Source organism: Pseudomonas sp. (assembly GCF_050739775.1).
Lineage (GTDB): Bacteria > Pseudomonadota > Gammaproteobacteria > Pseudomonadales > Pseudomonadaceae > Aquipseudomonas.
In genome coordinates this window covers 104,777-162,447 of the sequence record NZ_JBOICA010000001.1, presented here as the reverse complement: position 1 = coordinate 162,447, position 57,671 = coordinate 104,777, and the positions used below count along the sequence as shown (strand labels likewise).

Here is a 57,671-nt window from a genome sequence, read left to right as displayed (position 1 = left end):
GGCCAGCGCTTTCGCGATGCCGTCGGCGCCGAACACCCCCTGCAGGTTGTCGGTGCGATCAACGCCAACCATGCACTGCTGGCCAAGCGTGCCGGTTTCAAGGCCATCTACCTCTCGGGTGGCGGCGTAGCCGCTGGCTCTCTGGGTCTGCCGGACCTGGGTATCACCGGGCTGGATGACGTGCTCACCGACGTACGACGCATCACCGACGTTTGCGATCTGCCGCTGCTGGTGGATGTCGACACCGGTTTCGGTTCCTCGGCGTTCAACGTTGCCCGTACCGTCAAGTCGATGATCAAGTTTGGTGCTGCTGCGATCCATATCGAGGATCAGGTCGGCGCCAAGCGCTGCGGCCATCGTCCGAACAAGGAAATCGTCTCCCAGCAGGAGATGGTCGACCGTATCAAAGCGGCGGTGGATGCCCGTACCGACGACAGCTTCGTGATCATGGCGCGTACTGACGCTCTGGCCGTTGAAGGCCTGGAAGCGGCCCTGGACCGTGCCGCTGCGTGCATCGAGGCCGGTGCCGACATGATTTTCCCGGAAGCCATCACCGAATTGCAGATGTACAAGACTTTCGCCAGCCGGGTGAAAGCGCCGATCCTGGCCAACATCACCGAATTCGGTGCGACCCCGCTGTACACCACCGAAGAGCTTGCCTCGGTCGACGTGTCGCTGGTGCTCTACCCGCTGTCGGCGTTCCGCGCCATGAACAAGGCAGCCGAGAATGTCTACACCGCGCTGCGCCGCGACGGTACGCAAAAGAATGTGATCGACACCATGCAAACGCGCATGGAGCTGTATGACGCCATTGATTACCACGTGTTCGAGCAGAAGCTCGATGCACTGTTCGCCCAGAAGAAGGGCTGAACCTGTGGGAGCGGGCTTGCCCCGCGATTAGCCTGAAATTCCATAATAAATTCAAGAGTGGAGAAAGACATGGCCGAAGCAAAAGTACTCAGTGGTGCCGGCCTGCGTGGTCAAGTGGCCGGGCAAACCGCACTGTCGACCGTGGGCCAGGCCGGTGCCGGCCTGACCTACCGTGGCTATGATGTTCGTGAACTGGCCGAACATGCCGAATTCGAGGAAGTCGCCTACCTGTTGCTCTACGGTGAACTGCCGAGCAAGGCCCAGCTAGACGAGTACAAAAGCAAGCTCAAGACCCTGCGCGACTTGCCACAAGTCCTGAAGGAAGTGCTCGAGCGCATTCCGGTCACTGCCCACCCGATGGATGTGATGCGTACCGGTTGCTCGGTGCTCGGCACCCTGGAGCCGGAACTGAGCTTCGACTTGCAGCACGACAAGACCGATCGCCTGCTGGCCCTGTTCCCGGCGATCATGTGCTACTGGTACCGTTTCAGTCATCACGGTGTGCGCATCAACTGCAGCAGCGATGAAGACACCATCGGCGGCCACTTCCTGCACCTGTTGCACGGCAAGAAGCCGAGTGAGCTGCATGTAAAAGTGATGAACGTCTCGCTGATCCTCTACGCCGAGCACGAATTCAACGCCTCGACCTTTACGGCTCGGGTTTGCGCCTCGACCCTGTCCGACCTGTACTCCTGTGTCACCGCCGCCATCGGCTCGCTGCGTGGCCCGCTGCACGGCGGTGCCAACGAAGCGGCCATGGAGATGATCGAACGCTTCCAGACCCCGCAGGAAGCCATCAGCGGCACCCTGGTGATGCTCGAGCGCAAGGACAAGATCATGGGCTTCGGCCATGCCATCTACAAAGAGTCCGACCCACGTAACGAGGTGATCAAGGGCTGGTCGAAGAAGCTTGCTGACGAAGTGGCTGACACCGTGTTGTACCCGGTGTCCGAAGCGATCGACAAAACCATGTGGGAGCAGAAGAAACTGTTCCCCAACGCCGACTTCTACCATGCCTCGGCGTATCACTTCATGGGCATTCCGACCAAGCTGTTCACCCCGATCTTCGTCTGCTCGCGTCTGACCGGCTGGGCAGCCCACGTGTTCGAACAGCGTGCCAACAACCGCATCATCCGTCCGAGCGCCGAATACACCGGCGTCGAGCAGCGCAAGTTCGTGCCAATCGAACAACGCTGAGCCTGGCCGCAGACCAATTGGCCTGGCCTCCACTCTGTGGGAGGGGCAGGTTTGGTCTGCTGGCCACCGACCTTACCGTGATTGAGTCCCTGTGCCATGAATACTGAATTTCGCAAGAACCTGCCGGGCACTGGCCTGGATTATTTTGACGCTCGTGCGGCTGTCGACGCGATTAAGCCCGGCGCCTATGACCGTCTTCCCTACACGTCCCGCGTACTGGCAGAAAACCTGGTGCGCCGCTGCGATCCAGCCAGCCTCAATGCGTCGTTGAGCCAGTTGATCGAGCGCAAGCGCGACCTCGACTTCCCCTGGTTCCCAGCCCGTGTGGTCTGCCACGACATTCTCGGCCAGACCGCGCTGGTCGACCTCGCCGGCCTGCGTGACGCCATCGCCGAGGGCGGCGGCGACCCGGCCCAGGTCAACCCGGTGGTGCCGGTGCAACTGATCGTCGACCACTCGCTGGCGGTGGAGTGCGGTGGTTTCGACCCGCAGGCGTTCGAGAAGAACCGCGCCATCGAAGACCGCCGCAACGAAGACCGTTTCCATTTCATCAACTGGACCAAGAAGGCGTTCAAGAACGTCGATGTGATCCAGCCGGGCAACGGCATCATGCACCAGATCAACCTGGAGAAGATGTCGCCGGTGATCCAGGCCGAGCGAGGCGTGGCCTATCCCGATACCTGTGTCGGTACTGACAGCCACACCCCGCACGTCGATGCCTTGGGCGTGATCGCCATCGGCGTCGGCGGACTGGAGGCTGAGAACGTCATGCTCGGTCGTGCCTCGTGGATGCGCCTGCCGGAAATCGTCGGTGTCGAGCTGTCCGGCAAGCCGCAGCCTGGCATCACCGCCACCGACGTGGTATTGGCCCTGACCGAGTTCCTGCGCAAGGAAAAAGTTGTTGGTGCCTACCTCGAATTCTACGGTGAAGGCGCCCGTGCCCTGACCCTGGGCGACCGTGCGACCATCTCCAACATGGCCCCGGAATACGGCGCCACCGCGGCGATGTTCTCCATCGACCAGCAGACCATCGACTACCTCAAACTCACCGGTCGTGAAGACGAGCAGGTCCAGTTGGTGGAGGCCTACGCCAAGGTTGCAGGCCTGTGGTCGGACAGCCTGGTCAACGCCGAGTATGAGCGGGTGTTGCGCTTCGACTTGTCCAGCGTGGTGCGTAACATGGCCGGTCCGTCCAACCCGCATGCCCGTGTGGCTACTAGCGACCTGGCCAGCAAGGGCATCGCCGGTCAGTGGCAAGAAGTGCCGGGACAGATGCCTGATGGCGCGGTGATCATCGCTGCCATCACCAGCTGCACCAATACCAGTAACCCGCGCAATGTGATCGCCGCAGGCCTCCTGGCGCGCAACGCCAACAAGCTTGGCCTGGTCCGCAAACCATGGGTGAAATCGTCCCTGGCGCCGGGTTCCAAGACCGTTGCCCTGTACCTGAAGGAGGCGGGCCTCGACGACGAACTGGAGCAACTCGGCTTCGGCATCGTGGCCTTTGCCTGCACCACCTGCAACGGCATGTCTGGCGCGCTGGACCCGGTAATCCAGCAGGAAATCATCGACCGCGACCTGTACGCCACCGCGGTGCTCTCGGGCAACCGCAACTTCGACGGGCGTATCCACCCTTACGCCAAGCAGGCGTTCCTGGCCTCGCCACCGTTGGTGGTGGCCTATGCCATTGCCGGTACCATTCGCTTCGACATCGAGAAAGATGTACTGGCGGTGGTCGACGGCAAGGAAATCCGCCTCAAGGATATCTGGCCGAGCGATGAAGAGATCGACGCCGTGGTCAAGGCTGCGGTCAAGCCGGAGCAGTTCCGCCAGGTCTACATCCCGATGTTCGCCATTGAGCAAGACACCGGGCCCAAGGTCGATCCGCTGTACGACTGGCGTCCGATGAGCACCTATATCCGCCGTCCGCCGTACTGGGAAGGCGCCCTGGCCGGGGAGCGCACGCTCAAGGGCATGCGTCCGCTGGCAGTGCTGCCGGATAACATCACCACCGACCACCTGTCGCCGTCGAACGCCATCATGCTCAACAGCGCCGCCGGTGAGTACCTGGCGAAAATGGGCCTGCCGGAGGAGGACTTCAACTCCTACGCGACTCACAGGGGTGACCATTTGACCGCGCAACGCGCGACCTTCGCCAACCCGAAACTGTTCAACGAAATGGTCCAGGAAGGCGGCAAGGTCAAGCAGGGTTCGCTGGCGCGCATCGAGCCGGAGGGCAAGGTCACGCGCATGTGGGAAGCCATCGAAACTTACATGGAGCGCAAGCAGCCACTGATCATCGTCGCCGGTGCCGACTACGGCCAGGGCTCGTCCCGTGACTGGGCGGCCAAGGGCGTGCGCCTGGCCGGTGTCGAGGCTATCGTCGCTGAAGGCTTTGAACGCATCCACCGCACCAACCTGGTGGGCATGGGCGTGTTGCCACTGGAGTTCAAGCCGGGCGTGAACCGCAAGACCCTGGATATCGACGGCACCGAAACCTTCGACGTGGTTGGCCAGCGTACCCCGCGGGCCACCTTGACTCTGGTGATTACCCGCCACAATGGCGAGCGCGTTGAAGTGCCGGTGACCTGCCGCCTGGATACCGCTGAAGAAGTGTCGATTTATGACGCGGGCGGGGTGCTGCAGCGCTTTGCCCAGGACTTCCTCGAATCGGCGGCGGTTTGAGGTAAGGCCTTATCGCGGGGCAAGCCCGCTCCCACCGACCGGTAGGAGCGGGCTTGTCCCGCGATTGCCCCCACAGCACTAACAGGACAAACAACGATGGCACATGTACCTCAAGTGAAAATCCCCGCCACCTACCTCCGTGGCGGCACCAGCAAAGGCGTGTTCTTCCGCCTTCAGGACCTGCCTGAAAGCGCGCAGATCCCTGGCCCGGCCCGCGACGCACTGCTGCTGCGGGTAATTGGCAGCCCCGACCCCTATGGCAAGCAGATCGACGGCATGGGCGGTGCCACCTCCAGTACCAGCAAGACCGTGATCCTCTCGCGCAGCATCAAGACGGATCACGATGTCGACTACCTGTTCGGCCAGGTGTCGATCGACAAGGCCTTTGTCGACTGGAGCGGCAACTGCGGCAACCTCTCGGCGGCGGTCGGTTCCTTTGCCATCAGTGCTGGCCTGGTGGACAGCAGTCGTGTGCCGCAGAACGGAGTCGCCATCGTGCGCATCTGGCAGGCCAACATCGGCAAGACCATCATCGCCCATGTGCCGGTCACTAACGGTGAAGTCCAGGAGACCGGCGACTTTGAGCTGGATGGCGTGACCTTCCCGGCCGCTGAAGTGCAGCTCGAATTCATGGACCCGGCTGCCGACGAAGACGGCGAGGGCGGTTCGATGTTCCCGACCGGCAATCTGGTTGATGACCTGGTGGTACCGGGCATCGGCACGCTCAAGGCGACCCTGATCAACGCCGGTATCCCGACCATCTTTATCCAGGCCGAAGCCATCGGTTACACCGGCACCGAACTGCAAGACGCCATCAACAGTGATCCCGAGGCCCTGGCCCGGTTCGAGACGATTCGTGCCTATGGCGCCGTGCGCATGGGCTTGATCGAGCACATCGATGAAGCTGCCAAGCGCCAGCACACCCCGAAAGTCGCCTTTGTCGCGCCATCGACGGCGTATCAGTCGTCCAGCGGTAAAGCAGTGGCGGCCGCGGACGTTGATCTATTGGTCCGTGCGTTGTCCATGGGCAAGTTGCACCACGCCATGATGGGCACTGCCGCCGTGGCCATCGGCACCGCTGCGGCGGTACCCGGCACCCTGGTCAACCTCGCAGCCGGCGGTGGCGAGCGCAGTGCAGTACGTTTCGGTCACCCCTCGGGCACCCTGCGCGTTGGCGCTCAAGCTCGACAGGTGAACGGTGAGTGGACTGTTACCAAAGCAATCATGAGCCGCAGTGCGCGGATACTGATGGAGGGCTGGGTGCGGGTGCCCGGTGATGCTTTCTAACCAGTAGCGGCGCTTGGCTCCCTGTTTACCTAAGACAGAGAGATGTGAAATGAGTGCCAACGTTGATCTGAACAACCGCCCCGACTACGACCAGGTACTGCAGGACATCGCTGACTATGTCCTGAATTTCAAGGTCGAGTCCGGGGAGGCGCTGGACACGGCGCGCAATTGTCTGATGGACACCCTGGGCTGCGGCCTGCTGGCGTTGCGTTTCCCTGAATGTACCAAGCACCTGGGGCCGCTGGTGGAGGGCACAGTGGTGCCGTACGGCGCGCGGGTGCCGGGTACCAGCTACCGCCTCGATCCGGTCAAGGCGGCCTGGGACATCGGTTGTGTCGTCCGTTGGCTGGATTACAACGACACCTGGCTAGCTGCCGAGTGGGGGCATCCCTCGGACAATCTCGGTGGCATTCTGGCGGTGGCCGACCATCTATCGCAAAAGCGCGTGGCCAATGGCGAGGCGCCCTTGAGCATGCGTATGGTGCTCGAGGCCATGGTCATGGCCCACGAGATCCAGGGGGGGATTGCCCTGGAAAACTCGTTCAATCGCGTTGGCCTGGATCACGTGTTGCTGGTCAAGGTCGCTTCCACGGCGGTCTGCGCCAAACTCATGGGCGCCAACCGCGAGCAGTTGCTGTCGGCGTTGTCCCATGCTTTTGTCGATGGCCAGGCCCTGCGCACCTATCGTCATGCGCCGAATGCCGGTTCACGCAAATCCTGGGCGGCGGGTGATGCATCAAGCCGTGGCGTGCGCCTGGCGGATATCGCCCTGCGTGGCGAGATGGGCGTGCCGGGCGTGCTGAGCGCGCCGCAGTGGGGCTTCTACGATGTGCTGTTCAGTCACACCAACAAGGATCTGGCACTCAAGCCCGCAGACAAGCGCGCCTTCAGCTTCTCTCAACCCTTCTCCAGCTATGTAATGGAAAACGTGCTGTTCAAGATCAGCTTCCCCGCCGAATTTCATGCCCAGACCGCCTGCGAGGCGGCGGTGACCCTGCACCCGCAGGTGCGCAACCGCCTGAATGAAATCGCCAGGATCGTCATCACCACCCATGAGTCCGCGATCCGCATCATCTCCAAAGTTGGCAAATTGGCCAATGCTGCCGACCGCGATCACTGCATCCAGTACATGACGGCCGTGCCGCTGATCTTCGGCAATCTGGTGGCTGAGCAGTACGAGGATGAATTCCACGTCGCCCACCCGATCATCGACCACTTGCGCGAGAAAATGGAAATCGTCGAAGACCCGCGTTTTACCCGCGAGTATCTGGAAGCCGACAAGCGCTCGATCGCCAATGCGTTGCAGGTGTTCTTCACTGATGGATCGAGTACCGAGCAGGTGCTGGTGGAGTACCCGATTGGTCATCGCCGGCGTCGCGCCGAGGGTATTCCGTTGCTGGAGGAGAAGTTCAAGGCCAACCTGGTGACGCGCTTTGCTGGGCAGCGGGTGAATGAGATCTTTGCCTTGTGCAAGGATCAGCAGGCGCTTGAGGCGACGGCTGTGCACCGGTTTGTGGATCTGTTTGTGATCTGATTGACCCCATCGCGGGGCAATAAAAAACCCGCCGATTGGCGGGTTTTTTTCACGTTAAGTCAGCTTACGCTTGAACAACCGGAATCTTGGCGTTCGCAGCAGCTTCACGGAACTCGGCGATCTGGTCGAAGCTCAGGTAGCGGTAAACGTCGGCAGCCATGCTGTCGATGTTCTTCGCGTACTCCATGTACTCTTCGACGGTTGGCAGCTTGCCCAGGATCGAGGCAACAGCGGCCAGTTCGGCAGAGGCCAGGTAGACGTTGGCGCCATCACCCAGACGGTTCGGGAAGTTACGGGTCGAAGTCGACACAACCGTCGAGTTCGCCGCTACACGTGCCTGGTTACCCATGCACAGCGAGCAGCCCGGCATTTCCATGCGCGCGCCAGCTTTGCCGTAGATGCCGTAGTAGCCTTCTTCGGTCAGCTGGTGAGCGTCCATCTTGGTTGGCGGCGACAGCCACAGACGGGTCGGGATCGAACCCTTGACCTTGTCCAGCAGCTTGCCGGCAGCGCGGAAGTGGCCGATGTTGGTCATGCACGAACCGATGAACACTTCGTCGATCTTCTCGCCCTGAACGGTCGACAGCAGACGGGCGTCGTCCGGGTCGTTCGGCGCGCAGAGCACAGGCTCTTTGACGTCGGCCAGGTCGATCTCGATGATCTCGGCGTATTCGGCGTCCTTGTCGGCAGACAGCAGAACCGGGTTGGCCTGCCAGGCTTCCATCGCTTGGGCGCGACGTTCCATGGTGCGTGCATCGCCGTAGCCTTCGCTGATCATCCAGCGCAGCAGGGTGATGTTCGACTTCAGGTACTCGGCAACGGCTTTTTCTGGCAGCTTGATGGTGCAACCGGCAGCCGAACGCTCAGCCGAGGCGTCAGACAGTTCGAACGCTTGTTCGACAGTCAGCTCGTCCAGGCCTTCGATTTCCAGGATGCGGCCGGAGAAGGCGTTGATCTTGCCCTTCTTCTCGACGGTCAGCAGGCCTTTCTGGATGCCGTAATAAGGGATGGCGTGGACCAGGTCACGCAGGGTGATGCCTGGTTGCAGTTTGCCCTTGAAGCGCACCAGTACCGACTCTGGCATGTCCAGCGGCATGACGCCGGTGGCCGCGGCGAAGGCGACCAGGCCGGAACCGGCCGGGAACGAGATACCGATCGGGAAACGGGTGTGCGAGTCACCACCGGTACCGACGGTGTCCGGCAGCAGCATGCGGTTCAGCCAGCTGTGGATGATGCCGTCGCCTGGGCGCAGGGACACGCCGCCACGGGTGCGGATGAAATCCGGCAGGGTGTGGTGGGTGGTGACGTCGATCGGCTTCGGATAGGCCGCGGTGTGGCAGAACGACTGCATCACCAGGTCAGCGGAGAAGCCCAGGCACGCCAGGTCTTTGAGCTCGTCACGGGTCATCGGGCCAGTGGTGTCCTGGGAGCCGACGGTGGTCATTTTCGGCTCGCAGTAGGTGCCTGGACGAACGCCAGCCACGCCGCAGGCCTTGCCGACCATCTTCTGCGCCAGGGTGTAGCCCTTGCCAGTGTCGACAGGCTGCTCTGGCTTCTTGAACAGCTCGGAAACCGGCAGGCCCAGCTCGGTGCGGGCTTTGTCGGTCAGGCCACGGCCAACGATCAGCGGGATACGGCCGCCAGCGCGGACTTCGTCGAGCAGCACCGGGGTCTTCAGTTCGAAGGTGGTGATGACTTCGTCGGTGCCGTGCTTGCAGACTTTACCAGCGTGCGGGTAGACGTCGATGACGTCGCCCATGTTCAGGTTCGAGACGTCGAACTCGATCGGCAGGGCGCCGGCGTCTTCCATGGTGTTGTAGAAGATCGGCGCGATTTTCGAGCCGAAGCAGAAACCGCCAGCGCGCTTGTTCGGCACGTACGGGATGTCGTCGCCGAAGAACCACAGTACCGAGTTGGTCGCGGATTTACGCGAAGAACCGGTACCGACCACGTCACCGACATAGGCCACCGGGAAGCCTTTGGCTTTGACTTCTTCGATCTGCTTGAGCGGGCCGATGGCGCCTTGTTGCTCAGGCACGATGCCGTCACGGGCCATTTTCAGCATGGCCAGGGCGTGCAGCGGGATGTCAGGGCGCGACCAGGCGTCCGGGGCAGGGGACAGGTCGTCGGTGTTGGTTTCGCCAGGGACCTTGAACACGGTCAGGCTGTATTTTTCAGCGATGGCTGGCTTGCTGGTGAACCACTCACCAGCGGCCCAGGATTCCAGTACGGCCTTGGCGTGGACATTGTCCGCCTTGGCTTTTTCGGCGACGTCGTGGAAGGCATCGAACATCAGCAGGGTGTGCTTGAGTTGTTCAGCGGCGACGGCAGCCAGTTCAGTGTCGTCCAGCAGCTCGACCATGGTAGCGATGTTGTAGCCGCCCTGCATGGTGCCCAGCAGCTCTACAGCGCGCTTCTTGTCGAGCAGCGGGGAAGTGGCTTCGCCCTTGGCGATAGCAGAGAGAAAACCGGCCTTGACGTAGGCGGCTTCGTCCACTCCTGGTGGAACGCGGTTGGTGATCAGGTCGACGAGGACTGCTTCTTCGCCAGCAGGGGGATTCTTCAGCAGCTCGACCAGGCCTGCGGTTTGTTCGGCGTTAAGCGGCTGGGGCACGATACCCTGGGCGGCACGCTCTTCGATGTGTTTGCGGTAGGCTTCAAGCACAGTTATTACCCTCATCAGTGGTCCCAAATGGGTGTCCGGGACGCTCATCCAGAAAGTCCGGCACCCGTGCGCAATACGGCTTCTTGGGCCGCGTAGCCAGGGTTGCAGGAAATCCTTACAGAAGCTGCTTTCAAAGTTTTACGCCTGTAGAACGGAGGCTGATGAGGGCTGGCGCGGGATATGCGACGGGCGAATATCCCGAACCAACGCCGTTCTACCGGATTAACTGTGCTCGTGACGCTTTGAAAACAGCTTCTAACGGACATTGGCGCCTTAAAAAGGCCGGATGATTCTACGGTAAAAACTCGATAAAGGTAAGGCGCGCTCGATGACTTTAGCGGGTGACCCCCGTTAGACAAAGGGCTAACATGGCAGCCTGTTCCACCGCCCAGCTGTTGATTTTTTCATGTCCAATCAGTCAATTAAAACGCCTTGTGTCGGCCTCTGTTCCACGGTTTACGGGGATCTGGTGTGCCGTGGCTGCAAGCGTTTTCACCATGAAGTGATCAGCTGGAACGGCTACAACGAAGATGAAAAACGTGCGGTCTGGCTGCGCCTCGAGCAATTGCTGGTGCAGGTCATGGTGGCCAAACTTGAAGTCTTTGATGCCACGCGCCTGCGCCAGCAACTGGAGCAGCGCAAGATCCGCTTCGTGCCGCACCAGTCCGAGTATTGCTGGGCCTACCAGTTGATCGCCCGTGGAGCGCGGGTGATTCGTGAGCTTGAGGCTTACGGGATGGTGTTGTTGCCGGAGTTTCGTGACTGGGAGTTGCCCGAGTTGCGCGATGCCATCGATCGGGAATTTTTCTTGCTGTCCGAGGCCCACTATCAGCGCTATATCGCGCCGGGGTTTCTCAAGGATGCTTTGGGTTGAAGCCATCGCGGGGCAAGCCCGCTCCAGTGGGAGTGGGCTTGCCCCGCGATCAAATCTTCAGCCTTGCGCCAGTTCAGTCAGGTGCACCTTCACTTCTTCAGTTTTGAGCACCAGCACATCGCACTCCAGCGAATCGAGCACCACCTCGGCGGTGTTGCCGATCAATGCCCCGGAAATCCCGGTGCGGGCCACGGTGCCGATCACGGTCACCACCGCATCGTATTTGTTGGCGGTGTAGGGGATCAGAACATCGGCCGGGCCTTCGGCGACGTGCAGGCGATCATCCTTGATATCGAATTCGGCCTGGAACGCTGCGCATTCCTCGCGATAACGCTGCTCGATGGTTTCCTTCAATTGATAGACCGGGTCGGCGGCCGACAGCATCGGTGACGGATGGGCGCTGATCACGTGCAGGTTGCCTTTGGCCAGGTTGGCGATCTCGTAGCCGTGGTCGATGATGTTCTTGTGCAGCAGGCGATGCGCCTCGTCATGGTTGCCGACATCCACGGCCGCGAGGATCACCCCGCCGGTCCACGGCCGTTCGGTCTTGACCATCAGCACCGCGCACGGGCACTGGCGCAGCAATTTCCAGTCGGAGGGGGTGAGCAGGGCCTTTTTCAGTGGGTTGTCTGGCCGGTGCTCTTTGATCACCAGATCGCAGCCCTCGGCTTGCTGCACGCTGACAATCGATTCGTGCAAGGTGTCGTGCCTGGCCTGCTCATGGGTCACATTGGCATAACCGTCGTCACGCAACTGGCTGGCCAGTAGGCTGAGTAGCGCGGTATGGTCCTGTTTCTTGTCGCACATCAGCAGGTGCAGGCGGGCGTTGGTGGCGCCAGCAATCAGTTTCGCTCGGGTCAGAGCGCGGCTGTGAGCGTGTTCGGGGTCTAGTACCACCAGGATGCTGCGTACTTCTTGCATGAGCGTGAACTCCCTTCGGAAAATGGCGGTCAATGCCTGACTATAGTCGGCGCCAAGTGCAATGGGCGTTGATATGTATCAAGCATAGTTCACTGGTGATCGCCGCCGCTGCCGGTATAATCGCCGGTCTTGCTGTTTGCCCTGCCTGTTTTGTGAGCCTATGCACCTTATTCCCGAAATTGATGCGTTCCTTGGTTGCCGTACTCCCGATGCCTGGGTCCAGGCGGCGCTTGCCGACCAGGAAACCCTGTTGATCGACCACAAGAACTGCGAGTTCAAGGCCGCCAGCACCGCGCTGAGCCTGATGGCCAAGTACAACACGCACCTGGACCTGATCAACATGATGTCGCGCCTGGCCCGTGAAGAGCTGGTGCACCATGAGCAGGTGCTGCGCCTGATGAAGCGCCGCAAGATTGCCTTGCGTCCTTTATCGGCCGGGCGCTACGCCTCGGGCCTTCGCCGGGTGGTGCGTACCCATGAGCCGGTGAAGCTGGTTGACACCCTGGTGGTCGGCGCCTTTATCGAAGCACGGAGCTGCGAACGTTTTGCCGCGCTGGTGCCGCATCTGGACGAAGAGCTGGGCAAGTTCTATCACGGCCTGCTCAACAGCGAGGCCCGGCACTATCAGGGTTACCTCAAGCTGGCTCATCAATATGGTGAGGCGGCTGATATCGAGCGGGTGGTGGAGAAAGTCAGGGCGGTCGAGGCCGACTTGATCAGCACTCCGGATGAAGAATTTCGCTTCCATAGCGGCATTCCTGCCTGAATCGGGGCTGCTTTTGCAGCCCTTTTTTATGGTCAGTTAGTAAGCAGGCTAATTAATGGCTTGACGTTAGCTGTCTAGGCAGTAACATTATGTTACTAACTGCCTAAGCAGGTATCGCCTTCATGCCGCACTTCACCCCCGAAAACTTCCAGACCTGCACCATCGGCATGCTCCTGGGCCGTGCCGCGCTGGTCAAAGACCGCATTCTCGACAGCCACCTGCAGGACTTCGGTGTCACCGCCGCGCAGTTCAAGGTGTTGATCATCGTCGCCCAGTATGGGGTCGATACGCCTGCCGAGCTCTGTCGTTACCTGTCTCTGGACAGCGGTTCGATGACCCGCATGCTCGATCGCCTTGAGCAAAAAGACCTGATCCTGCGCCGACGCTGCCCTGATGATCGCCGCCAGGTGCGTCTGGGTCTGAGTGAGGAGGGGCAGAAGCTCGCCGACCAATTGCCACAGATTGGCGCGGCGGCGATGAACGAATTGGTTGGTGTGCTCGCCGCGGATGAACTGGCGACCCTGGAAAGTTTGCTGAGCAAGGTCTTGCTTGCTGCGGGCGACACCCTGACAGCCTTGCGGATAGGTGCGAAATGAGCGCTGTGATAGATAACGCCAACACGGCGCAAGACCTCAACAACAGCCGCAAACGCAAGACCTGGTTGCTCGCCCTCGCCCTGCTGATCGTGGTCGGCGGCGGTGCGGTGTGGGCCTGGCATGAGCTGTACGGGCGCTGGAACGAAGAGACCGACGACGCCTACGTCAACGGCAACGTGGTGGAAATAACGCCATTGGTAACAGGTACCGTGGTCAGTATTGGTGCCGACGACGGTGACCTGGTGCATGCCGGTCAGGTGCTGATCGAATTCGATCCCAGCGATGCCGAGGTAGGTCTGCAGGCTGCCCAGGCGCAGTTGGCCCGTGCGGTACGCCAGGTACGCGGGTTGTATAGCAATGTCGATGGCATGAAGGCCCAGGTGGCGGCGCGTCAGGCCGAGCAGACCAAGGCCCAGGAAAACTACAACCGGCGCAAGACCCTGGCGGCTGGCGGGGCGATTTCCCTGGAGGAATTGTCCCACGCCCGTGATGATCTGGCCTCGGCCCAAAGCGCCCTGATTAACGCCAAACAGCAGCTCAACACCACCACTGCGTTGGTCGATGACACCGTGGTCTCTTCTCATCCCCAGGTAATGGCCGCCGCTGCCGACCTGCGCCAGGCCTACCTGGCCGCCGCCCGGACCACCCTGGTGGCACCCGTTACCGGTTACGTGGCCAAGCGCACCGTACAGTTGGGGCAGCGCCTGCAGCCGGGCACCGCGACCATGGCGGTGATCCCCCTGGATCAGCTATGGATCGACGCCAACTTCAAGGAAACCCAGCTGCGCAATATGCGCATTGGCCAGCCGGTGGACATCGTAGCCGATCTGTACGGCAGTGAGGTCAAGTACAGCGGCACCATCGACAGCCTCGGCGCCGGCACCGGCAGTGCGTTCGCCCTGTTGCCGGCGCAGAACGCCACGGGTAACTGGATCAAGATCGTCCAACGGGTACCTGTACGCATTCACATCAATGCCGAGCAACTGGCCGCCCATCCGCTGCGTATTGGCCTTTCGACCCAGGTCACGGTCGACCTGCATGACCAGAGTGGCCCGGTGCTGGCCCAGTTGCCAGCGCAAAAGGCATCGTTCGCCACCCAGGTGTATGACCGTCAGCTGGTCGAGGCCGATGCGATGATCGCGCGGCTGATCCATGCCAACAGTGAAGGTTCCAGCAAGACGGCGCGGCGATGAGCAACAGCGCTTCATTCAGCCCGCCGAGCCTGCTGTTGACCACCATCGGGCTGTCGTTGGCGACCTTCATGCAGGTACTCGACACCACCATTGCCAACGTCGCCTTGCCGACCATTTCCGGCAATTTGGGCGTCAGCTCGGAGCAGGGTACCTGGGTCATTACCTCGTTCGCGGTGAGCAATGCCATTGCGTTGCCGCTGACCGGCTGGCTGAGCCGGCGTTTTGGCGAGGTGAAACTGTTTATCTGGGCCACGCTGCTGTTCGTGCTGGCCTCGTTCCTCTGCGGTATCGCCCAATCGATGCCGGAACTGGTGGGCTTCAGGGTCCTCCAGGGCATCGTTGCCGGCCCCCTGTATCCGATGACCCAGACCCTGCTGATTGCCGTGTATCCACCGGCCAAGCGCGGTATGGCACTAGCCTTGCTGGCCATGGTCACGGTGGTGGCACCGATTGCCGGTCCCATCCTGGGCGGCTGGATCACTGACAGCTACAGCTGGCCGTGGATTTTCTTCATCAACGTGCCCATCGGCCTGTTTGCCGCAGCGGTGGTGCGCCAGCAGATGCGCGCCCGCCCGGTCACAACTCAGCGCCAGCCCATGGACTACATCGGCCTGCTGACCCTGATCATTGGTGTCGGTGCCCTGCAGATCGTGCTGGACAAGGGCAACGACCTGGACTGGTTCGAGTCGAGTTTCATCGTTATCGGCAGCCTGGTCTCGGTGGTGTTCCTGGCCATCTTCATTATCTGGGAACTGACCGACAAGCATCCGGTGGTCAATCTTCGGCTGTTCGTGCACCGCAATTTTCGCATCGGCACCATTGTCCTGGTGGGCGGCTACGCGGGCTTTTTCGGCATCAACCTGATCCTGCCGCAGTGGTTACAGACCCAGATGGGCTATACCGCGACCTGGGCCGGGCTGGCGGTGGCGCCCATCGGCTTGCTGCCGGTGCTGATGTCGCCGTTCGTCGGCAAGTACGCACATAAGTTCGACCTGCGCTTGCTGGCGGGACTGGCGTTCCTGGCCATCGGCACCAGTTGCTTCATGCGCGCAGGCTTCACCAATGAAGTGGACTTCCAGCACATCGCCCTGGTGCAACTGTTCATGGGCATCGGTGTGGCGTTGTTCTTCATGCCGACCTTGAGCATCCTGCTCTCCGACCTGCCGCCGCACCAGATCGCCGACGGTTCGGGGCTGGCCACGTTCCTGCGGACCCTGGGGGGCAGCTTCGCGGCATCCTTGACCACCTGGATCTGGATTCGCCGGGCTGACCAGCATCACGCCTATCTCAGTGAAGGCATCAACATCTATGAGCCTGTTACCCGTGAGGCACTCAATCAGCTGGGTGGAGCGAACGGGCAGTCCTATGCGCAGCTGGAGCGAATGCTCAGCAGTCAGGCCTACATGATGTCGACGGTGGATTACTTCACCCTGATGGGCTGGGTCTTTGCCGGTTTGATCCTGCTGGTGTGGCTGGCCAAGCCACCGTTTGCGGCTAAAGCTGGGCCGGCTTCGGCGGGGCATTGAGCAATCGCGGGGCTTGCCCCGCGATAAACCTCAAGGAAAAGCAAAAGGCTGCAGCTGAAACCCTTGCTCATCGACCTGCAACGCCCAACCCTGACGGTCCCAATCGCCCAGCACGATGCGCCGCGCCGGTTGCTCATCGACCATCAACTTGTGAATCGCCGGCCGATGGGTATGGCCGTGCACCAGTGTGCGCACGCCATACTGCGCCATGACCCGCGGAACCTCTTCCGGCGTCACGTCGACAATGTCGTTGGCTTTCATCCGCGTCTGCGCCTGGCTTTCGCTGCGCAGCTTGCGCGCCAGCTTCTGGCGGGTGCTCAGCGGCAGATGCCGGAGGATCCACAAGCTCACAGGGTTGCGCAGGTAGCGACGCATTTTCATGTAGGCCAGGTCCAGGGTGCACAAGCTGTCGCCGTGCATCAGCAGCACCGGCTCACCGCCCAGCTCTACGACACAGGGATCGTTCAGCAGGGTGCAGCCAGCAGCCTTGCAGAAGGCCTCGCCGATCAGGAAATCGCGGTTGCCATGCATCAGGTAGACCTGCGTGCCGCTGTCGCTCAAGGCGCGCAGGGCCTGGCAGATCGTGGTCTGGAACGGCGTCATGGCGTCGTCGCCGATCCAGGCCTCGAAAAAGTCACCGAGGATGTACAGCGCCTCGGCGTGGCGCGCACGACCGTCGAGCAGATCAAGAAACGCCCGGGTAATGTCCGGGCGTTCTTCTTGCAGGTGCAGATCAGAGATCAGCAGTATCACTCAATGATCTCGGCTTTCTCGATGATCACGTCTTCAACCGGTACGTCCTGGTGGCCGGACTTGGAACCGGTGGCAACCGTCTTGATCTTGTCGACAACCTCGGTGCCTTCGGTCACTTTACCGAATACCGCGTAGCCCCAACCCTGGACGTTCTTGCCGCTGTGGTTGAGGAAGCTGTTGTCGGTGACGTTGATGAAGAACTGCGCCGAAGCTGAATGCGGCTCCATGGTACGCGCCATGGCGATGGTGTACTTGTCGTTGCTCAGGCCGTTGTCGGCTTCGTTCTGAATGCTTGGACGCTTGTCTTTCTTCTCTTTCATGCCTGGCTCGAAACCGCCGCCCTGGATCATGAAGTTACCAATGACGCGGTGGAACACGGTGTTGCTGTAGTGGCCAGCGTTCACGTACTCGATGAAGTTGGCCACAGTGATCGGGGCTTTTTCGGCATTCAGTTCGATGACGATGTCGCCGTGGTTGGTGCTCAGTTTGACTTTGGACATGCTGGAATTCGCTCTTTCAAGGCAGTTGAAATAGGGTCGCGCAGGATCGCGATACAAACCTGACGCACAGTCTACAGCCCGCGATACGTGGCCTGCGGCAGTTTTTTTGCTGCCGGTACCGAATATAGGGCCAGTTTGTCGGCCGGACGCTGTCGGCAGCTCGACCGCTTCGGCTATGATAAGCGCTTTGATTCAGTCGGCCTACCCAGGCCGTGTACCCGTATTCAAGGATCCTATGAGCAAGCCCACTGCCGACACCGCTCCCAACGCCGCTGCCAAAGGCGCTCCCGCCGTCCCTGCGAACTTCCTGCGCCCGATCGTGCAGGCTGATCTGGACGCTGGCAAGCACAGCAGCATCGTCACCCGTTTTCCGCCCGAGCCCAACGGTTACCTGCACATCGGCCATGCCAAGTCGATCTGCGTGAACTTCGGCCTGGCCCAGGAATTCGGTGGAGCCTGTCACCTGCGTTTCGATGACACCAACCCGGCCAAAGAGGACCAGGAGTACATCGACGCCATCCAGAGCGATGTGCAGTGGCTGGGCTTCCAGTGGACCGGGCCGGTGCGCTACGCCTCCGAATACTTCGACCAGTTGCATGACTGGGCAGTGGACCTGATCAAGTCGGGCAATGCCTATGTCTGCGACCTGACCCCGGAGCAGGCCAAGGAATACCGCGGCAACCTGACCGAGCCCGGCAAGAACAGCCCGTTCCGCGAGCGCAGCGTCGACGAGAACCTCGACCTGTTCGCCCGTATGAAGGCTGGCGAGTTCAAGGACGGTGAGCGTGTACTGCGGGCCAAGATCGACATGGCTTCGCCGAACATGAACCTGCGCGACCCGATCCTCTACCGCATCCGTCATGCCCACCACCACCAGACCGGTGACAAGTGGTGCATCTACCCCAACTATGACTTCACCCATGGTCAGTCGGACGCCATCGAAGGCATCACCCACTCCATCTGCACCCTGGAGTTCGAGGGCCATCGTCCGCTGTACGAATGGTTCCTCGAGCACCTGCCGGTGCCAGCCAAGCCGCGCCAGTACGAGTTCAGCCGCCTGAACCTGAACTACACCATCACCAGCAAGCGCAAGCTCAAGCAGCTGGTCGACGAGCAGCACGTCAACGGCTGGGACGACCCGCGCATGTCGACCCTGTCCGGCTTCCGCCGCCGCGGCTACACCCCGGCCTCGATTCGCAACTTCTGCGAAATGATCGGCACCAACCGTTCCGACGGCGTGGTCGACATGTCGATGCTCGAGTTCAGCATCCGCGACGACCTCGACCGCACCGCCCCACGCGCCATGTGCGTGCTGCGTCCGTTGAAAGTAGTGATCACCAACTACCCGGAAGGTCAGGTCGAGAACCTCGAACTGCCTCGCCACCCGAAAGAAGACATGGGCGTGCGCGCACTGCCGTTCGCGCGCGAGATCTACATTGACCGCGACGACTTCATGGAAGAGCCGCCAAAAGGCTACAAACGCCTGGAGCCCGCCGGTGAAGTGCGCCTGCGCGGCAGCTACGTGATCCGCGCCGACGAGGCGATCAAGGACGCAGACGGCAACATCGTCGAACTGCGCTGCTCCTACGACCCGGACACCCTGGGCAAGAACCCTGAGGGTCGCAAGGTCAAGGGCGTGATCCACTGGGTGCCGGCCGATGCCAGCGTTGAGTGCGAAGTGCGTCTGTACGACCGCCTGTTCCGCTCGGCCAACCCCGAGAAGACCGAAGATGGCGGCAGCTTCCTCGACAACATCAATCCCGATTCGCTGCAGGTACTCACTGGTTGTCGTGCGGAACCTTCCCTGGGCCAGGCCCAGCCAGAAGACCGCTTCCAGTTCGAGCGCGAAGGTTACTTCTGCGCCGACCTGAAAGACTCCCAGCCGGGTCGCCCGGTATTCAACCGGACTGTGACCCTGCGCGATTCGTGGGGCAGCTGAGGAACGCTCGTGCTTACCATCTACAACACGCTTAGCAAGACCAAGGAAGTTTTCAAACCGCTCGAAGGCAACAAAGTGCGGATGTACGTCTGCGGCATGACCGTGTACGACTTCTGCCACCTGGGCCACGGCCGCAGCATGGTCGCCTTCGACCTGGTCACCCGCTGGCTGCGTTACAGCGGCTACGACCTGACCTACGTGCGCAACATCACCGACATCGATGACAAGATCATCAACCGGGCCTTTGATAACGGCGAGTCGTTCGACGCGCTGACCGCCCGCATGATCGACGCGATGCACGAAGACGAGCGCCGCCTGAACATCCTGCCGCCGGACCAGGAGCCGCGTGCCACTGACCATATCGCCGGCATGCACGCGATGATCCAGACCCTGATCGACAAGGGCTACGCCTACGCGCCAGGTAATGGCGACGTGTACTACCGGGTCGGCAAGTTCGTCGGCTACGGCAAGCTGTCGCGCAAGAAGATCGAAGACCTGCGCATCGGTGCGCGGATCGAGGTCGACGAAGCCAAGCAGGACCCGCTCGACTTCGTCCTCTGGAAGGGCGTCAAGCCGGGCGAGCCGAGCTGGGAGTCGCCGTGGGGGCCGGGGCGTCCTGGCTGGCACATCGAGTGCTCGGTGATGTCCACCTGCTGCCTGGGCGAGAGCTTCGACATTCACGGCGGTGGCAACGACCTGGAGTTCCCGCACCACGAGAACGAAATCGCCCAGAGCGAAGCAGCCACCGGCAAGCAGTACGCCAACTCGTGGATGCACTGCGGCATGATTCGCATCAATGGCGAGAAGATGTCCAAGTCCTTGAACAACTTCTTCACCATTCGCGATGTGCTCGACAAGTATCACCCAGAGGTGGTGCGCTACCTGCTGGTGTCGAGCCACTATCGCAGCTCGATCAATTACTCCGAAGACAGCCTGCGCGAGTCCAAGGGCGCCCTGGAGCGTTTCTACCACGCCCTGCGCGGCTTGCCGCGGGTCGAGGCCAAGGGTGGCGAGGCTTATGTCGAGCGTTTCACCCAGGCAATGAACGACGACTTCGGTACCCCCGAAGCCTGCGCCGTGCTGTTCGACCTGGTGCGCGAGATCAACCGCTTGCGCGAGAGCGAGGCTGAAGTCGCGGCCGGTCTGGCGGGGCGCCTGCGTGAGCTGGCGGGTTTGCTGGGCGTGCTGCAGCTGGATGCCGATGACTTTTTGCGTGCCGGTGCCGAAGGCAAGGTCGATGCTGCTGAAGTCGAAGCCTTGATCCAGGCGCGCCTGCAAGCGCGTGCGGACAAGAATTGGGCAGAGTCCGACCGCATTCGCGACCAGATCACGGCTATGGGCGTAGTGCTGGAAGACAGCAAGGGTGCCACTACCTGGCGCTTGGCTGACTGATCGGCGGTAGCCTCATCGCTGACCTTGCCAGCGATGAGGCCCTAACGGAGCACACCTGTTCTGCAGTGCAATACCAGTTTCGCCCCACCCAGCTCACTCGCCCCGACCTCAAGCGTAAAGCCATGCAGGTCGACAATCGCCGCAACCACAGACAGCCCTAGGCCAAACCCCGGGTGTCGTTGACCTTCCTCGCTGCGATAAAAGCGCTTTAACACCGCTTCACGCTCATCCTCCGGAATCCCCGGCCCGCTATCTTCCACCTCGATCCTCACCATGCCGGCCTCACTGCTGGCGCGTATGCATACCTGGCCGCCGGCTGGAGTGAACTTGATGGCATTGCCCAGCAGATTGGCCAGGGCTTCGAACAATAATTCGCGGTCACCATTGAGCGGCGGCAGTTGTGCAGGCAGTTCAAGGCTCAGACGAATGTCGCCATCCTCGGCCAGAGGCAGGTAGAAATCGTGTATTTCCACCAGCAGGGCGCGCGGGTCCAGTTCGGCAAAACCGGCCCGGCGCTGGCGATCCTCCAGCTCGCTGATGCGCAGCAAACCGCGAAAGCGCGCCATCAAGATGTCGGTTTCGCCAATCGCCTGCTCCAGCGCCTCGGCCTGGGGCGAGTCATCACCGGCTTGCTGGCGGATCCGGTAGAGCTGGGCGCGTAAACGGGTCAGCGGGGTGCGCAGGTCGTGGGCGATGTTATCGCAGACGCCTTTGACCTCATGCATCAAGCGCTCGATGCGGTCGAGCATGGCGTTGACGATGGCGGCGAGCATGTCCAGTTCGTCGCGTCGCGCAGACAGCGGCAGGCGCTGAGTCAGGTCGCCAGCGACAATCTGTTCGGCGGTGGCCTGGATCGCGCGGATGCGCTTGAGCGGCCGGCGGCGCAGCAGGTACCAGCCAGCGATGCCGGGGATGATGGTTAGCGACAGGCCCCAGAGCAGGGCATGCAGGATGATGCGGGTGACCACGAACAGCGAGCCGTTGTCGCGTACCAGGACCAGCCAGCGGCCATCACGGACCTTGATTGCCACTGCGTCGCAGCTGTCGCGCGGCAGGTGTGGCTCATCGGCGTCCAGGCAGCGGCCCAGTTCGTGGATCTTGCCGTCCAGGCCCAGGTCTGTTGGCAACTGGCGGATCTGTCCGCCCAAGGGGTTGAACTGGGCGTCGAACAGGCCATAGGCATCGAAACTGCGTTCTTCGAAGGCTTGGCTGGCGATCAGTGCGTCGTCCAGTTGCTTGCCGCTCATGTGGGCGAACAGGTGTTGGCGCTGCAGCAGCGAGTGGCGGGTGAGCTTGTTCAGGTAGCCCGAGACCTCGAAGTACAACACCCCCATGAGGATGCTGCTCCAGGCCACGAACAGAAAGCTGTACAGCGCCAGCAGGCGACTGGTCGAGGAACTCCAACCCTTAGACGGGTTCGGCAATGGCATAGCCCGAGCCCCGCACGGTCCGAATCAGCGGGGTCTGGCCAGCGGCATCGATCTTCTTGCGCAAGCGTCCGATATGCACGTCGATCAGGTTGGTGCCAGGGTCGAAGTGATAACCCCAGACTTCCTCGAAGATCATCATCCGGGTAATCACCTGGCCGGCGTGGCGCATGAGGAATTCCAGCAACTTGTATTCGGTGGGCAGCAGGTTGAGAGGCTGTTCGCCACGCTTGGCCTCGTGGCTGATCAGGTCCAGTTCCAGGTCGGCGACCTGCAGGCGGGTCTGCGCCATGGGTACGCTGTTGCGCCGTAGCAGTACTTCAACGCGGGCGGCCATTTCGTCGGAAGCGAAGGGCTTGGTCAGGTAGTCGTCGCCACCGGCACGCAGGCCACGCACCCGTTCGTCGACATCGGACAGGGCGCTGATCATCAGGATCGGCGTGGCGATCTTCAGGGTACGCAGGGTGGTGACGATGGTCAGGCCGTCGAGCTCGGGGAGCATGCGATCGAGGGTGATCAGGTCGTAGCCACCGGCAATGGCCTTGGCCAGGCCTTCACGACCGTTGTCGGCCCAATCCACTTCCAGGCCATGGCTGGAAAGCTCGGCGACGATCTCCTGGGCGGTCACGGCGTCGTCTTCGATAGTCAGTACGCGGGGCATGCTAATACCTGGGCGGCGAGTAGAGACTTGATTGTGCCAAAGAATAGGCGGTGCCCGGGTTAAAGAAAAATTCATCTAGGGCGGGCCGGGCCATCGCCGCGGCCCCTGAAAAACAAACCCCGCCATCGGGCGGGGTCTGGTGGTCAGTCGACCTTGACGATCCAGCCTGCTGGTGCTTCGACGTCACCGCTCTGGATGCCGGTCAGCTCGTTGTAGAGCTTCTGGGTCACCGGGCCAACCTCGGTTTCGCTGTAGAACACGTGCAGCTTGCCGTTGTACTGAATGCCGCCGATCGGAGTGATCACCGCGGCGGTACCGCAGGCACCGGCTTCGCTGAACTGATCGATCCCGTCGATCAGTACATCACCTTCGATCACTTCCAGGCCCAGGCGCGATTTGGCCAGTTCCATCAGCGACAGGCGGGTGATACCCGGCAGTACCGACGGTGATTTCGGGGTGATGAACTTGTTGTCCGGGGTGATCCCGAAGAAGTTGGCCGAACCGACTTCCTCGATCTTGGTGTGGGTCAGCGGATCGAGGTAGATGCAATCGGCAAAACCGGCTTGCTTGGCCTTGTAGCCAGGTTGCAGGCTGGCTGCGTAGTTGCCGCCGACCTTGGCGGCACCGGTGCCTTGTGGCGCGGCACGGTCGTACTCGGAAATCAGGAACTTGTGTGGGGTCATGCCGCCTTTGAAGTACGAACCGACCGGAATGGCGAAGATCGAGAAGATGAATTCCGGGGCGGTACGCACACCGATGTTGTCGCCCACGCCGATAACGAATGGACGCAGGTACAGGGCGCCCTTGCCGTGCGGCGGGACGAAGCGCTCGTTGGCCTTGACCACCTGCTTGCAGGCCTCGATGAACTGTTCGGTCGGCACCTGTGGCATCAGCAGGCGGTCGCAGCTGCGCTGCATGCGCAGGGCGTTCTGATCAGGGCGGAACAGGTTGATCGAGCCATCCTTGCAACGGTAGGCCTTCATCCCCTCGAAGCATTGCTGTCCATAATGCAGCGCGGTCGAGCCTTCGCTGATGTGCAGCACGTTGTCTTCAGTCAGGGTGCCCTGGTCCCACTCGCCGTTGCGGAAGTTGGACAGGTAGCGCTTGTCGGTCTTGATGTAGTCGAAGCCCAGCTTGTCCCAGTTAATGCTTTCGTTACTCATGGCACCCTCGAATCGGTTTGCATATGCCTGATCGCTCAGGCGTCTGTTATCGCGCACGCAGCCACGATAATACATCCCGTGCGGATCGGGAACGCCCAGTCATAGGATTGGACCAAGGTCGCAGTGAAAATCTTCAGCCAGAGCCCTCGTGTGGCAGTACCAGGCGCAGGTAAACAGGTGTTGACCCATTGCCAATGCAGGAGCAATATCAAGTTATGAAGTTTTGCCTGCTGACCTCGATGCGTACCACGACCACCGCCAAACGCGGGGCGGGTACCAATGCTTGACCCTTAGGCAGTAGGTAAAACAAGGCCCCGCCAGCAATGGACGGGGCCTTGTCTTTTCGCCGTCCCTTTCACCGACCTGCGGAGTTGAATTTCTAACCCCTCAGCGCCCCAATTGCAGCTCCCTGTCCATCCTCAACTGCTCCAGGAACACCCGATCATGGGAAGCCATTAGCAAAGCGCCACGGTATTGGCGCAGCATGGCCTCCAGGGCGGTGAGGGGGCAGGTTGCTTTCAGCGAGAAGGCTTGACCTCTACTTAAGTAGAGGTACGACACTGCGCGTTCTTTCGTAAAGGAGCGCAGCCATGACCCTTGCCAACCTCTCATCAGCCTTCGAGCTGTGTAACCCCGAAGGCCTGTACGACCCCAGCGCCAACGCTTATTCCCACGTCGCCGGGATCAGCCCCCAGGCCCGACTCCTGTACATCGCCGGGCAGGGTGGAGAGGACATCGAAGGGCACCTTTCAGCGGTCTTCGCCGAGCAGGCCAGGCAAGCCCTGGCCAACCTGCAGACGGCTTTGCGTAGCAAAGGCGCTGGGCTTGAGGATGTGTTCAAGTTGACCTTGCTGATCGTCGATCACTCAGAAGAAAAGCTGCGCCAGTGGGTTGCCGAAGCAGATCGTGCCTGGGGCCCGCATATGAAACCCACCTGCACCCTGATCCCCGTCTCGAGGCTGGCGCTGGACGGTATGCAGATTGAGATCGAGGCCACCGCAGCGCTCAGCGCGTAACTTTGGCGTGCAATAGTCTTGTCATTGCGGGTGGCCGCCCAGGGCCGGCAAGAACAGGGTGTCAGTGGCTGCTCTGTTGCTTTAAAGGCAGCGTCAGGGTTTCATGGTGCTCACTGCGCGATATCGCGTAATGGCGTGCAACGAGACCCAATATGAAAACCCGTTTTGAGAGATGTGATGTGCCTGTGCTCAATATTCACTGCGTCAACCTTCAGCTATTGGTGGTAAGCGCATGATCGAAGTCACTGAAGTTTCCATTGCCGAGCTGCGCGCGGCGCTCGAATCTGGCCAGACTACAGCGGTCGAGTTGGTTCAGGCCTATCTTGCCCGTATCGATGCCTACGACGCTCCTGACACGGCCACTGCACTCAATGCGGTGGTGGTGCGCAATCCTGCGGCGCTCGAAGAGGCCCAGGCTTCCGATGCCCGTCGGGCCAGGGGCGAGAGCCTTGGGCCGCTCGATGGCATCCCCTATACGGCGAAGGACAGCTATCTGGTCAAAGGCCTTACCGCTGCTTCCGGCAGCCCGGCCTTTGCCGACCTGGTTGCCTACCGCGATGCGTTCACCATCGAACGCCTGCGTGCTGCTGGCGCCATCTGCCTGGGCAAGACCAACATGCCGCCCATGGCCAACGGCGGCATGCAGCGTGGGGTGTACGGCCGGGCCGAGAGCCCGTACAACGCTGAGTACCTCACCGCGCCCTTCGCCTCGGGCTCATCCAATGGCGCAGGTACCGCCACCGCCGCCAGCTTCGCCGCGTTCGGCCTGGCCGAAGAAACCTGGTCGAGTGGGCGCGGTCCTGCTTCGAACAACGGCCTGTGTGCCTATACGCCTTCGCGTGGGGTGATCTCGGTGCGCGGCAACTGGCCGCTGACGCCGACCATGGACGTAGTCGTGCCCTTTGCCCGCACCATGGCTGATTTGCTCGAAGTGCTCGACGTGGTGGTCGCCGAGGATCCCGACACCCGCGGCGACTTGTGGCGGATGCAACCCTGGGTGCCGATTCCCAGTGTCGCCTCGGTGCGTCCGTCCTCGTATCTGCAACTGGCAGCCAATGCCGCGGCGCTGGCAGGCAAGCGTCTGGGTATCCCGCGCATGTACATCAATGCCGATCCTGAGGCGGGCACCAGCGAAGCGCCGGGTATCGGTGGTCCGACCGGCCAGCGGATCAACACCCGCCCGACGGTCATCGACCTCTGGGAACAGGCGCGCAAGGCCCTCGAAGCAGCGGGAGCGCAAGTGATCGAGGTGGATTTCCCGCTGGTCTCCAATTGCGAAGGGGATCGCCCCGGCGCGCCGACGGTGTTCAACCGTGGCCTGGTCTCCAAAGAGTTTCTGCACCATGAGCTGTGGGACCTCACCGCGTGGGCCTTCGATGATTTTCTCCAGGCCAACAGTGACCCCAAATTGAACCGTCTGGCCGATGTCGATGGTCCGAAGATCTTCCCCCACGACCCAGGCACGCTGCCAAACCGGGAAGGGGATCTTGTCGCTGGCATGGACGAATATGTGCGCATGGCCGAGCGAGGTATCACCCCCTGGGATCAGATCAGCACTGTGCCTGACGGTCTGCGTGGGCTGGAGAAAACCCGGCGCATCGATCTTGAGGACTGGATGGATCGACTCAAGCTTGATGCAGTGCTGTTCCCGACGGTCGCCGACGTTGCCCCGGCCAATGCGGATGTCGACCCAGCGTCGGCAGATATTGCCTGGAGCAACGGTGTCTGGGTCGCCAACGGCAACCTGGCCATTCGTCATCTGGGGGTGCCCACGGTCACCGTGCCGATGGGGGTGATGGCGGATATCGGCATGCCGGTCGGGCTGACCTTTGCCGGACGCGCCTATGACGATTCGTCGTTGCTGTGTCTGGCGTCGGCGTTTGAATCGACAGGTTCCAAGCGCTTGGTACCGCCGCGCACGCCGCCATTGGCCGTGGACAAATAAGCGAGAGGGCGGGGTTGGCGCTACGCAGCGTCAATCCCGGCGGCTATTGGCCGTGCATTGTGCTTGAGGTGCGCGCGTGGCTACGACAGAGATGTCGTGAGATGAGATGTGCTTGGATCAGAAGAAAATGGCAGGGGCGGCTGGATTCGAACCAACGCATGGCAGGATCAAAACCTGCTGCCTTACCGCTTGGCGACGCCCCTGTAGCTGTTGCGACGAGTGTCTGGCACTCGTTTGAAGAGATTGCTTTCGCTGCTGTTGCAGGAATGTGCGGAAATTTATCAACTTTTGTGCCGTATGGGAAGAGCCAGAGCACATAAATTGTTTTTAAAACAGCCGGTTACTGTTGCGTCAGGTCAGGCATCATACTGTTTACCCCATCCACCAGGAAATCTTCCATGGCAAACCACGACATCACCTTCCTTGCCGACCCCGACCCGGAATCCATCTCCAGCGACGTTGCCGGTTTCGCTGGCGTACTGGTTTCCACCCAGATCCCTACCCGCGCCGATGGCAGCCTGGAGCTGGGCGATATCACCTTGCAGAGCGAGTGCACCCTGCAAGCACTCAAGGTCGCTCTGGAGCGTGCTGGCAGCTCCATGGATCGGGTTTTGCACCTGACTATCTACCTCACTGACATGGCTGACCGCGCCGCCTTCAACGAGGTCTATCAGCGCTTCTTCGCCAAACCCTGGCCCGTGCGCGCCGCTGTTGGCGTGGCTTCGCTGGCGGTCGAAGGCATGCGTGTGGAAGTGACTGCGATGGCTGCCAAGGGCTGACCTTGTGGGAGCGGGCTTGTCCCGCAATGCTTTTCACCGCAAGAATGGAGCCTTTTTCGACAGGCGCTCTCCATGTCTTGCTTCACCGCGCAGTCTCCCATGCAGCTCTACCAGCAGGCCATCGAGCGCGATGGTTTTGTCAGCGACCCGGCACAGTTGCAAGTGGCCAGCGCTTTGCAAAGCTGTTTCGAAGCCCTGCAGCAGGGTGAAACACCAAAGGGAGTCTACCTCTGGGGCCCAGTGGGGCGTGGCAAGACCTGGCTGATGGACCAGTTCCACCATTGTTTGCGGGTGCCGGCCCGACGTCAGCATTTTCACCACTTCATGCGTTGGGTGCATCAGCGTCTGTTCCAGCTCAATGGCACCGCCGACCCCTTGCACGCCCTGGCCTTGTCCCTGGCCGAAGAGATCCGGGTGCTGTGCTTCGATGAGTTGTTCGTCAACGACATTGGTGACGCGATCATTCTCGGGCGCCTGTTCCAGGTGCTGTTCGAGGCCGGGGTGGTGATTGTCGCCACGTCCAACCAGCCGCCCGGCCAGTTGTACCGTGATGGCTTCAATCGAGAACGCTTCCTGCCGGCGATTACCGCCATCGAGCAGCACATGCAGGTGCAGGCCGTAGCCGGTGAGCAGGACCACCGCCTGCATCCGGGCGTCGTGCAACAGCGATACTGGGTGCGCGAGCCCAGCCAGCCTCAAGCCTTGAGCGAGGTCTTTGCCCAACTGTGTGGTGAACAGCCTTGCACCGATCAGCCCTTGCAGGTGGGTTCCCGTCAGATACAGGTGGTGCAACGCTGCGATACGGTTATCTGGTGCCGCTACGCCGAGCTGTGCGAGCAACCCTTGGCTGCCATGGACTTCATGGCCCTGTGTGACAGCTTCACGGCCATCCTGCTGGGAGGCGTGCCAGCCCTGGGTGCTCGCCAGCGTCCGGCCAAAATTGCCCGGGGCACCGAGGATGCTGCCAGTAGCGTGCTGGCAGGCGACCGGGAGTTGCCACAGTTGTCGGTGCATGATGACAGCGTGCGGCGGTTCATCGCGTTGGTCGATGAATGTTACGACCGTCGGGTCGCTCTGCACCTGGAAGCCGAAGTTCCCCTCGAAGCGCTCTACACTCAAGGGTATCTGGAGTTCCCGTTCCGGCGCACCCTCAGCCGATTGCGGGAGATGCAACTGCAACGCTTCTGTTGAAGGAGTCGATCATGCAGCCGCTTTCGCACCACTTGCTGACCATGGCCTACCACAACGGCTGGGCCAACCACAGGCTCTACAAGGCCTGCCTGCAGCTTAGCCAGGACGAGTTCGTGGAGCCCCGTTGCAGCTTCTTCGGGTCGTTCAAGGCGACCCTCAATCACATCCTTACGGTGGACTGGTTCTACCTCAATGCCCTTGAGTCAGAGCAGCGCGGTGAGGCCCCGGAGCCGGACAGCGAGCGTTTCTTCGAACCCGAAGAGCCCTTTTCCAGTTGTGAGGCACTCAGAGAAGAGCAGGCCCAGGCCGATCACCGGTTGATTGCCTACTGCAGCCAGTTGCACGACGACCAGTTGCAGCGTTATGTGAGTATCGTGCGTCCCGACTGGGTCCAGCGTGAACAACGATTGCGTCTGTTGTCCCACCTGTTCGAGCACCAGATCCATCACCGCGGCCAGGTGCACGCGATGCTCAGTGACAGCTCGGTGCGACCTCCACAGCTGGACGAATTCTTCTGCGAAGAGGAAGCGCACCTGCGCGCCCAGGACTTTGCAGAACTGGGGTGGACCGAAACCCAGATCTGGGGGCGCTAGCGGCCCAACCAGCCCAGGGTCAGCAAGGCCAGCACGGCGTAACGTCCAGCCTTGGCAATCGTTACCAGCACGACGAAGCGCCAGAAGGGTTCGCGCATGATCCCGGCGATCAGGGTCAGCGGGTCGCCGATCACCGGCATCCAGCTCAGCAGCAAAGACCATTGGCCATAGCGCTGGTAACGTTGCTGGGCCTTGTCCAGTTGGGCCTGCTTGAAGGGAAACCAGCGCCGGTCACGCAGGTGTTCGATGCCACGGCCGAACAGCCAGTTGACGATCGAGCCCAGGACATTACCGGCCGTGGCGATCAGCAGCAGGCTGAAGACGGCCTGCGGATCGCGCAGCAGCAAGCCCACCAGTACGGCTTCCGATTGCAGTGGCAACAGGGTCGCTGCGCCAAAGGCGCTGAGAAACAGCGCCCACTCGCTCAACATTCAGCGCGGATCAGTAATTGGCGACCACTTCGTCGCGACCGTCTTTGGTCAAGCCGATAACCTGGTAGGCATCCTTGTGCTCACCCATTTCCATGCCTGGCGAGCCCATCGGCATGCCCGGTACCGCCAGGCCGCGCAAGTCGGAGCGTTTGGCCAGCAGCTTGACCTGCTCGGCCGGCACATGGCCTTCGACGAACTTGCCGTCGATCACCCCGGTGTGGCACGAAGCCAGGCGTGGGGCTACACCCAGGCGTTGCTTGACCGCGCTCATGTTCGGTTCGACATGGTCGTTGACGGTAAGGCCGTTGTCACGCAGGTGACTGATCCACTCTTTGCAGCAGCCGCAGTTGGGGTCGCGGTAGACGTCGATGGTCTGTCCGGCCTGGGCCAGGGTGCTCAGGGCCAGCAGGCCGAAGGCGACGATTTTCTTGCTCAACATGGTGATTCTCCAAGACTAGAAACGCAGGCGGACACCGGCGACCAGACGGGTCTGGCCGATATCGCCCTGGTCATCACGGATCTGTTCGGCGGCATTACCGTAGCTCCGGTTGAAACTGACGCCCAGGTAAGGGGCAAAACCGCGGGTGATCTCATAACGCAGGCGCAGACCGATCTCACTGTCGGCAAGGCCACTGCCCTGATCGCGGTTGGCATCGTTACGGCCATAGAAATTGGCCTCCAGGGACGGTTCGAGAATCCAGCGGTTGGTCAGCAGGATAGCGTAACTGCTCTCCAGGCGCAGCGCGGTCTGTTGCCGCCGGTGATGTTGACCAGGGTCTGGCCGATGAACAATTCGAAATCGTGGCCGCTCAGTTCATTGCCAAAGGGCGAAGCCTTTGACGAAGGTACGGCGAGTCGGGTTTGCAAGCATGGGGTTGCCAATCCATAAGCGAGGGTGGCATGACCATAGCGAGCGACGACTGTCAGAAATCTGAGCGGCAGATTACAGATTTGTCAGGCACCCTGATCGTTCTGTCTGCGCCGAGGTGTTGTGCTGGATAGCGTGTGCGCTGCTTTGCGGCTGCCCCATCCTGCGTTAGCCTTGAGCGGTATATGCCATTGGGGGCACGGAGTATCCATGGATAAAGTCATTGTGATCACCGGCGCCAGTCGCGGCATTGGCGCTGCCACCGCACGCCTGGCGGCCCGTGAAGGGTATCGCATCTGCATCAACTACGTGAGTGACGACGAGGCCGCCCAGCGGGTACTGGCCGAGGTCCGCGAATTGGGCGCCGAGGCCATTGCGGTCAAGGCCGATGTTAGTGTCGAAGACGAGATCATCCGCTTGTTTCAGCGGGTCGATTCCGAGTTGGGGCCGGTAACCGCACTGGTCAATAACGCAGGGACCATCGGCCAGAAGAGTCAGGTCGAGCATATGTCGGAATTTCGCCTGCTCAAATTGATGAAAACCAATGTGGTCGGGCCGATGCTCTGCAGCAAGCATGCCTTGCAGCGGATGTCGAAACGCCACGGCGGACAGGGCGGTAGCATCGTCAACGTGTCTTCGGTGGCGGCCCGGCTTGGTTCGCCTAACGAGTATGTCGACTACGCGGCTTCCAAGGGGGCATTGGACACCTTCACCCTGGGGCTGGCCAAGGAAGTTGCCGATGACGGCATTCGGGTCAACGCCGTGCGTCCTGGGTACATCTTTACCGACTTCCATACCCTCAGTGGCGACCCTGAGCGTGTCAGCAAGCTTGAGCCAAGTATTCCCATGGGCCGTGGCGGGCAGGCCGAAGAGGTGGCGGAGGCGATTATCTGGCTGCTGTCCGACAAGGCCTCGTATTCCACGGGTAGTTTCATCGATCTGGGAGGCGGGCGCTGAGCCTGCTGGACAACGCGGGCTCAGCACTGGCGGATGCTCAAAACGAGCGCACGATTCTACCCAGGGTTTCCATGGCTTTTTCTGATTGCTCGGTCCAGGGGCTGCCGTAGTTCAGGCGGATGCAGTTACGAAAGCGCTGGGTCGGCGAAAAAATCGGCCCAGGGGCAATGCTGATGCCCTGGGCCAGGGCCATCTGGAATAACTTGAGCGAGTCCATCTGCTCCGGTAGTTCCAGCCATAGAAAGTAACCGCCGGACGGATGGCTGACCCGCGTTTGCGCGGGGAAGTGCCGGGCAATGGCGGCAAGCATGGCACTCTGCTGTTCTTCCAGGGCATAGCGCAGCCTGCGTAAATGCCTATCGTAGCCGCCGTGTTGCAGGTAGTCGGCAATGGCCGCCTGGGCTGGCATCGAGGCACACAGCGAGGTCATCAGTTTCAACCGTTCGATTTTCTGTGCATAGCGTCCGGCGGCGACCCAGCCGATCCGGTAACCGGGTGCCAGGCTCTTGGAGAACGAGCCGCAATGCATCACCAGACCGTCAGTATCGAAGGCCTTGGCCGGTTTCGGTGCCTGTTGGGCGTAGTACAGCTCGGCATAGACGTCGTCTTCGATCAACGGCACCTGATGCTGGCGCAGCAGTTCTACCAGTTGCTGCTTTTTCTCCTCCGGCATGCTGGCGCCCACCGGATTCTGGAAGTTGGTCATGCACCAGACGGCCTTGACCGGGTGCTTGGCCAGGGTCTGCGCCAGGACGCCCAAATCGATGCCTTCGCGTGGGTGTACGGGAATTTCCACCGCTTTGAGCTTGAGGCGTTCGAGCACTTGCAGGCAGGCGTAGAAGGCGGGCGCCTCGATCGCCACCAGGTCACCCGGCTCGGTCACGGCTTGCAGGCACAGGTTAAGCGCCTCCAGCGCACCGTTAGTGATCAACAGCTCCTCCATTGGCAGCATTAACCCGCCGACCATGTAGCGCAGGGCAATCTGACGACGCAGTTGCGGGTTACCCGGCGACAGGTCGGTGACTACCATGCGTGGGTCCATCTCACGGCTGGCGCTGGCCATGGAGCGGGCCAGGCGCGGCAACGGGAACAGGTTGGGGCTGGGGAAGGCCGAGCCGAAAGCAACGGTCTGCGGGTCCTTGATCGAGTCGAGGATCGAGAACACCAGCTCACTGACGTCCACCTCGGTGGACTCACTCGCTTGTTCGATGATCTGCGGCTCGCTGAATTGCCGCGGCGCATGGGCATTGACGAAATAGCCCGAGCGCGGCCGCGCCCGGATCAGCCCGCGGCGTTCCAGCAGGTAATAGGCCTGGAAAACTGTGGAGGGGCTGACCCCGTGGGTCTGGCTGGCGTAGCGCACTGAGGGTACTCGCTGGCCGGGGCCCAGGACCCCGGAGCGAATCAGTTCGGCAATGTCGTCGGCAAATTTTTCGTAGCGTTTCATCATGGCTCAGGACGTTTCGACTGCTGCGAAGTGTATGTGATCAGCGGTTCAAAGGCGCGACAAAACGGCTGTGGGCAACACTGGATATACCCGGTTGGTCGCTGTCGCTGATTTCGAAACCGATTTCCTGGGAGCTGCTTTGCGGCCGTTCGGCAAGCATCGCCACCGATACCGGCATCTCGCTCATCTCACCAGCATCCAGGGTGAACTCGGTTTTGCCGTGCAACTCGAAGCCCTCGGCGTCCACCAGGCGCAAGCGGTAGTGCTGCGCTTGCTGGGTCTTGTTGATGACCTTGAGGGTGTAAATGTTCTCGATCTGGCCCAGGTTGTTCTCGCGGAACAGACCGCGGTCCTTGATCACGTCCATCGACACCATCGGTCGCTGCTGCAGGGCGATGACCAGAGCACCGATCATCACCACCAGCACGGTGACGTAACCGAGCAGGCGTGGGCGTAGCCAGTTGGTCTTGCCGCCTTGCAGGTTATGTTCAGACTTGTAGCCAACCAGGCCGCGGGCATAGCCCATCTTGTCCATGATCGAGTCACAGGCGTCGATGCAGGCGGCGCAGCCTATGCATTCCATCTGCAGGCCATCGCGGATATCGATACCGGTCGGGCAGACCTGCACACACATCTGGCAATCGATGCAATCGCCCAGGCCTTTGGCCTTGTAGTCGCTGTCTTTCTTGCGTGGGCCGCGGGACTCACCACGAGCGGGGTCGTAGGCGATGGCCAGGGTGTCTTTGTCGAACATCACACTCTGGAAGCGCGCATAGGGGCACATGTGCATACACACCGCTTCACGCAGCCAGCCGGCGTTGATGTAGGTGGCCCCGGTGAAAAACAGGATCCAGAACAGGCTGACGCCGCCCAGTTGCAGGGTGAACAGCTCTTCGGCCAGTGGCCGGATCGGCGTGAAGTAACCGACAAAGGTCAGGCCTGTGAGCAGGCTGATAGCCAGCCACAGAGTGTGCTTGGCCGAGCGCCGGATCATCTTGTTCAGGCCCCAGGGTGCGGCAGCGAGTTTGATGCGCTGGTTGCGATCGCCCTCGGTGACCTTTTCACACCACATGAAGATCCAGGTCCAGGAGCTTTGCGGGCAGGTGTAACCGCACCAGACCCGTCCGGCAAACACGGTGATGGCGAACAGGCCAAAGGCGCAGATGATCAGCAGGGCTGACAACAGAATGAAGTCCTGTGGCCAGAAGGTCGCACCGAAAATGTGGAACTTGCTGTCGGCCAGGTCCCATAGCACTGCCTGGCGTCCGTTCCAGTTCAACCAGACCGTGCCGAAGAACAGCAGAAAGAGAAAACCTGCGCCACCCAGGCGCAGGTTACGAAACAAGCCGGTGAAGCTGCGGGTATGGATCTGTCTGTCGCTGCTGGCGGTCTTCTTCTTGGTGGTGGAAGGCTCGGCAATTTCAACGATCTGGACGGGAATTCTATCGCTCATGGTTCGTCGCTCATCAGGCCTCGATCAGGCCAGGGCACTATGGCGCCCCATCTGTTTGCATAACAGTCTCAGATATTTCGATAAAAACCGTATCAGATTTCTTGCCGTAACCCCGCAGGCCTCAGATTATCGAGCCTTGCTCGGTGGTCTTGAGATGCCTGCGACCATCCACCGCACCCGCTACAGTCAGGGCATCGGCCTCTGCTTCAGTGATCGGCACCCGTTGGCCGGCCAGTTCGGCCACGGACATGCGCAGGTTTTCGTTCGTGTACACCGTGACATCGGCGGCGCCCTGGAGACGCAGGTCGTCACTGATCAGGGTGCAGCGCTGCACTTGTGGCCAAGCCGGTGGTCCATCGAGAAATGGTCCTTTCGTGGAGCACACCGATGGACACCTGGTGGCATCAAGTCTGGTTGACCCTGGTCGCTGAATTCGCTGATCTCAACGATGCCAAGCAGCTGACCCAGGTAACGGTACGCCTGCTGATGGCTGCGCTACTCGGCGGCATCCTGGGTTTCGAGCGTGAACTCAAGGGCAAGGCCGCCGGTGTGCGTACCCACATGCTCGTGGCCATGGGCGCCGCACTGTTCGTGCTGGTGCCGCGCATGGCCGGGGTCGATGATGCAGCGCTGAGCCGGGTGGTGCAGGGCGTTGTCGCCGGTATCGGCTTTCTCGGCGCCGGAACCATTCTCAAAGGGCATCACCAGCAACTCGACCACGTCAAAGGCCTGACAACGGCTGCCGGGTTGTGGATGACGGCGGCCATTGGTGTCGCTGCCGGTATCGGTCGCGAGGCCACGGCAGTGATCAGCACATTTTTGGCCCTGCTGGTGCTGGGCATGATGCCTTGGGTGGTCAATAGGTTCGAGAAGGACGATGAGGACGAAAACAAGGAGGGCGGGAAGCACTGAGGGGAGCCGAAGCTCCCCTCAAAGATTGTTGCGTGCTCTTTTTTTGTTATTGGAGGGCGGCCTATTGTTGTTTTTGGCGACCGTTGCCTCTTGCCACTGGCGATCCCCATCCGGGATCAAGAGCAAACGTATTTTTTTGAGCGCTGATCTACTCTCATCATTGCTGATCCAACCGTGACCTGCGCTACCTTGGGGTAGTTTTATTGTTCTGAGTCAGGTTGCGGGGCACGCCCCGGAAAAGCACATCTTCTCCAAAAAAATCTGTTAGCTGCGTCTCTGCCGTGTTGTTCTTGTTATGTCAGAGTCGTTACGTCTTATTTTTATTGGTGTGTCATAGTTTTTATTGTTCTTGTACCAAAGATATAGCAGGCGCCGTGCCAACTTTTAAAATCTCAATAAAATCAATTGCTTACTATTTTTTTGCGAAAAGAGAGGGCGAGAGGATTTGTCGATTTGTTTCCGTGTTACCCGGTTTTTCTCTAAAAAGTGCGGGTGCGGTAACACCCCGGTCGAAACCTGGCTGTTACCACCTGTGATCACTGTGCGGTACGGGCGCGGGCTACCCGTGAACCGCTGGTACGGCCCAATACGTTGCTGATTCGCAGGCCGGCGTCGATCAGCTGGTCCAGGTTGATACCGGTCTCGATGCCCAGGCCCTGGAGCATGTACAGCACGTCTTCGCTGGCCACGTTGCCACTGGCACCCTTGGCATAGGGGCAGCCGCCAAGGCCTGCAACCGAGCTGTCAAAGACGTTGATGCCTTCGAGCAGGCTGGCATAGATGTTGGCCAAGGCCTGGCCGTAGGTGTCATGAAAGTGGCCGGCCAACTGGGCGCGCGGCACATGGGCAGCGACCACCTCGAACAGGCGGCGGGTGGTGCCCGGGGTGCCAGTGCCGATGGTGTCGCCCAGGGACACTTCATAGCAGCCCATCTCGAACAGCTCGCGGGCCACCGGCGCAACCTGCTCGGCGGTGACTGCACCTTCATAGGGGCAGCCCAGCACGCAGGACACATAACCGCGCACACGCACACCATGCTCGCGGGCGGCGTCCATGATCGGCACGAAACGCTGCAGGCTTTCGCTGATCGAGCAGTTGATGTTGCGCTGGGAGAAAGCCTCTGATGCTGCGGCGAACACGGCGACCTCCTTCACCCCGGCCGCCAGGGCATCCTCGAAACCGCGCAGATTCGGCGCCAGGGCGGCATAGGTGACACCCGGCTGTTGCTTGATGTTGGCAAACACCTCGGCGGAGCCGGCCATTTGCGGTACCCACTTGGGCGAGACGAAGCTACCCACCTCTATATAGGACAGGCCCGCCGCCGTCAGGTCATCGACCAGCCGGACTTTGTCCGCCACGCTGATGGGCTGGGCTTCGTTCTGCAGGCCGTCGCGCGGGCCGACTTCGACCAGGCGAACTGTTTCAGGCAATGACATGGCGCGGTTCCTCAGGGCTCAGTGGCTGTTTTTCTGGTTGTTCAAGGTGGTGGCCAGCGCTTGTTCGCAGCGCTCTTCGGCGGTGTCCAGCTCCAACTGCATTTGCTGGATATCGAGCAACTGCTGTTCGAGCTGGGCACGGCGCTCGGCGATCTTGGCCAGCATGCTGTGCAGCTGTTTCTGGTTACCGCTGGATGGGTCGTAGAGCTCGATCAGTTCACGGCACTCGGCCAGCGAGAAGCCGATGCGCTTGCCGCGCAGGATCAGTTTCAGGCTGACCTTGTCGCGAGCCGAATAGATCCGTTCAAGGCCCCGACGCTCAGGACTGAGCAAGCCCTGTTCTTCATAGAAGCGGATGGCACGGGTGGTGATGTCCAGCTCGCGGGACAGGTCGGAGATGCTGTAGGTCTGGCTGCTCATGGTCAGGCTCGGGAAAAGGGCATGAGCTAACCTAAAGGCAGCTTGACGTATACGTCAAGCTTCGCGAGGCCTATGCCTGTGCCCGCTCATCCTGCGCCACCACCGCCTGGCACAACTCAATGATCTGCTCGCGCATCCAGCGGTTGGCCGGGTCCTGATCAGTGCTTTCATGCCAATACAGGTGAGTTTCCAGCGGCGGCACGTCGTTGACCGGCAGGCTCAGGTAGTTGAGCTGATGGCGGCGGGCGAAGCGCTCCGGCACAGTCATGACCATGTCAGTCTGCTGTAGCACCTGGGAGGCCATCAGGTAGTGCTGCGAACGCAGGGCGATCTTGCGCTGTACGCCCATCTTGCCCAGGGCTAGATCGACATAGCCCAGACCGTTGCGCCGACTGGAGATATGGATGTGGGTCAATCCCAGGTAATCGTCCAGGCTGAGTTTGTCTTTGGCCATCGGATGGCCTTGGCGCAGGGCGCAAACGTATTGATCCTGCATCAATTTAACGTGGCGCACCTGCGGGTCGGTGTTGAGCGGCGCATCGACGGCAAAATCCAGGCGTCCGGCAGCAAGCTCCTTGGTGGTCTCGCGGCGCTTGCACAGGAAGCTTTCGATGATTACCGCAGGAGCCAGGCGGCGCAGGCGCTGGAACAACGGCGGCAGAATCACCGCCTCGGTGAGGTCGGTCATGCTGATGCGGAAGGTCTTGTTCGCTTGCAAGGGGTTGAAGATGCGGCTTTCCTGCACCGACACACGCAACAGCGACAGGGCATTGCGCACCGGGCCGATGATGTTCTGCGCCATGGGCGTGGGCACCATGCCTTGCGCGGTACGTACGAACAACGGGTCGTTGAACGTCTCGCGCAGCCGTGCCAGGGCATTGGACACCGCAGGCTGGGTAATGCCGACGATCTGCCCGGCGCGCGTCAGGTTGGCTTCGGTGTAGATGGCATCGAAGACGATGAACAGATTCAGGTCGACCTTGCTCAGGTTCATGGGCGCTGCTCTTGTTAGTGTTATGGGTGGATCATATATTGGTTATGAATGTTTATACACGCCGAGAATAGACTAGGTGGATTTTGCTTGCTGATCTAGGCTCTTCGTCAGATCCCCTTTCCACTGAAGGTACTGCCCATGGATTTCGCCTATTCACCCAAGGTCCAGGCGCTGCGCGAACGTGTCACGGCGTTCATGGATGCTTATGTCTATCCCGCCGAGGCGGTGTTCGAGCGCCAGGTCGCCGAGGGCGATCGTTGGCAACCGACCGCGATCATGGAAACGCTCAAGAACAAGGCCAAGGCCGAAGGGCTGTGGAACCTGTTTCTGCCCGAGTCAGAGCTGGGCGCGGGGTTGACCAACCTGGAATATGCGCCCCTGGCCGAAATCATGGGCCGCTCGCTGCTGGGCCCTGAGCCGTTCAACTGCTCGGCCCCGGACACGGGAAACATGGAAGTGCTGGTGCGCTATGGCAGCGAGGAACAGAAACGTCAGTGGCTGGAACCGCTGTTGCGCGGCGACATCCGTTCGGCCTTCGCCATGACCGAGCCCGACGTAGCCTCTTCGGACGCCACCAACATGGCCGCCCGTGCAGTGCGCGAGGGTGACGAATGGGTGATCAATGGCCGCAAGTGGTGGACCTCCGGCGCCTGCGATCCGCGCTGCAAGATCATGATCTTCATGGGCTTGAGCAACCCGGACGGCCCGCGTCACCAGCAGCATTCGATGATCCTGGTGCCCACCGATACCCCCGGAGTGAAAATCGTCCGGCCGCTGCCGGTGTTCGGTTACGACGACGCCCCCCATGGTCATGCCGAAGTGCTGTTCGAGAACGTGCGGGTACCTTATGAGAACGTGCTGTTGGGCGAGGGGCGTGGTTTTGAGATTGCCCAGGGGCGGCTCGGCCCTGGACGTATCCATCATTGCATGCGTTCGATCGGCATGGCTGAACGGGCCCTGCAACTGATGTGCAAGCGCTCGGTGGAGCGCACCGCGTTTGGCCGACCGCTGGCGCGCCTGGGCGGTAATGTCGACAAGATAGCCGATTCGCGCATGGAAATTGACATGGCTCGGTTGCTGACGCTCAAGGCGGCCTACATGATGGACACCGTGGGCAACAAGGTGGCGCGCAGCGAGATCGCTCAGATCAAGGTGGTGGCGCCGAACGTGGCCTTGAAGGTCATCGATCGGGCTATTCAGATCCATGGCGGTGCCGGGGTCAGTGGCGACTTCCCGCTGGCCTACATGTACGCCATGCAACGTACCCTGCGCTTGGCCGATGGCCCGGATGAAGTGCACCGGGCCGCGATCGGCAAGTATGAGATCGGCAAGTACGTACCTAAGGAAATGCTGCGTAGCGAGCATTGATCGGCCCAGTATGGATATCAGGCCCGCAGATGCGGGCCTGATTCATTTGTGGCTGCTGGAATTTGCAGGGTGTTGCGGCTGGTCGCGGGTCTTGAACAGTGACAACAGCACGCCGCCACTGAGCAGGCCAAGCGTCACACTCAGCGACAGCAATGCCGGCACCGTGCCAATCAAGCCGTGATAGAAAATTTTGCCACCGATGAAGATCAGCACCAGGGCCAGGGCGTACTTGAGATAGACAAAGCGATGCATCAGTGCCGCCAGGGCGAAATACAGTGCACGCAGGCCAAGGATCGCGAAAATGTTCGAGGTGTAGACAATGAACGGGTCCTGGGTGATGGCGAAGATGGCTGGCACGCTGTCTACGGCGAACACCAGGTCGGCCATTTCGATCAGTACCAGCGCCAGGAACAGCGGGGTGGCGTAGAGCATGGCCTTGCTCTGCCCGGCAGCCTTGAGCCGCACGAAAAAACGCGGGCCATGCAGGTTATCGGTGACGCGCAAATGGTTGCGAACAAACCTGAGCACCGGGTTGTTGGCCAGGTCTGGGTGGGCTTGCGCGCGGGAAAACAGCATCTTCACCCCGGTAACCAGCAGGAAGGCACCAAACACATAGAGGATCCAGGCGAACTCCTGAACCAGCGCACTGCCCACGCCGATCATGATTGCACGCAATACCACCACCCCGAGGATGCCCCAGAACAATACCCGGTGTTGATAGATACGGGGGATGGCGAAGTAACTGAAGATCATCGCCATGACAAAGACGTTGTCCATGGACAGCGATTGCTCGACCAGGAAGCCGGTATAGAACTCCAGGGCACGTTGCGCGCCGAGCTCCAACCAGATCCACCCGCCAAACAGCACGCCGACACTGAAATAGCCGGTGTACAACAGCAGGCTTTCGCGCATTTCGATTGCGTGGGCCTTGCGGTGCAGCACGCCGAGATCCAGTACCAGCAGGGTCAGGACAATGCCAATGAAGGCCAGCCAGAACCAGGTGCTGGTGCCGAGAACGTCGTTGTTGAGGAATTCCTGTAGAGCCGCCATGCGCCCCTCCTTGATTGTCGTCGTTGCCAAAGGCAACAGTGACTCCGACATGGCGGCTTGGCAGCTGTCAGAGGGGCCCGGCGTCACTTATCAAAGCCTAGCTTTGAGGAGCGCTCACGCCCAACCGGGGCTGTTACAAATAATTGCGTGAAGATTTCAATAGACCCAGACCTCAACCCGCCGGTTGCGGATACGGCCTTCTTCAGCCGTGTTGGCCGCCACTGGTAGTTCATCGCCCAGGCCGATGATCTCGCGCAGGGTGACACCCTGCTTGGCCAGCTCCCGGCGCACGGCCATGGCACGCAGGCGTGAAAGCAGGGTGGCTCGCTCGGGATCGTGCTTGGCATCGCCAAATCCGACCAGAACGGCACCTTGCTCCAGCTTGTTGTTCTGGCGCAGGAATTCGACCACCCGCTGCACATCACGCAAGGCCTTGTTGTCCAGGCTGGCATTGCCTTCCTGGAAGCGGAAATTCACCGACAGGCGCTGCGCGTTGCGGGCCAGGGTCCGATAAGGCAGAGGCATGTTGTCGGCAAGGGGCACCTTGACAGCATGTACCTGCTGCCCGACAAAACCGTTGCCGGTGACGATAGTCTGCCCTTTGGGGCTTTGGGCGAACTCCACCAGTGCCCGGGCCCAAGGCGTGGCCTGGGTGGGTGACAGATAGAAGTACAGGCGCCGTGATAGCGGGTAATCTTCACTGGCCACCAGCGCCGGGCTCGGCAGCATGGGGCGAGAGGCGCCGTCGGCGATGGCCAGTACCTTGGCGCCATGCACCGAAGCCAGGCTGCTGAAGCCTATGGCTTGGCGGTCAGCCAGGACTTCACTGGCCAATTGTTCGCCGGATTCGAAGCGCCGGGCCGTGGTGGCCAGGGTCTGCGCTGTCGCATCGAGCACCAGCGCCTTGAAGGTTTCGAATGTACCTGAACGGTCATCTCGGGCGTACAGATGGATCGGCCCGCTGCCCAGCCCCAGCTCTTCCCAGCTGGTGATATTCCCGGCAAAGACCTGTGCCAGTTGAACGGTACTCAGCTGGGGCAGGGGGTTGTCGGGGTGGACGATCACGGCAACGCCATCCAGGCCGATGACCTGTTCGGCGGCGGCACTGTTCAGGTCGCCGAGCGCCTGAAGTTCGGCCAGTTCACTGACCTTGATTGGACGTGAGGCGGCGGCCAGTTCTGCCTGGCCGGCCTTGAGTGCGGCAAAGCCTGTGCTGGAGCCGTGGGCGGCGATGTCGATGCGCAAGGGTTGGCCATTGACGTCCTGGGCACGGACCTGGATTTCGTTGGCAGTGTCGGTCACTGCGATTGATACATGGCTGGCACCTTGGGCTTCCAGCATACCTTTGACCAACGCGGGTGCTAGCGCCGCGCCAATGGTGTTCGAGCCCTGAATACGCAGTTGTGCCGGAGTTTCAGGGGCTGCCTGGGCTAAGAGGGGGAGCAGGCACAGCAGAATCAGACTGAGGTGGCGGAACATGCCAGCAGGCACTCTTCAGACAAAGGATGTGCCGCAGATTAAGACGGTGGGATGACCGTAAGATGACAGCGCGATCGCGGGACAAGCCTGCTCCTACAGAGGGAGCGGGCTTGTTCCGCGAAGCAACAGCGTTACGCCAATTCCAGCCAGATCGGCGCATGGTCCGAAGGCTTTTCCATGGCGCGCAGGTCATAGTCGACCCCCGCTGCCTTGATCCGCGGCAGCAAGCCCTGGGAGGCCATGATCAGGTCAATACGCAGGCCGCGTTTGGGCTCGTCTTCGAAGCCACGACTGCGGTAGTCGAACCAACTGAAACGGTCAGCGACCTCCGGATGCAGGTGACGGAAACTGTCGACCAGGCCCCAGTTCTTCAGACGTGCCATCCACTCGCGCTCTTCGGGCAGGAAACTGCATTTGCCGGTCTTGAGCCAGCGTTTGGCATTGTCGGCGCCGATGCCAATGTCGCAGTCCTCGGGGGAAATGTTCACATCGCCCATCACCAACAGCGCTTGATCGTTGTTGAACTGGTTTTCCAACAGGGCCTGAAGGTCGCTGTAAAAGCGCTGTTTGGCCGGAAACTTGGTGGGGTGGTCGCGGCTTTCGCCCTGGGGGAAGTAGCCGTTCATGATGGTGATCGGGGTGCCATCGGCATCGGCGAAGGTGCCCCAGATAAAGCGGCGCTGGGCGTCCTCTTCATCGGTGGAAAAGCCCTTGTGCAGGCTCAACGGCGCCTGGCGCGAGAGCAGGGCGACGCCATAGTGACCTTTCTGGCCATGGAAATGCACGTGGTAACCCAGTGCCTGGACCTCGGCCAACGGAAACTGATCATCGCTGACCTTGGTTTCCTGCAGGCCGATCACGTCCGGCTGATGCTTTTCGATCAACGCCGCCAACTGATGGGGCCGGGCGCGCAGGCCATTGATGTTGAACGAGACGATCTTCATGGGAAACACAATCCTGATAAAACCAAGGATCCTAGCCGACATCGACGGTTGCGGCCAGCGTGGCGCGCCACTCGATAGGCTGCTAACGTGGTGCTCGGGGTGAACGTCGGCGCAACGTGCACCTCAAAGGCAATGAATGCCCATTTGTGGAGGTTTGTCAGCATGACCGAATCGACTGCTGTCCCGGCTCAGGTTCGTCTGCTCGATGGTGGCTACAGCCGTGAGGCGCGCTCGTTGTTGTATCACGCCTATCGTCATGAGCCGACCTTTGCCTTCCTGTTCGAGGCCCAGCGTCCTGGTTATGACCAGCGCATTCGCGCCACGGTACGCGAGCTGGTCAAGCAGCATTTTCTCCAGGAGTTGCCGGCATTGGGGTTGCTGGTCGACGATCGGCTGGTCGGCATTGCCCTGATCGCGCCGCCGATACGTCGCCTGAGGATCACCGAAAGCTGGGCCTGGCGCATGCGCATGGTCCTGAGCACCGGTTTTCGCTGCACCCGAGGTTACCTGGATTATCAGGCGGCACTGATGGCCTGCCTGCCTGACGATGCCGTGCATGTGTTACCGCTGCTAGGGATTCATCCGCAGTTCCAGGGTAAGCACTATGGTGAGCAATTGTTGCAAGCTGTGCATGACTGGTGTGCCGAAGACGAACACTCCCAAGGCGTAGTGTTGGACACCGGAAATGAACACTATCTGGCTTTTTATCAGCGCCAGGGCTACCAGGAAATCGGCGAAATTGCTGTAGGACCTGTCCGTGAACATGTGTTCTTTCATCCTAATCCCCAGTCATCTCAACGTGCATCGGCCGTGCCTGCATAACAGGCGGGAGAGCCTCGGACTCCATGCTGGCGCCAAGCTCTGGTAGCATCCGCGCCTATGACGTATTCAGGACGATTCACCTGCGGTTTGATTCTATGCTGTGCCAGCGTTGCCGCGTATGCGCAGAGCGAGCTGGTAGTGCGGATCAAACCTGCCAATAACGAACTCAAGGCCAATGTCGAAGGCTATATCGGCAGCCTTGGTAAACGCGATGAAGAGGCGCTGCTGCGCTTCAGTCGCGGCGCTGTCGAGCAGGCGCACAAGGCGGCCCAGGCACTGGGGTACTACCAGGCGCAGATCGACAGTGAGGTCAAGCCGCCGGCCAAGGCCGACAAAGACCCGCAACTGATCCTCAGCATCGAACCTGGCGAGCCTGTGCACCTGCGTGACGTGACTATCCGTATCGATGGTCCGGCCAGTGAACTCAAGACTTTTCGCATGCCTGACAGCAAGGCCCTGCGTTCAGGCGAAGTGCTTAACCATGGTCATTACGAGGACGCCAAGCGGCTGATCCAGAACCAGGCGGCGCGCTACGGTTTCTTCAGCGGGCGTTTCGTTCGCCAACGCCTGGCGGTCGATCCCCAGGCGGGCGTTGCCGACATCGAGCTGATCTATGACAGTGGCCCGCGCTATCGCCTGGGCAAGGTCAGTTTTGCCGGCGACACCCCGTTTGACGAGACCCTGTTGCAGCGTATGGTCCCATTCAAGGCCGACACTCCCTACGATTCCGAGCTGATTGCCGAACTCAACAATGCCCTGCAATCGAGTGGCTACTTCGAGGGCGTGCGGGTCGATGCCGCGCCCACGGCAGCGGTGCAGCAAAGCATTCCCGTTGCGGTACAGCTGAACACCCGCAAGCCACGGACCATGGGGCTGGGCCTGGGTTTTTCGACTGACGTAGGGCCGCGTGGCAAGGCCAACTGGACCCGTCACTGGGTCAACCCGCAAGGCCATAGTTATGGCTGGGAAACCGAATTGTCGGCGCCACGCCAGAACGTCGGGTTGTGGTACGACATTCCCTTGGATCCACCGCTGACCGACAAATTGCGCTTTGCCGGTGGCTACCAGAACGAAGAAATCGCCGGCACCGACACCTTGAGCAAGCTGCTCACCGTCGGCCCGGAATGGCACAGCAAGTTGCCCAGCGGCTGGCAGCGCGTGGTGTCGCTCAAGTACCAGCGCGAAGAGTATCGCCTGGGTGATGACTCGGGCCTGAGCAACTTGTTGATGCCAGGCGTCAGTTACTCCTATCTGCGCAGCGACAACCGCATCGACCCACACAACGGCTATCGGCTGCAGTTCGATGTGCAGGCAGCCAAGGAAGGGCTGGTGTCCGACACCAACCTGTTGCATGCCAATGTGCTGCTCAAGGGCCTGACCACCCTGGGCCAGAAACACCGTATTCTCGGTCGCGTGCAGTTTGGCGGGAGCGCGACCAACGATTATCAGGGCTCGATACCGCCATCGCTGCGGTTCTTTGCCGGTGGCGACCAAAGCGTGCGGGGCTACGACTACCAGAGCTTGTCGCCGGAAAACTCCGATGGCGATCGTATTGGCGGCCGCTATCTGGTGGCCGGCAGTGCCGAGTATCAGTACGAGGTTGCTGAAAAGTGGCGGGTGGCAACCTTTGTCGATCAGGGTAATTCGTTCAACAATCTAGAGTTCCCCAGCCTCAAGACCGGTGTCGGTATCGGCGTGCGCTGGGTATCTCCGGTCGGGCCGCTGCGTCTGGATCTGGCTCACGCGCTGGATGACGACGGCGGTTTCCGTTTGCACTTCTCGATGGGGCCGGAACTGTGAGTCGCGTTTTTAGAAACATCCTCCTCGGTTTGCTGGCACTGCTGCTGTTGGTGCTGCTTGCAGTGGGCCTGTTGCTGGGGACCCAAGCGGGCAGCCGTTGGGCCCTGGGGCTGGTGCCGGGCTTGCAGGTCGAGACGTTCCAAGGGCGCCTGGCGGGTCAGTGGCAGGCCGAACGCGTGCTGTGGGAACAGGGCGCTGATCGGGTCGAGCTGGTTGCCCCGGTGTTCGCCTGGTCACCTTACTGCCTGTTGCGCATGACGTTGTGCATCGAGCGGCTGCAGGTCGACCAGCTCAATCTCGCCTTCGCCCCTGGCGAGCCGTCGCCCGACAGCGGGCCGCTGCAATTGCCGGCCCTGAAACTGCCGTTGGCGATCGAGCTGGGAGAAGTACGCATCGGTCACCTGCGCCTGGATGGCAATGAGCAACTGAGCCAGTTGCAGATGGCGGCCCAGTGGAGCGTTGCTGGATTGCAGATCGACAGCCTGCAGTTGCAGCGCGACGACTTGCACTTGAGCCTGCAAGGGCTGCTGCAACCCGAGGGTAGCTGGCCGTTGCAGGTCCAGGGTCAGTTGCAGTTGCCCAAGGTTGACGGGCAAAACTGGCAGTTGGCTTTGCAGATCAACGGCGAGCTGCAGCAAACCCTCAAGCTCACAGCCGACAGCAGTGGTTACCTGAATGCCCGGCTTAGTGGTGAACTGCAAGCGCTGGCCGAGCAGTTGCCTGCCAAACTACAGATCAGTGCCCAGGCGTTCAAACCCGGTGCCGATCTGCCTGACACCCTGCAACTGAATAATCTTGAACTCAGCGCCAAGGGCAATCTGCAAAGTGGTTACCAATTGCTCGGTTCGGCCAACCTGCCGGCTGAACAGGGGCCTGTTGCGTTGAGCCTGCAGGGCAAGGTCGATGCCAGGGGCGCCCAGCTGAGCGCCCTGGATCTTACTGCCAGTGCGGATCAGCGTCTGAACCTCACGGCCAGCGCCGATTGGCAACAAGGCCTGAGCGCTGCGGCGACTATCGACTGGCTGGATTTCCCCTGGCTGCGTCTGTATCCGCTGGAGCAAGCGCCACAGGTGACGTTGCGCCGTTTCAACGGCCAGGTGCAGTACCGCGATGGCAACTATCAGGGCGAGTTCAAGGGCGACCTCGATGGGCCGGCTGGCGCTTTCAGTCTGAGCAGCCCGTTCAAGGGCGACTTGCAGCAGATCGCCTTGCCGCAACTGGCACTCAATGCCGGGCAAGGCAAGGTCGCGGGCAACGTCAGCGTGCAGTTTGCCGACGCGCTGGCCTGGGAGGCTGCCCTCGAACTGTCGGCGTTGAACCCGGCCTACTGGCTCGCTGAGCTGCCTGGCACTTTGGCCGGCCCGCTTCGTAGCAAGGGCCAACTGAAAAACGCTGAACTCAGTCTTGATGCCGACCTTGATCTCAAGGGGCGTCTGCGCGGCCAGACGGCAGTGCTCAAGGCTGTCGCCCAGGGCAGCGGGCAGACCTGGACCCTCGGCACCCTGGATATCCGCCTGGGCGACAACCGCATCAACGGTAGTGGCAGCCTGCAGCAGCGCCTGGCCGGGCAGCTGGACTTGAACCTGTCACGTCTTGGCCAGCTTTGGCCGCAATTGCAGGGTCAGCTCAAGGGCAAGCTGGAAGTCGCCGGTACCTTGCAGGCGCCGCAAGGCACATTGACCTTGCAGGGGCAGCAACTGGCCCAGGCTGACAATCACCTGCAACGCCTGGCATTGAACGCACGCCTGGACAGTGCCCAGCGCGCAGTGATCGACCTGCAGGCCGGCGGTATTCGTCTGGGCGATACCCATCTGGGCGTGCTCAGCGCCAAAGGTCGTGGCGATGTTCGCCAGCAGCAGTTGGAGCTGGCCCTGGACGGACCGCAACTCAAGCTCGACCTGGGTCTGGATGGACAGTTGGACAAGGGCAACTGGCGTGGACAACTGGCCAGCGGTCAGATTTTGGCCGGTGGCCAGGACTGGCAGCTGCAGGCGCCGGCGAAACTGCAACGCCTGGCCAGTGGGCAACTGGATTTCGCCGCCCATTGCTGGCGCTCGGGGCAAGCCAGTCTGTGCGGCGATGACCAGCGTCTGGCACCTGAACCACGCCTGCGTTATCACCTCAAGCAATTCCCGTTGCAAAGCCTGGCCCAGTGGCTGCCCAAGGACTTCGCCTGGCAGGGCCTGCTCAATGCCGACATCAGTCTGGATGTACCAGCCAGCGGCCCCAAAGGCACCATTGTGGTCGATGCCAGCGGCGGCACTCTGCGCTTGCGCGAGAAGGGTCAATGGCTGGACTTTCCCTACCAGACCCTTCGCCTGCAAAGCACCCTGGCACCACACCGGATTGATACCCGTCTGGATTTCAAGGGTGAGCGTTTGGGCGAATTGTCCATGCTCACTCGACTGGATCCACTAGCCCATAACAAACCACTGAACGGCGATTTCCGCCTGACCGGCCTGGATATCGCCATCGCACGCCCTTTTGCACCGATGGTCGAGCGACTGGCCGGTCAATTGAACGGCAGCGGGCAGTTGTCCGGCACGTTGCTGGCGCCTCAGGTCAACGGCAGCTTGAACCTGACCGGTGGTGAAGTCGCTGGTGCAGAACTCCCGGTCAGCCTGGAAGACCTGAAGCTGCAGGCACTGATCGCCGGTGAGCAGGTACAGCTCAACGGTGCCTGGAAAAGTGGTGAAGCCGGCCAGGGCAGCTTGCGTGGGCAGATCGGCTGGGGACAGGCCCTGGCGGTCGGTCTGCAGTTGCAGGGCCAACGTCTGCCGGTCAGCGTCGAGCCCTATGCGAACCTGGAGGTGGAGCCGGACCTCAAGATCAGCCTGGTTGATGACAAGTTGGCGGTGGTGGGCAAGGTACGGGTGCCCAAGGGCAAGATCACCGTGCGTGAGTTGCCACCTTCGACGGTCAAGGTTTCTGATGACACGGTGATCGTCGGCCATCAGACCGAAGCGGGCAAGGCACCGATGGCGGTCGCCATGGACATTGATGTCGAGGTGGGCCAGGACAAGCTTTCGTTCAGCGGCTTTGGGCTGACGGCCAATCTGCTGGGGCATGTGCACATCGGCGATAACCTCGACACCCGGGGTGAGCTGAGCCTGGCCGATGGTCGTTACCGTGCCTACGGCCAGCGCCTGACCATCCGCCGCGCGCGCCTGCTGTTTGCCGGGCCCATCGATCAGCCTTACCTGGATATCGAAGCTATCCGCCAGACCGATGACGTGATTGCCGGTATCCGCCTCAGCGGCAGTGCCGAACAACCCACCACCCAGGTGTTTTCGGAGCCGGCCATGAGTCAGGAGCAGGCGCTGTCCTACCTGGTATTGGGGCGACCGTTGGGAACCACTGGTGAAGACAACAATGTGCTCGCCCAAGCGGCACTTGGCCTGGGCCTCGCTACCAGTGCCGGGGTTACCGGCAGCCTGGCTTCGAGCCTGGGCATCGACGACTTCCAGTTGGACACCCAAGGCAGTGGTACCAGCACCAGTGTGGTAGCCAGTGGCAACCTCACCGAGCGCTTGAGCTTGCGCTATGGGGTGGGCGTATTTGAGCCGGTCAATACGGTCGCTCTGCGCTACAAGTTGAGCAAGAAGGTCTACCTGGAGGCCGCCAGTGGCCTGGCAAGCTCCCTGGATATTTTCTACAAGCGCGATTTCTGAAAATCGCTATCAGCGTACGGTCGCAGCTTCGATGAATTCGTTGCTGTCGCCCGTGCGCCTGGGGGGATCAGGCAGACGTTGCGGGCTGATCAGGTTGGTATATTCCTCGACGGCGATGGAGGAAGCGCTGTACGAGACGACCATCCTGCGCCAGTTTTCCGGGTTGAGTCTGGAGCGCATTCCCGACGAAACCACCATCCTCAACTTCCGCCGGCTGTTGGAGAAACACGAACTGGCTAGCGGCATCCTGGCCGTCATCAATGGCTATCTGGGTGACCGAGGTTTGTCGTTGCGCCAAGGCACTATCGTCGATGCCACGCTGATCAATGCGCCAAGCTCGACCAAGAACAAGGACGGCAAGCGTGACCCGGAAATGCACCAGACCAAGAAGGGCAACCAGTATTACTTTGGCATGAAGGCGCACATCGGCGTTGATGATGAATCGGGTTTAGTACACAGCGTGGTCGGCACGGCGGCCAATGTGGCGGATGTTACCCAGGTCGATAAGCTGCTGCACGGCGATGAAAATATGGTCGGTGCCGACGCGGGTTATACCGGCGTCGAGAAGCGCCCCGTACAAAGCCAAGCGCAAGATCGAGAAGGCCAAGGCGCAGGTGCGCGCCAAGGTCGAGCATCCGGGTGATCAAGCGCCAGTTCGGTTATGTGAAGACGCGCTTCCGTGGCCTGGCGAAGAACACGGCGCAACTGATGACGCTGTTCGCCCTGTCGAACCTGTGGGTGGCACGCCGACATTTGCTGGCGAATGCAGGAGAGGTGCGTCTGTAATGTGGGAAATGGCCGCTGCGAAGTGCTCACGCCGGCTAAAAAACCAGAAATAAGCGGATGATCTGATCGGTTCTGATCGATTTACCGCTTTCAAAATCGGCAAGGGCTGAAGTCAGCCAGAAATACATGACTACTTCAGACCATCCCTAGGTCTATACCTTTCGGACTCCAGACCATGGTTAGACCCATCGCCGTAGATTTGACTTTTGCGTCCGTTGCGATCAAGCCACCAAAGGGTAACTGCTATCACCGGTCAGCAGCCGCTACGCGTTCTGAAATACGTTCTCGGAGAAAACGCCAAGTCGCCTCGTGCGGTGCCCGCTGCTTTAGCCCCTCTGGGGACACGAGCCAAAGCGCAATATAATGGGCCTCGGCGTTGGAGAGTCTTTCGAGGCGTGCATTATTGTCTGCCAACATACACCAGAGTGGGGCGGCGCCCCCCCCGGCCAGAACCGCGCTTTGAAGCGCTTCCCAGCTGTTCACCCTAGTGCTGATTGATGCACCGTGGCCGACGTGCTGGCTGACCCAGTCAACGAAGGGCTTGGGGGCATAGTCACTCCAGCCAACCCATGTCGTAGGGATTTGCCCGTTTCTCGCGACTGAGCCATACATCGCAATTTCAAGATTGCCGAGCAGGACGCTGTCCAGCCGGTTGGGACGGTCGTAGGCATCGCCAATGCCCAGATCAGCCTTGCGCTCAGCGACCAGGCTCATGGGATTGGCGACGCTGACAATTTCGATGCTGATCTGCGGATGAACTTTATGGATAGCGAGTATGTCTTGGATAAAGGCGTCTCCCAGTCCTTGCGCTACGGCAATTTTGACTGTCCCTTCAATACATTCATTACTTCCATTCAAAAGTTGTTCAAGTTCATTGATTTCATCACTAACTCGTTCTGCTGCCTTCAGGACGGCGTTACCCACTTCGGTTGCTCGCGTTACACCTTCGTCAGTGGAGAAAAGCCGCTTTCCAATCGAGCGTTCCAGCGCATCTATACGACGGGCAACAGTGCTCCGGTCAACGCGGAGTGTTTTGCTGGCTGCAAGGAGAGAGCCGGTTTGCGCGACGGCGAGAAAGAACCGCAGATCATCCCATCTGAACGGGCTTCGGGCATTTTTGCATTGGCTCATGCGAAATCACTCATTACAGGCGTCCAAACCTGACTCCTATATTACACACCCAGCCAATCAGGCGGCAGTACCCGTACTCGTGCCCGTCCGGGCGAGTAGAACTCCAACCGATCAGCTCAAAAGGTGTGGCAATGGATATGGTGGTTGCTAAATTCGATGACATCTCGCAGCGCGCCCCACGGAGCGGGCGAAAGCGGCTGTATGAACTGCTACAGGAAAATCCTGATGTCGATCCTTATCCGGAAGGTTGGTTCGTCATTGAGTTTTCGAGCAACGTAAAAACGGACCGTCTGAGATCTAAGAAGTTTTTTGGCGAGGATGTGGTGATCTTCCGTCATCCCGAGACGAGTAAGGTCATCGTCACACAGGCGCACTGTCCGCATCTGGGCGCACATTTCGACAGCTACCGTAACGGCGGTTGCCTGGAAAACGGAATCATCACCTGTCCGTACCATCACATAAAATTCGATCCCCAGCGACAGGCTTCACGCTGCGCCGGCAGTGCTCCGGGCCGCATGGACCTGAAAATATTCCCCACCATTGAACATCACGGTTTTGTACTCGCCCTGCGCCAGCGTGACGCCAGTGCTGCACCGCTGCCGGTGCCGGACCTGTCGTTTTCAGAGGTCGACGAAGGCGCGTTTTTGTACGACGTACAGTCGGTCGGGATATTCCAGGGCGACATGCTGGTGCCGTTGATGGCCAACTCGGATTACATGCATTTCCAAACGGTGCATGGCACGCCCGAGCCCGTGAGCAATCATGACTTTCGTGTGGCCGACGATGGTCAGTCGTGCTTCTTCGACTTTGAAATTCCCTTGCGCAATCTTGAAAAGGTCGACCCGCAATACCCACGAGCCGGCCGCTGGCGCCGGTTGCGGCGCGCATTTGCACGACCATCGAACAGCGGTAAAAGCCTGCCGGAAGTCCTGACGCATGTGAGTGCGGCGGGGATCGGTCCGGGGCTTGCCAAGAGCCGGTGGTGGGAGCCGCAGTTTGGGATAGACCTGCTGTCGTGGCTGTACGTCACCCCCATCGACCCGTACACCTATGAGCTTTTTATGTGTCACGGCGCCCGCACTATCAAGACGTTCAACTCGCGTCCGGTACAAACCATTCTCAATGCGCTGGGTCTGCAAGCACACATGCTGGCGAACCATCTTTATGTAGGGCAGGAGGACCCACCTTTTTACACCGCCGACAAGATCCGCCTATGCAGCCCTTCCTTGCGCAGCAAGGACAAGTTGATAGACCTGTACACGGAATGGTGGAAGTCCACGTTCTTCACGCCGGAGTTTAAGGAAATGGTTGATGGCTATGACCTGGACTTCACTCGCCCCTGATACGTCAACAGGCCTCACATCGAATCGAGAAGACAAATGAACTGGACAGAAAGCTGTGATGTGGTGGTAGTGGGGTCGGGAAATGGTGGGCTCGTCGCCGCACTTTGCCTTTATGAAATGGGGATCAAGGACGTCCTGGTTGTCGAATCTTCGGATCAGGCCGGTGGTACGAGCGCGTTGAGTGGCGGCGGTGTATGGATTCCCGGTAATCCCTATGCTGAAGCCGAAGGTGTACGTGACAGTTACGACGACGCCTTGGCCTATGTGCTGGCAACCGATCCAGATGGCATCGTGCCACGCGAGATGGTTGAAACCTACCTCAAGAACGCGCCGAAGATGCTGCGCTTCATGCATGCGCGTACCCGCATGCGGTACCGCTCGCTAGCGCATTACCCCGATTACTTTTCCACATTACCGGGTTCTCGCCCGGGCCATCGCTCCATCGAACCCGAGCCGGTGAATATCACCAAACTTCGGCAGCGGGGGCAGTACCTTCGGGATCATCATCCGATCCTGAAGATTCTCGGTCGCGTACCAATGACGCAGACCGAGGCGCATGTCTTCAACGTGCAGGCGCCGGGCTGGCGTCTGTTGGCTGCGAAACTTCTGATGCAGTACTTCCTGGACCTACCGCAACGATTGCGCACTCGCCGGGCGCGCCGCGCCACCTGCGGTAGTGCGGGTGTGGCGCGTCTGCTGTGGTCGATGGAAGACCGCAACCTGCGACTCGATCTGAAAACCGAGATGATTGATCTGGAGATGGAGCATGGCAAGGTCGTTGGCGTTATTGTGAAGACGGGCGGTCGTCAACGAAACATCGAGTGCCGACGCGGCGTCGTATTGGCCTCGGGTGGTTTTGAACAAAACCAGCGCATGCGCGAGACCCACTTGCCGGCACCCACACACACGAGTTGGACCACCACGCACAAGGGCAACCTTGGCGCTCCGATCGAGATCGCTAATCGGCATGGTGCGCGCCTTGCCCGCATGCACGGCGCCTGGTGGGTGCCGACCTTCCGCGTACCCGGAATTCCGTATCCGTATCCGTCGATCATGGAGAAGTCCTATCCCGGCAGCATCGTCGTGAACAAACGTGGCCATCGGGTCGCCAACGAGTCGATGAACTACCAGATGTACGTTCGGGAATGTCATCGCCTGCATCAGGAGGGCACTGATACCAGCCATTTGTGGATCATCTTCGACGCTGACTTCCGGGAAAAATACATTGTCAGCCCAATCCTCTCCTCGAAATTGATGCCTGACCGACGCATTCCCAAGGCGTATTTCGATGAAACCTTCCTCACCAAGGCAGACACCCTCGATGTTCTGGCGCTCAGGGTCGGCATTGATGTTGCCGGAATAGAGGCGACGGTAGAGCACTTCAACCGGTTCGCGGCCAAGGGTAAGGATGAAGAGTTCGGGCGTGGCGACAGCGAGTACGACCGCTATTACGCAGACCCGTCGGTGAAGCCTAATCCGTGCCTGGCACCCATCCGCCGTGGACCTTTCTACGCAGTGCGTATTTATCTCGGCGAATTTGGCACCAACGGTGGGCTGGACATCGACAGCAACGCGCAGGTCAGAAACGCACAAGGCGATCTGATTGAAGGTCTGTACGCCACCGGAAATTGTGCGGCGGCGATTCTGCCTGCGTACCCAGGCCCGGGTTCGACGCTGGGCCCTTCGATGACGTTTGCTTACCAGGCGGCTAAACACATCTCGGGCGTCACGCCCTCTGAATGATTGGAGTGATCCTTAATGAACAACGACATCGCATTCGTGGGGCTTTCGTGTACGGGGCACGACGGTGCTGTTGCCATCGTACAGGGTGGCCAGTTGGTGTTTGCCGAAGCGACCGAACGGTACAGACAGAACAAGTTTGCCGTTGGCCAGGCCCCTGACGACTATCTGTACTGCCGCGACGTATTGGCCCGTCATTCTGACGGCGACCGATTGATTGTGGCCAAAAGCTGGAGTGATCAGGCCACACAGATCTGGCATGGGGAGAACAAGCGATTACGCGAGAGCATTGAGCAGCAGCCGCAGCATCGCGCTGTGCTGGAAAATCTGGCGCAATTTCATCAGCACAACTGGGACGGTTTCATGGGGCCGAGCATCGCCCTGGCCGGTCATGGAGTGCAACGTGCCGCACACGCTCTGGGCAGGCAGGTCATGGAAACCCGGCACTATGACCATCATTTGTGTCACGCCGCGTTTGGCGCCTGGGGCGCCCCCTTTAACTCGGCGGCAGTGATCGTCATGGACGGCCAGGGTGAAGGTCGCGGTACGGCCTTCTGGCAATATCGCGAGGGCGCATTGCACCCGGTGGAGGTAGAACCTTACGACGGCACACTGGTGGAGTGTTACAGCAGTCTGGGCCTGTATTACGGAATCATTGTTTGCCTGGCATGCGGTTTTGAACCGGTGTCGGGGGAAGAGTGGAAAATCATGGGGCTCGCGCCCTACGGTACGCTCGACGAGGCACTGTATCGCAAGCTCAAGACGTTCTACACCGTCGACGGTTTGTCGGTGAAGTGCACCGAGCTCACTGTCGATGTGTTCCTCGATATTGTGTCTCACCCGGTCAGCCACCGAACGGATTTCCAGAAGGCGGCGAATTACGCCTATACCTTCCAGCGCTTTTTTACCGAGACAGCGACGGCACTGATGAATGAACTGGGCCGTCGCACTGGCGAAACCAACTTGATCGTGGCAGGTGGCTGCGGATTGAATTCGTCGTTTAACGGACGAATTGTCGACGTAACTGGCTTTCGGAACGTCCATATTCCCTCGGCGCCGGCAGATGATGGCAACGCGGCAGGTGCTGCGATCCTGGCTGCGCGTGATTACCGCGAAGCGATCTCGGGGCCGTCCTGGCAGTCGCCGTATCTCGGTTCGCAGGTCAAGCTCGATTCACTGGAAACCGTTTTGGAGAACTCTCCATTCGTACCCTTTACACGAATCGACGACGAACAGTCTCTGGCAGACGAAGTCGCAAGAAGAATCGCCGACGGACAGGTGGTTGGCTGGATGCAAGGCCGCGCCGAGTTTGGGCCAAGAGCGCTGGGCAATCGCAGCATCCTCGCCGATCCGCGCGATGTGCGGATGAAGGACAAGGTCAACCGCGTGGTCAAGTTCCGCGAGGCATTCCGTCCATTTGCACCCTCGGTGTTGCACGAAGCGGGAGAGGCGTGGTTCGAGCAATATCAGGACAGCCCTTACATGGAGCGAACGCTGCGGTTCCGTGATGCGCTGGCGCCGAGCGTGCCGGCGGTCTGTCATGCAGACCAGACCGGGCGAGTTCAAAGCGTGACGGCTGAACGTAATCCAGCCTACTACAGACTGATCAAAGCGTTTGAATCGCTGACGGGTGTTCCGATGTTAATGAACACGAGCCTCAATGTCATGGGAAAGCCAATCGTCCATAGTGCAGAAGACGCGCTTCAGGTGTTCCTAGGTTCTCAGCTCGATTGCATGGTGATTGGGCCGTACCTGCTCGCAAAAGATTTGGCCCCGCGAAAGAAGGCGTTGCCAAGCGCAACCGATCAACGCGAATCGCAGCTCCAGCGGGAGGTGGTGGCATGACTGCAACTGGCAAGCCGCTGCCGCTCGCTCCTCACGGGCCTGACTTTGGCAATCCCTTGGCGTCATCGCAACTGATACCGCTCTTCAGCCCCTTTAAACTCGGTCCGGTCATGCTACCCAATCGCATCGTGATGGCTCCCATGACGCGCTGCACCGCGACGGAAGGTGTTCCGGGGGAAGGCGTCGCTAACTATTATCGGCGTCGTGCCGAGAACGGTGTTGGCCTGATCATCAGCGAAGGCATCGGTGTCGATCATGCCGCGGCGCTTGGCACAGGGACTCTGGGGGAGACAAACCTCCCTGTATTGCATGGGGCCAGAGCCTTTACCAGGTGGAAAGAGATCGTCGATCAAGTGCATGCCGGTGGCGGGCGTATTTTCGCGCAGCTATGGCATCAGGGACCGGTACGGATGCCCGGCACAGGGCCGCATCCAGATGCACTTTCGTGCCGACCTTCCGGGCGCTGGGGGCCCCTGTGTGGCAACACCAGTGCGTCTGCGCAGTACCTGGCTGCGGTTCGTGTCCAAACCCCACCCATGACCGAGTCCGATATTGCCGATGTGATCGCAGCCTACGGCCGTACCGCCGCCAACGCTCGATCGGCAGGGTTCGATGGCCTCGCGATCCATGGCGCGCACGGGTATCTGATCGATAGTTTTTTTTGGGCTGCAACCAATGCTCGCAACGATGCCTGGGGAGGATCCCTGCGTGCGCGTACCCGATTTGCCTGCGAGGTGATCAAAGAGGTTCGAAGGGTCGGTGGCGGATTACCCATTGCCTTTCGATTCTCTCAGTGGAAATTACAGAATTACGAGGCCCGATTGGTCGACTCACCGACTTCACTGGAAGCACTGCTGTGCCCGCTCGCTGAGGCCGGTGTTGATCTATTTGATGCGAGCACCCGTCAGTTCCATCTCCCGGCGTTTACCGGGTCGGTTCGGACATTAGCAGGATGGGCCAAGCACTTGACCGGCATTGCGACCATGGCGGTGGGTGGCGTGGGGTTTAGTCATGAACTGAAAGAGTCGTTTGCGGGCGATGTGTTGGCGGCAGATAACGCGAAGGTCGCAGCACAGGCGATTGAGTGTGGTGAATTCGATCTCATTGGCATAGGCCGTGCCCTGCTCGCAGATCCAGCGTGGGTCGGCAAGTTGCGTACCGGCGCTTTGTTGCCAAATTTCCGAACCAGTATGTTTACTGAGGCGAACCAGGACCTATGACTACGATGTTGATCGCTCAAGAAACAGTCTCTGCATCTCGCTACGGGCTTCCGATCCCTTATGGTTGGTATTGCGTCATGC

Annotated in this window: 47 protein-coding genes, 1 tRNA gene and 2 pseudogenes (2 of these 50 running past the window's edge); 29 read left to right on the top strand and 21 right to left on the bottom strand. The window is 60.5% G+C overall.

Annotated features, from left to right (window positions below):
• From prpB to prpD, 5 genes are all read left to right on the top strand, one after another.
• A protein-coding gene (gene prpB / locus ACRESH_RS00920) for a methylisocitrate lyase (RefSeq protein WP_431740163.1) crosses the window boundary here: on the top strand, positions 1–870 show its 3' portion. Its footprint begins 21 nt before the window's first position; 870 of the gene's 891 nt are visible here — the last part of the coding sequence; the start codon falls outside the window, past its left edge; it ends in the stop codon at positions 868–870.
• Positions 871–939: 69 nt separating this feature from the next.
• Positions 940–2,067 carry a bifunctional 2-methylcitrate synthase/citrate synthase gene (gene prpC, locus ACRESH_RS00915; RefSeq protein WP_431740162.1) on the top strand — a complete coding sequence of 376 codons (1,128 nt, stop codon included), beginning with the start codon at positions 940–942 and terminating at the stop codon, positions 2,065–2,067.
• Between the two features lie 96 nt (positions 2,068–2,163).
• Positions 2,164–4,752, top strand: coding sequence for a Fe/S-dependent 2-methylisocitrate dehydratase AcnD (gene acnD / locus ACRESH_RS00910; protein ID WP_431740161.1), 2,589 nt, complete (start codon positions 2,164–2,166; stop codon positions 4,750–4,752).
• Between the two features lie 96 nt (positions 4,753–4,848).
• Positions 4,849–6,039, top strand: a complete 1,191-nt coding sequence (gene prpF, locus ACRESH_RS00905) for a 2-methylaconitate cis-trans isomerase PrpF (protein WP_431740160.1) — start codon at positions 4,849–4,851, stop codon at positions 6,037–6,039.
• 49 nt (positions 6,040–6,088) lie between these two features.
• A complete protein-coding gene (gene prpD, locus ACRESH_RS00900) occupies positions 6,089–7,573 on the top strand; it encodes a 2-methylcitrate dehydratase (protein WP_431740159.1) in 1,485 nt (494 codons plus the stop codon).
• A 64-nt stretch (positions 7,574–7,637) separates the two neighbouring features.
• On the opposite strand, the gene acnB is transcribed toward prpD, so the two are convergent.
• A complete protein-coding gene (gene acnB, locus ACRESH_RS00895; RefSeq protein WP_431740272.1) occupies positions 7,638–10,238 on the bottom strand; it encodes a bifunctional aconitate hydratase 2/2-methylisocitrate dehydratase in 2,601 nt (866 codons plus the stop codon).
• A 406-nt stretch (positions 10,239–10,644) separates the two neighbouring features.
• Between acnB and ACRESH_RS00890 the strand changes: the two genes are divergently transcribed.
• A complete protein-coding gene (locus ACRESH_RS00890; protein WP_431740158.1) occupies positions 10,645–11,112 on the top strand; it encodes a DUF1289 domain-containing protein in 468 nt (155 codons plus the stop codon).
• 57 nt (positions 11,113–11,169) lie between these two features.
• Here the strand turns inward: ACRESH_RS00890 and ACRESH_RS00885 are convergent, their stop codons facing one another.
• The gene (locus ACRESH_RS00885) at positions 11,170–12,033 is read right to left on the bottom strand and encodes a universal stress protein (RefSeq protein ID WP_431740157.1); all 864 of its coding nucleotides are present in this window, start codon (positions 12,031–12,033) and stop codon (positions 11,170–11,172) included.
• Between the two features lie 160 nt (positions 12,034–12,193).
• Here ACRESH_RS00885 and ACRESH_RS00880 point away from each other — a divergent pair, with 160 nt between their 5' ends.
• The 4 genes from ACRESH_RS00880 to ACRESH_RS00865 all read left to right on the top strand — a co-directional run bounded on the left by ACRESH_RS00880 (position 12,194) and on the right by ACRESH_RS00865 (position 16,114).
• The gene (locus ACRESH_RS00880) at positions 12,194–12,799 is read left to right on the top strand and encodes a tRNA-(ms[2]io[6]A)-hydroxylase (RefSeq protein WP_431740156.1); all 606 of its coding nucleotides are present in this window, start codon (positions 12,194–12,196) and stop codon (positions 12,797–12,799) included.
• A 122-nt stretch (positions 12,800–12,921) separates the two neighbouring features.
• Complete coding sequence (locus ACRESH_RS00875) at positions 12,922–13,395, top strand: MarR family winged helix-turn-helix transcriptional regulator (protein WP_431740155.1); 474 nt, start codon at positions 12,922–12,924, stop codon at positions 13,393–13,395.
• A complete protein-coding gene (locus ACRESH_RS00870) occupies positions 13,392–14,588 on the top strand; it encodes an HlyD family efflux transporter periplasmic adaptor subunit (protein ID WP_431740154.1) in 1,197 nt (398 codons plus the stop codon). The genes ACRESH_RS00875 and ACRESH_RS00870 overlap by 4 nt, the downstream gene beginning before the upstream one ends.
• On the top strand, positions 14,585–16,114 hold the full coding sequence (locus ACRESH_RS00865) for a DHA2 family efflux MFS transporter permease subunit (protein ID WP_431740153.1): 1,530 nt from the start codon (positions 14,585–14,587) through the stop codon (positions 16,112–16,114). Before ACRESH_RS00870 ends, ACRESH_RS00865 begins: the two co-directional genes overlap by 4 nt.
• Before the next feature lie 30 nt (positions 16,115–16,144).
• Here the strand turns inward: ACRESH_RS00865 and ACRESH_RS00860 are convergent, their stop codons facing one another.
• Together ACRESH_RS00860 and ACRESH_RS00855 are read right to left on the bottom strand one after the other, a co-directional pair.
• Positions 16,145–16,867: a UDP-2,3-diacylglucosamine diphosphatase gene (locus tag ACRESH_RS00860; RefSeq protein ID WP_431740152.1), complete on the bottom strand. Its 723-nt coding sequence runs from the start codon at positions 16,865–16,867 to the stop codon at positions 16,145–16,147.
• Entirely contained in the window at positions 16,864–17,367 is a 504-nt protein-coding gene (locus ACRESH_RS00855) for a peptidylprolyl isomerase (RefSeq protein WP_431740151.1), read from the bottom strand. Before ACRESH_RS00855 ends, ACRESH_RS00860 begins: the two co-directional genes overlap by 4 nt.
• A 235-nt stretch (positions 17,368–17,602) precedes the next feature.
• Between ACRESH_RS00855 and ACRESH_RS00850 the strand changes: the two genes are divergently transcribed.
• Together ACRESH_RS00850 and cysS are read left to right on the top strand one after the other, a co-directional pair.
• Positions 17,603–19,306 (top strand): glutamine--tRNA ligase/YqeY domain fusion protein, encoded by a 1,704-nt coding sequence (locus ACRESH_RS00850; RefSeq protein WP_431740150.1) that lies wholly within the window; start codon positions 17,603–17,605, stop codon positions 19,304–19,306.
• Positions 19,307–19,315: 9 nt separating this feature from the next.
• A complete protein-coding gene (cysS, locus tag ACRESH_RS00845) occupies positions 19,316–20,698 on the top strand; it encodes a cysteine--tRNA ligase (protein WP_431740149.1) in 1,383 nt (460 codons plus the stop codon).
• A 41-nt stretch (positions 20,699–20,739) separates the two neighbouring features.
• On the opposite strand, the gene ACRESH_RS00840 is transcribed toward cysS, so the two are convergent.
• The 3 genes from ACRESH_RS00840 to ACRESH_RS00830 form a co-directional block, all read right to left on the bottom strand.
• Positions 20,740–22,128 carry a sensor histidine kinase gene (locus ACRESH_RS00840; RefSeq protein WP_431740148.1) on the bottom strand — a complete coding sequence of 463 codons (1,389 nt, stop codon included), beginning with the start codon at positions 22,126–22,128 and terminating at the stop codon, positions 20,740–20,742.
• The gene (locus tag ACRESH_RS00835; protein ID WP_431740147.1) at positions 22,106–22,786 is read right to left on the bottom strand and encodes a response regulator transcription factor; all 681 of its coding nucleotides are present in this window, start codon (positions 22,784–22,786) and stop codon (positions 22,106–22,108) included. Before ACRESH_RS00835 ends, ACRESH_RS00840 begins: the two co-directional genes overlap by 23 nt.
• A 143-nt stretch (positions 22,787–22,929) precedes the next feature.
• Positions 22,930–23,949 carry a branched-chain amino acid aminotransferase gene (locus ACRESH_RS00830; RefSeq protein ID WP_431740146.1) on the bottom strand — a complete coding sequence of 340 codons (1,020 nt, stop codon included), beginning with the start codon at positions 23,947–23,949 and terminating at the stop codon, positions 22,930–22,932.
• Between the two features lie 590 nt (positions 23,950–24,539).
• On the opposite strand from ACRESH_RS00830, the gene ACRESH_RS00825 reads away from it, so the two are divergent.
• Both ACRESH_RS00825 and ACRESH_RS00820 read left to right on the top strand, forming a co-directional pair.
• Entirely contained in the window at positions 24,540–24,965 is a 426-nt protein-coding gene (locus ACRESH_RS00825) for a RidA family protein (protein WP_431740145.1), read from the top strand.
• A 232-nt stretch (positions 24,966–25,197) separates the two neighbouring features.
• The gene (locus ACRESH_RS00820; RefSeq protein WP_431740144.1) at positions 25,198–26,910 is read left to right on the top strand and encodes an amidase; all 1,713 of its coding nucleotides are present in this window, start codon (positions 25,198–25,200) and stop codon (positions 26,908–26,910) included.
• Between the two features lie 128 nt (positions 26,911–27,038).
• Here ACRESH_RS00820 and ACRESH_RS00815 read toward each other — a convergent pair.
• Positions 27,039–27,113: transfer RNA gene (locus ACRESH_RS00815), tRNA-Gln, on the bottom strand.
• A gap of 195 nt (positions 27,114–27,308) precedes the next feature.
• On the opposite strand from ACRESH_RS00815, the gene ACRESH_RS00810 reads away from it, so the two are divergent.
• The 3 genes from ACRESH_RS00810 (at position 27,309) to ACRESH_RS00800 (ending at position 29,473) form a co-directional block, all read left to right on the top strand.
• A complete protein-coding gene (locus ACRESH_RS00810) occupies positions 27,309–27,689 on the top strand; it encodes a RidA family protein (protein ID WP_431740143.1) in 381 nt (126 codons plus the stop codon).
• Between the two features lie 72 nt (positions 27,690–27,761).
• Positions 27,762–28,880: a cell division protein ZapE gene (gene zapE / locus ACRESH_RS00805; RefSeq protein ID WP_431740142.1), complete on the top strand. Its 1,119-nt coding sequence runs from the start codon at positions 27,762–27,764 to the stop codon at positions 28,878–28,880.
• 11 nt (positions 28,881–28,891) lie between these two features.
• Positions 28,892–29,473: a DinB family protein gene (locus tag ACRESH_RS00800; RefSeq protein WP_431740141.1), complete on the top strand. Its 582-nt coding sequence runs from the start codon at positions 28,892–28,894 to the stop codon at positions 29,471–29,473.
• On the opposite strand, the gene ACRESH_RS00795 is transcribed toward ACRESH_RS00800, so the two are convergent.
• From ACRESH_RS00795 to ACRESH_RS00785, 3 genes and pseudogenes are all read right to left on the bottom strand, one after another.
• Positions 29,470–29,904, bottom strand: a complete 435-nt coding sequence (locus tag ACRESH_RS00795) for a YqaA family protein (protein ID WP_431740140.1) — start codon at positions 29,902–29,904, stop codon at positions 29,470–29,472. The two genes, ACRESH_RS00800 and ACRESH_RS00795, sit on opposite strands and share 4 nt — an antisense overlap.
• A 10-nt stretch (positions 29,905–29,914) precedes the next feature.
• Complete coding sequence (locus ACRESH_RS00790; protein WP_431740139.1) at positions 29,915–30,343, bottom strand: DUF411 domain-containing protein; 429 nt, start codon at positions 30,341–30,343, stop codon at positions 29,915–29,917.
• Positions 30,344–30,358: 15 nt separating this feature from the next.
• Positions 30,359–30,661 (bottom strand): annotated as a pseudogene (locus tag ACRESH_RS00785) (copper resistance protein B); the annotation flags it as partial.
• Between the two features lie 321 nt (positions 30,662–30,982).
• On the opposite strand from ACRESH_RS00785, the gene ACRESH_RS00780 reads away from it, so the two are divergent.
• Positions 30,983–31,729, top strand: a complete 747-nt coding sequence (locus ACRESH_RS00780) for an SDR family oxidoreductase (protein ID WP_431740138.1) — start codon at positions 30,983–30,985, stop codon at positions 31,727–31,729.
• A gap of 37 nt (positions 31,730–31,766) precedes the next feature.
• Here the strand turns inward: ACRESH_RS00780 and mapR are convergent, their stop codons facing one another.
• The 3 genes from mapR to ACRESH_RS00765 form a co-directional block, all read right to left on the bottom strand.
• Positions 31,767–33,176, bottom strand: a complete 1,410-nt coding sequence (mapR, locus tag ACRESH_RS00775) for a GntR family transcriptional regulator MpaR (RefSeq protein WP_431740137.1) — start codon at positions 33,174–33,176, stop codon at positions 31,767–31,769.
• 40 nt (positions 33,177–33,216) lie between these two features.
• A complete protein-coding gene (gene ccoG, locus ACRESH_RS00770) occupies positions 33,217–34,629 on the bottom strand; it encodes a cytochrome c oxidase accessory protein CcoG (RefSeq protein WP_431740136.1) in 1,413 nt (470 codons plus the stop codon).
• Positions 34,630–34,750: 121 nt separating this feature from the next.
• On the bottom strand, positions 34,751–34,963 hold the full coding sequence (locus ACRESH_RS00765) for a DUF3203 family protein (protein WP_431740271.1): 213 nt from the start codon (positions 34,961–34,963) through the stop codon (positions 34,751–34,753).
• A 53-nt stretch (positions 34,964–35,016) separates the two neighbouring features.
• Between ACRESH_RS00765 and ACRESH_RS00760 the strand changes: the two genes are divergently transcribed.
• Positions 35,017–35,541 carry an MgtC/SapB family protein gene (locus ACRESH_RS00760; protein ID WP_431740135.1) on the top strand — a complete coding sequence of 175 codons (525 nt, stop codon included), beginning with the start codon at positions 35,017–35,019 and terminating at the stop codon, positions 35,539–35,541.
• A 536-nt stretch (positions 35,542–36,077) separates the two neighbouring features.
• Here ACRESH_RS00760 and ACRESH_RS00755 read toward each other — a convergent pair.
• The 3 genes from ACRESH_RS00755 to ACRESH_RS00745 form a co-directional block, all read right to left on the bottom strand.
• Positions 36,078–36,977, bottom strand: a complete 900-nt coding sequence (locus ACRESH_RS00755; RefSeq protein ID WP_431740134.1) for a hydroxymethylglutaryl-CoA lyase — start codon at positions 36,975–36,977, stop codon at positions 36,078–36,080.
• Positions 36,978–36,995: 18 nt separating this feature from the next.
• Positions 36,996–37,397 (bottom strand): MerR family transcriptional regulator, encoded by a 402-nt coding sequence (locus ACRESH_RS00750; RefSeq protein WP_431740133.1) that lies wholly within the window; start codon positions 37,395–37,397, stop codon positions 36,996–36,998.
• Between the two features lie 70 nt (positions 37,398–37,467).
• Entirely contained in the window at positions 37,468–38,391 is a 924-nt protein-coding gene (locus ACRESH_RS00745; RefSeq protein WP_431740132.1) for a LysR family transcriptional regulator, read from the bottom strand.
• Between the two features lie 138 nt (positions 38,392–38,529).
• Here ACRESH_RS00745 and ACRESH_RS00740 point away from each other — a divergent pair, with 138 nt between their 5' ends.
• Positions 38,530–39,759, top strand: a complete 1,230-nt coding sequence (locus ACRESH_RS00740; protein ID WP_431740131.1) for an acyl-CoA dehydrogenase — start codon at positions 38,530–38,532, stop codon at positions 39,757–39,759.
• A gap of 42 nt (positions 39,760–39,801) precedes the next feature.
• On the opposite strand, the gene ACRESH_RS00735 is transcribed toward ACRESH_RS00740, so the two are convergent.
• The 3 genes from ACRESH_RS00735 to xthA form a co-directional block, all read right to left on the bottom strand.
• Positions 39,802–40,809, bottom strand: coding sequence for a TerC family protein (locus ACRESH_RS00735; RefSeq protein ID WP_431740130.1), 1,008 nt, complete (start codon positions 40,807–40,809; stop codon positions 39,802–39,804).
• Between the two features lie 156 nt (positions 40,810–40,965).
• Positions 40,966–42,288, bottom strand: a complete 1,323-nt coding sequence (locus tag ACRESH_RS00730; protein ID WP_431740129.1) for a substrate-binding domain-containing protein — start codon at positions 42,286–42,288, stop codon at positions 40,966–40,968.
• A 131-nt stretch (positions 42,289–42,419) separates the two neighbouring features.
• Positions 42,420–43,232 carry an exodeoxyribonuclease III gene (xthA, locus tag ACRESH_RS00725; RefSeq protein WP_431740128.1) on the bottom strand — a complete coding sequence of 271 codons (813 nt, stop codon included), beginning with the start codon at positions 43,230–43,232 and terminating at the stop codon, positions 42,420–42,422.
• A 162-nt stretch (positions 43,233–43,394) separates the two neighbouring features.
• Here xthA and ACRESH_RS00720 point away from each other — a divergent pair, with 162 nt between their 5' ends.
• From ACRESH_RS00720 to ACRESH_RS00705, 4 genes and pseudogenes are all read left to right on the top strand, one after another.
• Positions 43,395–44,054, top strand: coding sequence for a GNAT family N-acetyltransferase (locus tag ACRESH_RS00720; RefSeq protein ID WP_431740127.1), 660 nt, complete (start codon positions 43,395–43,397; stop codon positions 44,052–44,054).
• Between the two features lie 57 nt (positions 44,055–44,111).
• Positions 44,112–45,854, top strand: a complete 1,743-nt coding sequence (locus tag ACRESH_RS00715; protein ID WP_431740126.1) for an autotransporter assembly complex protein TamA — start codon at positions 44,112–44,114, stop codon at positions 45,852–45,854.
• Entirely contained in the window at positions 45,851–49,525 is a 3,675-nt protein-coding gene (locus tag ACRESH_RS00710; RefSeq protein WP_431740125.1) for a translocation/assembly module TamB domain-containing protein, read from the top strand. The genes ACRESH_RS00715 and ACRESH_RS00710 overlap by 4 nt, the downstream gene beginning before the upstream one ends.
• Before the next feature lie 100 nt (positions 49,526–49,625).
• Positions 49,626–50,311, top strand: a pseudogene (locus ACRESH_RS00705) (IS5 family transposase); the annotation flags it as partial.
• A gap of 246 nt (positions 50,312–50,557) precedes the next feature.
• On the opposite strand, the gene ACRESH_RS00700 reads toward ACRESH_RS00705, so the two are convergent.
• Positions 50,558–51,442, bottom strand: a complete 885-nt coding sequence (locus tag ACRESH_RS00700) for a LysR family transcriptional regulator (protein WP_431740124.1) — start codon at positions 51,440–51,442, stop codon at positions 50,558–50,560.
• A gap of 131 nt (positions 51,443–51,573) precedes the next feature.
• Here ACRESH_RS00700 and ACRESH_RS00695 point away from each other — a divergent pair, with 131 nt between their 5' ends.
• The 5 genes in view from ACRESH_RS00695 to ACRESH_RS00675 are tightly spaced (at most 36 nt apart) and all read left to right on the top strand, a layout consistent with a single transcriptional unit that may run on beyond the window.
• Positions 51,574–52,785: a Rieske 2Fe-2S domain-containing protein gene (locus tag ACRESH_RS00695; RefSeq protein ID WP_431740123.1), complete on the top strand. Its 1,212-nt coding sequence runs from the start codon at positions 51,574–51,576 to the stop codon at positions 52,783–52,785.
• 36 nt (positions 52,786–52,821) lie between these two features.
• Complete coding sequence (locus ACRESH_RS00690) at positions 52,822–54,528, top strand: FAD-dependent oxidoreductase (RefSeq protein ID WP_431740122.1); 1,707 nt, start codon at positions 52,822–52,824, stop codon at positions 54,526–54,528.
• 15 nt (positions 54,529–54,543) lie between these two features.
• Positions 54,544–56,370: a carbamoyltransferase family protein gene (locus tag ACRESH_RS00685; protein ID WP_431740121.1), complete on the top strand. Its 1,827-nt coding sequence runs from the start codon at positions 54,544–54,546 to the stop codon at positions 56,368–56,370.
• Positions 56,367–57,590, top strand: a complete 1,224-nt coding sequence (locus tag ACRESH_RS00680) for a 12-oxophytodienoate reductase (RefSeq protein ID WP_431740120.1) — start codon at positions 56,367–56,369, stop codon at positions 57,588–57,590. Before ACRESH_RS00685 ends, ACRESH_RS00680 begins: the two co-directional genes overlap by 4 nt.
• A gap of 5 nt (positions 57,591–57,595) precedes the next feature.
• Positions 57,596–57,671, top strand: partial view of an aromatic ring-hydroxylating oxygenase subunit alpha gene (locus tag ACRESH_RS00675; protein WP_431740119.1) — the beginning only. It continues 926 nt past the right edge of the window; the window shows 76 of its 1,002 coding nt (coding positions 1–76); it begins with the start codon at positions 57,596–57,598; the stop codon falls past the right edge of the window.

Bases quoted from the DNA above. Each gene is read 5' to 3' on its own strand.
- prpC (WP_431740162.1), top strand. From the start codon at position 940: ATGGCCGAAGCAAAAGTACTCAGTGGTGCCGGCCTGCGTGGTCAAGTG.
- acnD (WP_431740161.1), top strand. From the start codon at position 2,164: ATGAATACTGAATTTCGCAAGAACCTGCCGGGCACTGGCCTGGATTAT.
- prpF (WP_431740160.1), top strand. From the start codon at position 4,849: ATGGCACATGTACCTCAAGTGAAAATCCCCGCCACCTACCTCCGTGGC.
- prpD (WP_431740159.1), top strand. From the start codon at position 6,089: ATGAGTGCCAACGTTGATCTGAACAACCGCCCCGACTACGACCAGGTA.
- ACRESH_RS00890 (WP_431740158.1), top strand. From the start codon at position 10,645: ATGTCCAATCAGTCAATTAAAACGCCTTGTGTCGGCCTCTGTTCCACG.
- ACRESH_RS00885 (WP_431740157.1), bottom strand. From the start codon at position 12,033: ATGCAAGAAGTACGCAGCATCCTGGTGGTACTAGACCCCGAACACGCT.
- ACRESH_RS00880 (WP_431740156.1), top strand. From the start codon at position 12,194: ATGCACCTTATTCCCGAAATTGATGCGTTCCTTGGTTGCCGTACTCCC.
- ACRESH_RS00875 (WP_431740155.1), top strand. From the start codon at position 12,922: ATGCCGCACTTCACCCCCGAAAACTTCCAGACCTGCACCATCGGCATG.
- ACRESH_RS00870 (WP_431740154.1), top strand. From the start codon at position 13,392: ATGAGCGCTGTGATAGATAACGCCAACACGGCGCAAGACCTCAACAAC.
- ACRESH_RS00865 (WP_431740153.1), top strand. From the start codon at position 14,585: ATGAGCAACAGCGCTTCATTCAGCCCGCCGAGCCTGCTGTTGACCACC.
- ACRESH_RS00855 (WP_431740151.1), bottom strand. From the start codon at position 17,367: ATGTCCAAAGTCAAACTGAGCACCAACCACGGCGACATCGTCATCGAA.
- ACRESH_RS00850 (WP_431740150.1), top strand. From the start codon at position 17,603: ATGAGCAAGCCCACTGCCGACACCGCTCCCAACGCCGCTGCCAAAGGC.
- ACRESH_RS00840 (WP_431740148.1), bottom strand. From the start codon at position 22,128: ATGCCATTGCCGAACCCGTCTAAGGGTTGGAGTTCCTCGACCAGTCGC.
- ACRESH_RS00835 (WP_431740147.1), bottom strand. From the start codon at position 22,786: ATGCCCCGCGTACTGACTATCGAAGACGACGCCGTGACCGCCCAGGAG.
- ACRESH_RS00830 (WP_431740146.1), bottom strand. From the start codon at position 23,949: ATGAGTAACGAAAGCATTAACTGGGACAAGCTGGGCTTCGACTACATC.
- ACRESH_RS00825 (WP_431740145.1), top strand. From the start codon at position 24,540: ATGACCCTTGCCAACCTCTCATCAGCCTTCGAGCTGTGTAACCCCGAA.
- ACRESH_RS00820 (WP_431740144.1), top strand. From the start codon at position 25,198: ATGATCGAAGTCACTGAAGTTTCCATTGCCGAGCTGCGCGCGGCGCTC.
- ACRESH_RS00810 (WP_431740143.1), top strand. From the start codon at position 27,309: ATGGCAAACCACGACATCACCTTCCTTGCCGACCCCGACCCGGAATCC.
- zapE (WP_431740142.1), top strand. From the start codon at position 27,762: ATGTCTTGCTTCACCGCGCAGTCTCCCATGCAGCTCTACCAGCAGGCC.
- ACRESH_RS00800 (WP_431740141.1), top strand. From the start codon at position 28,892: ATGCAGCCGCTTTCGCACCACTTGCTGACCATGGCCTACCACAACGGC.
- ACRESH_RS00795 (WP_431740140.1), bottom strand. From the start codon at position 29,904: ATGTTGAGCGAGTGGGCGCTGTTTCTCAGCGCCTTTGGCGCAGCGACC.
- ACRESH_RS00790 (WP_431740139.1), bottom strand. From the start codon at position 30,343: ATGTTGAGCAAGAAAATCGTCGCCTTCGGCCTGCTGGCCCTGAGCACC.
- ACRESH_RS00780 (WP_431740138.1), top strand. From the start codon at position 30,983: ATGGATAAAGTCATTGTGATCACCGGCGCCAGTCGCGGCATTGGCGCT.
- mapR (WP_431740137.1), bottom strand. From the start codon at position 33,176: ATGAAACGCTACGAAAAATTTGCCGACGACATTGCCGAACTGATTCGC.
- ccoG (WP_431740136.1), bottom strand. From the start codon at position 34,629: ATGAGCGATAGAATTCCCGTCCAGATCGTTGAAATTGCCGAGCCTTCC.
- ACRESH_RS00760 (WP_431740135.1), top strand. From the start codon at position 35,017: ATGGACACCTGGTGGCATCAAGTCTGGTTGACCCTGGTCGCTGAATTC.
- ACRESH_RS00755 (WP_431740134.1), bottom strand. From the start codon at position 36,977: ATGTCATTGCCTGAAACAGTTCGCCTGGTCGAAGTCGGCCCGCGCGAC.
- ACRESH_RS00750 (WP_431740133.1), bottom strand. From the start codon at position 37,397: ATGAGCAGCCAGACCTACAGCATCTCCGACCTGTCCCGCGAGCTGGAC.
- ACRESH_RS00745 (WP_431740132.1), bottom strand. From the start codon at position 38,391: ATGAACCTGAGCAAGGTCGACCTGAATCTGTTCATCGTCTTCGATGCC.
- ACRESH_RS00740 (WP_431740131.1), top strand. From the start codon at position 38,530: ATGGATTTCGCCTATTCACCCAAGGTCCAGGCGCTGCGCGAACGTGTC.
- ACRESH_RS00735 (WP_431740130.1), bottom strand. From the start codon at position 40,809: ATGGCGGCTCTACAGGAATTCCTCAACAACGACGTTCTCGGCACCAGC.
- ACRESH_RS00730 (WP_431740129.1), bottom strand. From the start codon at position 42,288: ATGTTCCGCCACCTCAGTCTGATTCTGCTGTGCCTGCTCCCCCTCTTA.
- xthA (WP_431740128.1), bottom strand. From the start codon at position 43,232: ATGAAGATCGTCTCGTTCAACATCAATGGCCTGCGCGCCCGGCCCCAT.
- ACRESH_RS00720 (WP_431740127.1), top strand. From the start codon at position 43,395: ATGACCGAATCGACTGCTGTCCCGGCTCAGGTTCGTCTGCTCGATGGT.
- ACRESH_RS00715 (WP_431740126.1), top strand. From the start codon at position 44,112: ATGACGTATTCAGGACGATTCACCTGCGGTTTGATTCTATGCTGTGCC.
- ACRESH_RS00700 (WP_431740124.1), bottom strand. From the start codon at position 51,442: ATGAGCCAATGCAAAAATGCCCGAAGCCCGTTCAGATGGGATGATCTG.
- ACRESH_RS00695 (WP_431740123.1), top strand. From the start codon at position 51,574: ATGGATATGGTGGTTGCTAAATTCGATGACATCTCGCAGCGCGCCCCA.
- ACRESH_RS00690 (WP_431740122.1), top strand. From the start codon at position 52,822: ATGAACTGGACAGAAAGCTGTGATGTGGTGGTAGTGGGGTCGGGAAAT.
- ACRESH_RS00685 (WP_431740121.1), top strand. From the start codon at position 54,544: ATGAACAACGACATCGCATTCGTGGGGCTTTCGTGTACGGGGCACGAC.
- ACRESH_RS00680 (WP_431740120.1), top strand. From the start codon at position 56,367: ATGACTGCAACTGGCAAGCCGCTGCCGCTCGCTCCTCACGGGCCTGAC.